Annotated in this window: 36 protein-coding genes and 5 pseudogenes (2 of these 41 cut by a window edge); 20 read left to right on the forward strand and 21 right to left on the reverse strand. The window is 69.3% G+C overall.

What is annotated here, in order from left to right; genetic code table 11:
• Together QFZ82_RS01305 and QFZ82_RS01310 are read left to right on the forward strand one after the other, a co-directional pair.
• Positions 1-854 carry the final stretch of a helix-turn-helix domain-containing protein gene (locus QFZ82_RS01305; RefSeq protein ID WP_307711369.1) on the forward strand. Its footprint begins 2,998 nt before the window's first position, so the window shows 854 of its 3,852 coding nt (coding positions 2,999-3,852); its start codon lies off the left edge, out of view; it ends in the stop codon at positions 852-854.
• On the forward strand, positions 835-13,323 hold the full coding sequence (locus QFZ82_RS01310) for a helix-turn-helix domain-containing protein (protein WP_307711370.1): 12,489 nt from the start codon (positions 835-837) through the stop codon (positions 13,321-13,323). The genes QFZ82_RS01305 and QFZ82_RS01310 overlap by 20 nt, the downstream gene beginning before the upstream one ends.
• A 463-nt stretch (positions 13,324-13,786) precedes the next feature.
• On the opposite strand, the gene QFZ82_RS01315 is transcribed toward QFZ82_RS01310, so the two are convergent.
• A complete protein-coding gene (locus QFZ82_RS01315; protein ID WP_307711371.1) occupies positions 13,787-13,978 on the reverse strand; it encodes a hypothetical protein in 192 nt (63 codons plus the stop codon).
• A 329-nt stretch (positions 13,979-14,307) separates the two neighbouring features.
• Positions 14,308-14,490: a hypothetical protein gene (locus QFZ82_RS01320; RefSeq protein WP_307711372.1), complete on the reverse strand. Its 183-nt coding sequence runs from the start codon at positions 14,488-14,490 to the stop codon at positions 14,308-14,310.
• A gap of 787 nt (positions 14,491-15,277) precedes the next feature.
• On the opposite strand from QFZ82_RS01320, the pseudogene QFZ82_RS01325 reads away from it, so the two are divergent.
• The 3 genes and pseudogenes from QFZ82_RS01325 to QFZ82_RS01335 all read left to right on the forward strand — a co-directional run.
• Positions 15,278-15,970 (forward strand): annotated as a pseudogene (locus QFZ82_RS01325) (IS5 family transposase); the annotation flags it as partial.
• Positions 15,971-16,506: 536 nt separating this feature from the next.
• On the forward strand, positions 16,507-18,288 hold the full coding sequence (locus tag QFZ82_RS01330; protein ID WP_307711302.1) for a reverse transcriptase/maturase family protein: 1,782 nt from the start codon (positions 16,507-16,509) through the stop codon (positions 18,286-18,288).
• 110 nt (positions 18,289-18,398) lie between these two features.
• Positions 18,399-18,572, forward strand: a pseudogene (locus tag QFZ82_RS01335) (IS5/IS1182 family transposase); the annotation flags it as partial.
• 22 nt (positions 18,573-18,594) lie between these two features.
• Here the strand turns inward: QFZ82_RS01335 and QFZ82_RS01340 are convergent.
• The 6 genes and pseudogenes from QFZ82_RS01340 to QFZ82_RS01365 form a co-directional block, all read right to left on the reverse strand.
• A pseudogene (locus QFZ82_RS01340) lies at positions 18,595-19,901 on the reverse strand (IS701 family transposase).
• A gap of 240 nt (positions 19,902-20,141) precedes the next feature.
• A pseudogene (locus QFZ82_RS01345) lies at positions 20,142-20,465 on the reverse strand (RidA family protein); the annotation flags it as partial.
• Between the two features lie 9 nt (positions 20,466-20,474).
• A complete protein-coding gene (locus QFZ82_RS01350; RefSeq protein ID WP_307711405.1) occupies positions 20,475-21,005 on the reverse strand; it encodes a transposase in 531 nt (176 codons plus the stop codon).
• On the reverse strand, positions 20,969-21,994 hold the full coding sequence (locus QFZ82_RS01355) for a DDE-type integrase/transposase/recombinase (protein ID WP_307711373.1): 1,026 nt from the start codon (positions 21,992-21,994) through the stop codon (positions 20,969-20,971). Before QFZ82_RS01355 ends, QFZ82_RS01350 begins: the two co-directional genes overlap by 37 nt.
• Positions 21,991-22,311, reverse strand: coding sequence for a transposase (locus QFZ82_RS01360; protein ID WP_307711374.1), 321 nt, complete (start codon positions 22,309-22,311; stop codon positions 21,991-21,993). The genes QFZ82_RS01355 and QFZ82_RS01360 overlap by 4 nt, the downstream gene beginning before the upstream one ends.
• A 19-nt stretch (positions 22,312-22,330) precedes the next feature.
• Positions 22,331-22,816, reverse strand: coding sequence for a winged helix-turn-helix domain-containing protein (locus QFZ82_RS01365; RefSeq protein WP_373429216.1), 486 nt, complete (start codon positions 22,814-22,816; stop codon positions 22,331-22,333).
• Positions 22,817-23,449: 633 nt separating this feature from the next.
• On the opposite strand from QFZ82_RS01365, the gene QFZ82_RS01370 reads away from it, so the two are divergent.
• The 5 genes from QFZ82_RS01370 to QFZ82_RS01390 all read left to right on the forward strand — a co-directional run bounded on the left by QFZ82_RS01370 (position 23,450) and on the right by QFZ82_RS01390 (position 26,134).
• The gene (locus tag QFZ82_RS01370) at positions 23,450-23,863 is read left to right on the forward strand and encodes a helicase associated domain-containing protein (RefSeq protein WP_307711376.1); all 414 of its coding nucleotides are present in this window, start codon (positions 23,450-23,452) and stop codon (positions 23,861-23,863) included.
• A gap of 351 nt (positions 23,864-24,214) precedes the next feature.
• Positions 24,215-24,514, forward strand: a complete 300-nt coding sequence (locus tag QFZ82_RS01375) for a DUF1778 domain-containing protein (RefSeq protein ID WP_307711377.1) — start codon at positions 24,215-24,217, stop codon at positions 24,512-24,514.
• A complete protein-coding gene (locus QFZ82_RS01380; RefSeq protein ID WP_307711378.1) occupies positions 24,511-24,897 on the forward strand; it encodes a fic family toxin-antitoxin system, toxin component in 387 nt (128 codons plus the stop codon). The genes QFZ82_RS01375 and QFZ82_RS01380 overlap by 4 nt, the downstream gene beginning before the upstream one ends.
• Before the next feature lie 200 nt (positions 24,898-25,097).
• Complete coding sequence (locus QFZ82_RS01385; protein ID WP_307711379.1) at positions 25,098-25,463, forward strand: hypothetical protein; 366 nt, start codon at positions 25,098-25,100, stop codon at positions 25,461-25,463.
• The gene (locus tag QFZ82_RS01390) at positions 25,460-26,134 is read left to right on the forward strand and encodes a nucleotidyl transferase AbiEii/AbiGii toxin family protein (RefSeq protein ID WP_307711380.1); all 675 of its coding nucleotides are present in this window, start codon (positions 25,460-25,462) and stop codon (positions 26,132-26,134) included. The genes QFZ82_RS01385 and QFZ82_RS01390 overlap by 4 nt, the downstream gene beginning before the upstream one ends.
• A 193-nt stretch (positions 26,135-26,327) precedes the next feature.
• Here QFZ82_RS01390 and QFZ82_RS01395 read toward each other — a convergent pair whose 3' ends face one another.
• The 4 genes from QFZ82_RS01395 to QFZ82_RS01410 all read right to left on the reverse strand — a co-directional run bounded on the left by QFZ82_RS01395 (position 26,328) and on the right by QFZ82_RS01410 (position 32,813).
• Positions 26,328-26,537: a helix-turn-helix domain-containing protein gene (locus QFZ82_RS01395; protein ID WP_307711381.1), complete on the reverse strand. Its 210-nt coding sequence runs from the start codon at positions 26,535-26,537 to the stop codon at positions 26,328-26,330.
• Positions 26,538-26,609: 72 nt separating this feature from the next.
• Positions 26,610-30,383, reverse strand: coding sequence for a hypothetical protein (locus QFZ82_RS01400; protein ID WP_307711382.1), 3,774 nt, complete (start codon positions 30,381-30,383; stop codon positions 26,610-26,612).
• A 1,362-nt stretch (positions 30,384-31,745) separates the two neighbouring features.
• Positions 31,746-32,015, reverse strand: a complete 270-nt coding sequence (locus QFZ82_RS01405; protein WP_307711383.1) for a hypothetical protein — start codon at positions 32,013-32,015, stop codon at positions 31,746-31,748.
• 72 nt (positions 32,016-32,087) lie between these two features.
• Positions 32,088-32,813 (reverse strand): hypothetical protein, encoded by a 726-nt coding sequence (locus tag QFZ82_RS01410; RefSeq protein ID WP_307711384.1) that lies wholly within the window; start codon positions 32,811-32,813, stop codon positions 32,088-32,090.
• A 1,089-nt stretch (positions 32,814-33,902) separates the two neighbouring features.
• Here QFZ82_RS01410 and QFZ82_RS01415 point away from each other — a divergent pair.
• Positions 33,903-34,286 carry a hypothetical protein gene (locus QFZ82_RS01415; RefSeq protein WP_307711385.1) on the forward strand — a complete coding sequence of 128 codons (384 nt, stop codon included), beginning with the start codon at positions 33,903-33,905 and terminating at the stop codon, positions 34,284-34,286.
• A gap of 25 nt (positions 34,287-34,311) precedes the next feature.
• On the opposite strand, the gene QFZ82_RS01420 is transcribed toward QFZ82_RS01415, so the two are convergent.
• Positions 34,312-34,701: a hypothetical protein gene (locus QFZ82_RS01420; protein ID WP_307711406.1), complete on the reverse strand. Its 390-nt coding sequence runs from the start codon at positions 34,699-34,701 to the stop codon at positions 34,312-34,314.
• Between the two features lie 854 nt (positions 34,702-35,555).
• Between QFZ82_RS01420 and QFZ82_RS01425 the strand changes: the two genes are divergently transcribed.
• Positions 35,556-35,729, forward strand: a complete 174-nt coding sequence (locus tag QFZ82_RS01425; RefSeq protein WP_307711386.1) for a hypothetical protein — start codon at positions 35,556-35,558, stop codon at positions 35,727-35,729.
• Between the two features lie 310 nt (positions 35,730-36,039).
• On the opposite strand, the gene QFZ82_RS01430 is transcribed toward QFZ82_RS01425, so the two are convergent.
• From QFZ82_RS01430 to QFZ82_RS01445, 4 genes are all read right to left on the reverse strand, one after another.
• The gene (locus QFZ82_RS01430; protein ID WP_307711387.1) at positions 36,040-37,278 is read right to left on the reverse strand and encodes a hypothetical protein; all 1,239 of its coding nucleotides are present in this window, start codon (positions 37,276-37,278) and stop codon (positions 36,040-36,042) included.
• A gap of 417 nt (positions 37,279-37,695) precedes the next feature.
• On the reverse strand, positions 37,696-38,574 hold the full coding sequence (locus QFZ82_RS01435) for a hypothetical protein (RefSeq protein ID WP_307711388.1): 879 nt from the start codon (positions 38,572-38,574) through the stop codon (positions 37,696-37,698).
• Between the two features lie 68 nt (positions 38,575-38,642).
• Complete coding sequence (locus QFZ82_RS01440; RefSeq protein ID WP_307711389.1) at positions 38,643-39,458, reverse strand: hypothetical protein; 816 nt, start codon at positions 39,456-39,458, stop codon at positions 38,643-38,645.
• Between the two features lie 967 nt (positions 39,459-40,425).
• On the reverse strand, positions 40,426-41,412 hold the full coding sequence (locus QFZ82_RS01445) for a DUF6236 family protein (RefSeq protein WP_307711390.1): 987 nt from the start codon (positions 41,410-41,412) through the stop codon (positions 40,426-40,428).
• 719 nt (positions 41,413-42,131) lie between these two features.
• On the opposite strand from QFZ82_RS01445, the gene QFZ82_RS01450 reads away from it, so the two are divergent.
• Complete coding sequence (locus QFZ82_RS01450; protein ID WP_307711223.1) at positions 42,132-43,538, forward strand: IS1380 family transposase; 1,407 nt, start codon at positions 42,132-42,134, stop codon at positions 43,536-43,538.
• A gap of 122 nt (positions 43,539-43,660) precedes the next feature.
• On the opposite strand, the gene QFZ82_RS01455 is transcribed toward QFZ82_RS01450, so the two are convergent.
• The 3 genes from QFZ82_RS01455 to QFZ82_RS01465 all read right to left on the reverse strand — a co-directional run bounded on the left by QFZ82_RS01455 (position 43,661) and on the right by QFZ82_RS01465 (position 47,813).
• Positions 43,661-45,151 carry an IS1182 family transposase gene (locus QFZ82_RS01455; RefSeq protein WP_307711391.1) on the reverse strand — a complete coding sequence of 497 codons (1,491 nt, stop codon included), beginning with the start codon at positions 45,149-45,151 and terminating at the stop codon, positions 43,661-43,663.
• Positions 45,152-45,420: 269 nt separating this feature from the next.
• A protein-coding gene (locus tag QFZ82_RS01460; protein ID WP_373429203.1) for an IS5 family transposase occupies positions 45,421-46,238 on the reverse strand; the annotation gives its coding sequence in 2 pieces (ribosomal slippage) (positions 45,421-45,905 and positions 45,905-46,238; 819 coding nt in all).
• A 198-nt stretch (positions 46,239-46,436) separates the two neighbouring features.
• Positions 46,437-47,813, reverse strand: a complete 1,377-nt coding sequence (locus QFZ82_RS01465) for an IS1380 family transposase (protein ID WP_307711392.1) — start codon at positions 47,811-47,813, stop codon at positions 46,437-46,439.
• Between the two features lie 808 nt (positions 47,814-48,621).
• On the opposite strand from QFZ82_RS01465, the pseudogene QFZ82_RS39620 reads away from it, so the two are divergent.
• The 7 genes and pseudogenes from QFZ82_RS39620 to QFZ82_RS01500 form a co-directional block, all read left to right on the forward strand.
• A pseudogene (locus QFZ82_RS39620) lies at positions 48,622-48,776 on the forward strand (IS30 family transposase); the annotation flags it as partial.
• Positions 48,777-48,982: 206 nt separating this feature from the next.
• On the forward strand, positions 48,983-50,497 hold the full coding sequence (locus QFZ82_RS01475; protein WP_307711393.1) for a GMC family oxidoreductase: 1,515 nt from the start codon (positions 48,983-48,985) through the stop codon (positions 50,495-50,497).
• 381 nt (positions 50,498-50,878) lie between these two features.
• A protein-coding gene (locus QFZ82_RS01480; protein WP_307711262.1) for an IS3 family transposase occupies positions 50,879-52,131 on the forward strand; the annotation gives its coding sequence in 2 pieces (ribosomal slippage) (positions 50,879-51,161 and positions 51,161-52,131; 1,254 coding nt in all).
• 1,192 nt (positions 52,132-53,323) lie between these two features.
• Positions 53,324-53,947 carry a hypothetical protein gene (locus QFZ82_RS01485; protein WP_307711394.1) on the forward strand — a complete coding sequence of 208 codons (624 nt, stop codon included), beginning with the start codon at positions 53,324-53,326 and terminating at the stop codon, positions 53,945-53,947.
• The gene (locus tag QFZ82_RS01490) at positions 53,944-55,275 is read left to right on the forward strand and encodes an aminotransferase class V-fold PLP-dependent enzyme (RefSeq protein WP_307711395.1); all 1,332 of its coding nucleotides are present in this window, start codon (positions 53,944-53,946) and stop codon (positions 55,273-55,275) included. Before QFZ82_RS01485 ends, QFZ82_RS01490 begins: the two co-directional genes overlap by 4 nt.
• Positions 55,266-55,712, forward strand: a complete 447-nt coding sequence (sufU, locus tag QFZ82_RS01495; RefSeq protein ID WP_307711396.1) for a Fe-S cluster assembly sulfur transfer protein SufU — start codon at positions 55,266-55,268, stop codon at positions 55,710-55,712. Before QFZ82_RS01490 ends, sufU begins: the two co-directional genes overlap by 10 nt.
• A gap of 747 nt (positions 55,713-56,459) precedes the next feature.
• Positions 56,460-56,669, forward strand: a complete 210-nt coding sequence (locus tag QFZ82_RS01500) for a hypothetical protein (RefSeq protein WP_307711397.1) — start codon at positions 56,460-56,462, stop codon at positions 56,667-56,669.
• A 596-nt stretch (positions 56,670-57,265) separates the two neighbouring features.
• Here the strand turns inward: QFZ82_RS01500 and QFZ82_RS01505 are convergent.
• A protein-coding gene (locus tag QFZ82_RS01505; RefSeq protein WP_307711398.1) for an FAD-dependent thymidylate synthase crosses the window boundary here: on the reverse strand, positions 57,266-57,671 show its end. The gene runs 584 nt beyond the window's last position; only the last 406 of its 990 coding nucleotides appear in the window; its start codon lies off the right edge, out of view; the stop codon is at positions 57,266-57,268.

Below are 57,671 nucleotides of genomic sequence, written 5' to 3' on the forward strand. Positions count from 1 at the left end.
GGACGGGTGCCTTCCCAGAGCTTGTGGTTCCCGGCGGCTCAGCGGGCCCGGCTGCGGCCCCGTCGTCACCGCACACTCAGCACAATCCTGCCCATCCTGCCCATCCTGCCCATCCTGCCAGTGATGACACCCAGGACGATGCTGCCAGCGCCACTGATGACAGTGATGTGGAGATGTCGGATGCGGCGGGTGTGGTCGGGGCGTCGGGTGACGGGACTGACAGTGATGTGGAGATGCCGGAGGTTCCGGCCGGCGAGGGCTCCGCGGTTTCTGTCGTGTCGGGTGGCCAGGCGGCGGGTGCCGAGTGGTGGGCACCGGAGCTGCCCTCCAGCAGGGCCGCACGCAGCCACCTGCGACAGCGCGTGGGCTGGACACAGGAACAGGTGGCCACGTTCCTCCGCGTGACGGCGGACGAGGTGGGGCAGTGGGAGAGCGAGGGCGGCTCCGAGCCCGGCACCGCGGTCGCCGAGGCGTATGCATGGCTGCTGCAGGGCTTCGACACCGCTCCCGCTGTGGGGTTGCAGCCTGCAGCCGGCCAGCAGGCACCGGAGCTGCCCTCCAGCAGGGCCGCACGCAGCCACCTGCGACAGCGCGTGGGCTGGACACAGGAAGAGGTGGCCACGTTCCTCCGCGTGACGGCGGACGAGGTGTGGCAGTGGGAGAGCGAGGGCGGCTCCGAGCCCGGCACCGCGGTCGCCAAGGCGTATGCGTGGCTGCTGCACGCCTTCGACACCGCTCCCCCTGTGCCGCCGCTGCCCACCCCGGCCCAACGTGCGGGCCTGCGGGAGAAGGCGGGCTGGACACAGCCGGAGATCGTCGCTTACCTCTCAGTCAGTGACGAGAGGCAGCGTTGAGCGCTGGGAGAACAGTGGAGCTACTCCGGCCGTCGGCCGCGCGGGCCGGGCGTATGCGTGGCTGCTGCACGGCTTCGACACCGCTCCCCCTGCGCCGCAGCTGCCCACCCCGGCCCAACGTGCGGGCCTGCGGAAGAAGGCGGGCTGGACCCCGCAGGAGATGGCCGATTACCTCTCAGTGACGAGAGGCAGCGTTGAGCGCTGGGAGAGCGGTCGAAGGACCCCTGCCGGCCGCGTGGGCCGGGCGTATGCGCGGCTGCTGCACGCCTTCGACACCGCTCCCCCTGCGCCGCAGCTGCCCACCCCGGCCCAACGTGCGGGCCTGCGGGAGCAGGCGGGCTGGACCCGGCAGGCGGTCGCCGCTCACCTCTCAGTGACGGACACGACGGTTGGGAACTGGGAGAACGATCGGGCTACCCCGACCGGCCGCGCGCGCCGGGAGTATGCGCGGCTGCTGCACGCCTTCGACACCGCTCCCCCTGTGCCGCAGCTGCCCCGCGGCGGGGAGGCTGCGGCCGGGCCGGACGACAATAGGCAGGCGCCGACTCCCGCGGGCGGGAACGCCGGACCACAGGCGGCCGGGGATACTCCGAGCGGTGGACGTGCCGGTGGGACGGGTGCCTTCCCAGAGCTTGTGGTTCCCGGCGGCTCAGCGGGCCCGGCTGCGGCCCCGTCGTCACCGCACACTCAGCACAATCCTGCCCATCCTGCCAGTGATGACACCCAGGACGATGCTGCCAGCGCCACTGATGACAGTGATGACAGTGATGTGGAGATGCCGGAGGTTCCGGCCGGCGAGGGCTCCGCGGTTTCTGTCGTGTCGGGTGGCCAGGCGGCGGGTGCCGAGTGGTGGGCACCGGAGCTGCCCTCCAGGGCCGCACGCAGCCACCTGCGACAGCGCGTGGGCTGGACACAGGAACAGGTGGCCACGTTCCTCCGCGTGACGGCGGACGAGGTGGGGCAGTGGGAGAGCGAGGGCGGCTCCGAGCCCGGCACCGCGGTCGCCGAGGCGTATGCATGGCTGCTGCAGGGCTTCGACACCGCTCCCGCTGTGGGGTTGCAGCCTGCAGCCGGCCAGCAGGCACCGGAGCTGCCCTCCAGCAGGGCCGCACGCAGCCACCTGCGACAGCGCGTGGGCTGGACACAGGAAGAGGTGGCCACGTTCCTCCGCGTGACGGCGGACGAGGTGTGGCAGTGGGAGATCGAGGGCGGCTCCGAGCCCCGCACCGCGGTCGCCAAGGCGTATGCGCGGCTGCTGCACGCCTTCGACACCGCTCCCCCTGTGCCGCAGCTGCCCACCGCGACCCAACGTGTGAACCTGCGGAAGAAGGCGGGCTGGACCCGGCAGGAGATGGCCGCTTACCTCTCAGTGACGCACAAGACGGTTAAGAGCTGGGAGAACGGTCGAGCTACCCCGACCGGCCGCGCGGGCCGGGCGTATGCGTGGCTGCTGCACGGCTTCGACACCGCTCCCCCTGTGCCGCAGCTGCCCACCGCGGCCCAACGTGTGAACCTGCGGAAGAAGGCGGGCTGGACCCGGCAGGAGATGGCCGCTCACCTCTCAGTGCGGACGCAAGTCAGCGTTCTGAACTGGGAGAACGGTCGAGCTACCCCGACCGGCCGCGCGGGCCGGGAGTATGCGCGGCTGCTGCACGCCTTCGCGAACGCTCCCGCTGTGCCGCCGCTGCCCTCCGCGGCCGAACGTGCGGGCCTGCGGGAGAAGGCGGGCTGGACCCCGCAGGAGATGGCCGCTCACCTCTCGGTGACGAAAGTCAGCGTTCAGAACTGGGAGAGCGGTCGAGCTACCCCGGCCGGGCGCGTGGGCCGGGCGTATGCGTGGCTGCTGCACGGCTTCGACACCGCTCCCCCTGTGCCGCCGCTGCCCGCCCCGGCCGAACGTGTGAACCTGCGGAAGAAGGCGGGCTGGACCCCGCAGGAGATGGCCGCTCACCTCTCAGTGACGGACAAGACGGTTGGGAACTGGGAGAGCAGTGGAGCTACTCCGGCCGTCGGCCGCGCGGGCCGGGCGTATGCGCGGCTGCTGCACGCCTTCGACACCGCTCCCCCTGTGCCGCAGCTGCCCCGTGGCGGGGAGGCTGCGGCCGGGCCGGACGACAATAGGCAGGCGCCGGCTCCCGCGGGCGGGAATGTGCTAACCGCCAGTGCCTCGCCGCCGTCGAATGTCCCCGTGGGCACGGGAGAACAGCCGGAGTCATCGGACTGGAACGCCCCGGGTGAGGATGCCGCGGGTGTGGTCGGGGCGTCGGGTGACGCCACTGATGACAGTGATGTGGAGATGCCGGAGGTTCCGGCCGGCGAGGGCTCCGCGGTGTACGACTTTGGTGAGAACGACCCGCACTGGCTGACTAGGGCACTGGGCGTCCGTCCGCAGGAGCAGGTCGTCCGTCCGCAGGAGCGGGAGGGCCAAGTCGGTGAAACACCGCACTTCGAGCCCTCGTCTCCGGGAATCCCGTGGAGCGACACCGGCCTCGCCGACGAGGACGAGGAGGAGTTTGCGGTCTTGACGGGCCCGGTCGGCACGCCGGGCCGGGAGGACCCGGCAGATCCTGGGCGCTATGTGGACCCGGCCCTCTTGACGCGGGGGAAGGACCCGGCGGAGTCGGCGGGCTTCCTGGAGGAGGAGCAGGAGGAGGAGGAGTCGGTATCGCGCGGCGTGCCGGTGGGCCACAAGGAACAGGGCAACGCGGGCTTGGGGGCGGCCGGGGATACTCCGAGCGGTGGACGTGCCGGTGGGACGGGTGCCTTCCCAGAGCTTGTGGTTCCCGGCGGCTCAGCGGGCCCGGCTGCGGCCCCGTCGTCACCGCACACTCAGCACAATCCTGCCCATCCTGCCAGTGATGACACCCAGGACGATGCTGCCAGCGCCACTGATGACAGTGATGACAGTGATGACAGTGATGTGGAGATGTCGGATGCGGCGGGTGTGGTCGGGGCGTCGGGTGACGGGACTGACAGTGATGTGGAGATGCCGGAGGTTCCGGCCGGCGAGGGCTCCGCGGTTTCTGTCGTGTCGGGTGGCCAGGCGGCGGGTGCCGAGTGGTGGGCACCGGAGCTGCCCTCCAGGGCCGCACGCAGCCACCTGCGACAGCGCGTGGGCTGGACACAGGAACAGGTGGCCACGTTCCTCGGCGTGACGGCGGACGAGGTGGGGCAGTGGGAGAGCGAGGGCGGCTCCGAGCCCGGCACCGCGGTCGCCGAGGCGTATGCATGGCTGCTGCAGGGCTTCGACACCGCTCCCGCTGTGGGGTTGCAGCCTGCAGCCGGCCAGCAGGCACCGGAGCTGCCCTCCAGCAGGGCCGCACGCAGCCACCTGCGACAGCGCGTGGGCTGGACACAGGAAGAGGTGGCCACGTTCCTCCGCGTGACGACGGGCCAGGTGTGGCAGTGGGAGATCGAGGGCGGCTCCGAGCCCCGCACCGCGGTCGCCAAGGCGTATGCGCGGCTGCTGCACGCCTTCGACACCGCTCCCCCTGTGCCGCAGCTGCCCACCCCGGCCCAACGTGCGGGCCTGCGGGAGAAGGCGGGCTGGACCCCGCAGGAGATGGCCGCTTACCTCTCAGTGACGCACAAGACGGTTGGGAACTGGGAGAACAGTGGATATACCCCGACCGGCCGCGCGGGCCGGGAGTATGCGTGGCTGCTGCACGGCTTCGACACCGCTCCCCCTGTGCCGCAGCTGCCCGCCCCGGCCGAACGTGTGAACCTGCGGAAGAAGGCGGGCTGGACACAGCCGGAGATGGCCGCTCACCTCTCAGTGGCGAAAGTCAGCGTTGAGAAATGGGAGAGCGGTCGAAGGACCCCGGCCGGCCGCGCGGGCCGGGCGTATGCGTGGCTGCTGCACGCCTTCGACACCGCTCCCCCTGCGCCGCAGCTGCCCGCCCCGGCCGAACGTGCGGGCCTGCGGGAGCAGGCGGGCTGGACCCTGCAGGCGGTCGCCGCTCACCTCTCGGTGAGGGACACGGCGGTTAGGGACTGGGAGAACGGTCGAGCTACCCCGGCCGTCGGCCGCGCGCGCCGGGAGTATGCGCGGCTGCTGCACGCCTTCGACACCGCTCCCGCTGCGCCGCCGCTGCCCCGTGGCGGGGAGGCTGCGGCCGGGCCGGACGACAATAGGCAGGCGCCGACTCCCGCGGGCGGGAACGCCGGACCACAGGCGGCCGGGGATACTCCGAGCGGTGGACGTGCCGGTGGGACGGGTGCCTTCCCAGAGCTTGTGGTTCCCGGCGGCTCAGCGGGCCCGGCTGCGGCCCCGTCGTCACCGCACACTCAGCACAATCCTGCCCATCCTGCCAGTGATGACACCCAGGACGATGCTGCCAGCGCCACTGATGACAGTGATGACAGTGATGACAGTGATGTGGAGATGTCGGATGCGGCGGGTGTGGTCGGGGCGTCGGGTGACGGGACTGACAGTGATGTGGAGATGCCGGAGGTTCCGGCCGGCGAGGGCTCCGCGGTTTCTGTCGTGTCGGGTGGCCAGGCGGCGGGTGCTGAGTGGTGGGCACCGGAGCTGCCCTCCAGGGCCGCACGCAGCCACCTGCGACAGCGCGTGGGCTGGACACAGGAACAGGTGGCCACGTTCCTCGGCGTGACGGCGGACGAGGTGGGGCAGTGGGAGAGCGAGGGCGGCTCCGAGCCCGGCACCGCGGTCGCCGAGGCGTATGCATGGCTGCTGCAGGGCTTCGACACCGCTCCCGCTGTGGGGTTGCAGCCTGCAGCCGGCCAGCAGGCACCGGAGCTGCCCTCCAGCAGGGCCGCACGCAGCCACCTGCGACAGCGCGTGGGCTGGACACAGGAAGAGGTGGCCACGTTCCTCCGCGTGACGACGGGCCAGGTGAGGAAGTGGGAGAGCGGTCGAGCTACCCCGGTCGGGCCCGGGGGCCGGGCGTATGCGCGGCTGCTGCACGCCTTCGACACCGCTCCCCCTGTGCCGCAGCTGCCCACCGCGACCGAACGTGCGGGCCTGCGGGAGAAGGCGGGCTGGACCCCGCAGGAGATGGCCGCTCACCTCTCGGTGACGAAAGTCAGCGTTCAGAACTGGGAGAGCGGTCGAGCTACCCCGACCGGCCGCGTGGGCCGGGCGTATGCGTGGCTGCTGCACGGCTTCGACACCGCTCCCGCTGTGCCGCAGCTGCCCGCCCCGGCCGAACGTGCGGGCCTGCGGAAGAAGGCGGGCTGGACCCGGCAGGAGATGGCCGCTCACCTCTCAGTGACGGACAAGACGGTTGGGAACTGGGAGAGCAGTGGAGCTACTCCGGCCGTCGGCCGCGCGGGCCGGGCGTATGCGTGGCTGCTGCACGGCTTCGACACCGCTCCCCCTGTGCCGCAGCTGCCCCGTGGCGGGGAGGCTGCGGCCGGGCCGGACGACAATAGGCAGGCGCCGGCTCCCGCGGGCGGGAATGTGCTAACCGCCAGTGCCTCGCCGCCGTCGAATGTCCCCGTGGGCACGGGAGAACAGCCGGAGTCATCGGACTGGAACGCCCCGGGTGAGGATGCCGCGGGTGTGGTCGGGGCGTCGGGTGACGCCACTGATGACAGTGATGTGGAGATGCCGGAGGTTCCGGCCGGCGAGGGCTCCGCGGTGTACGACTTTGGTGAGAACGACCCGCACTGGCTGACTAGGGCACTGGGCGTCCGTCCGCAGGAGCAGGTCGTCCGTCCGCAGGAGCGGGAGGGCCAAGTCGGTGAAACACCGCACTTCGAGCCCTCGTCTCCGGGAATCCCGTGGAGCGACACCGGCCTCGCCGACGAGGACGAGGAGGAGTTTGCGGTCTTGACGGGCCCGGTCGGCACGCCGGGCCGGGAGGACCCGGCAGATCCTGGGCGCTATGTGGACCCGGCCCTCTTGACGCGGGGGAAGGACCCGGCGGAGTCGGCGGGCTTCCTGGAGGAGGAGCAGGAGGAGGAGTCGGTATCGCGCGGCGTGCCGGTGGGCCACAAGGAACAGGGCAACGCGGGCTTGGGGGCGGCCGGGGATACTCCGAGCGGTGGACGTGCCGGTGGGACGGGTGCCTTCCCAGAGCTTGTGGTTCCCGGCGGCTCAGCGGGCCCGGCTGCGGCCCCGTCGTCACCGCACACTCAGCACAATCCTGCCCATCCTGCCCATCCTGCCCATCCTGCCAGTGATGACACCCAGGACGATGCTGCCAGCGCCACTGATGACAGTGATGTGGAGATGTCGGATGCGGCGGGTGTGGTCGGGGCGTCGGGTGACGGGACTGACAGTGATGTGGAGATGCCGGAGGTTCCGGCCGGCGAGGGCTCCGCGGTTTCTGTCGTGTCGGGTGGCCAGGCGGCGGGTGCCGAGTGGTGGGCACCGGAGCTGCCCTCCAGGGCCGCACGCAGCCACCTGCGACAGCGCGTGGGCTGGACACAGGAACAGGTGGCCACGTTCCTCCGCGTGACGGCGGACGAGGTGGGGCAGTGGGAGAGCGAGGGCGGCTCCGAGCCCGGCACCGCGGTCGCCGAGGCGTATGCATGGCTGCTGCAGGGCTTCGACACCGCTCCCGCTGTGGGGTTGCAGCCTGCAGCCGGCCAGCAGGCACCGGAGCTGCCCTCCAGCAGGGCCGCACGCAGCCACCTGCGACAGCGCGTGGGCTGGACACAGGAAGAGGTGGCCACGTTCCTCCGCGTGACGAGGGGCCAGGTGTGGCAGTGGGAGAGCGAGGGCGGCTCCGAGCCCGGCACCGCGGTCGCCAAGGCGTATGCGCGGCTGCTGCACGCCTTCGACACCGCTCCCCCTGTGCCGCAGCTGCCCGCCCCGGCCCAACGTGTGAACCTGCGGAAGAAGGCGGGCTGGACACAGCCGGAGATGGCCGCTCACCTCTCAGTGACGAGAGTCAGCGTGCAGAACTGGGAGAGCGGTCAAGCTACTCCGGCCGTCGGCCGCGTGGGCCGGGCGTATGCGTGGCTGCTGCACGGCTTCGACACCGCTCCCCCTGCGCCGCAGCTGCCCGCCCCGGCCCAACGTGCGGGCCTGCGGGAGCAGGCGGGCTGGACCCTGCAGGAGATGGCCGCTCACCTCTCGGTGACGGACACGACGGTTAGGAACTGGGAGAACGGTCGAGCTACCCCGGCCGGCCGCGCGCGCCGGGAGTATGCGCGGCTGCTGCACGCCTTCGACACCGCTCCCCCTGTGCCGCAGCTGCCCCGTGGCGGGGAGGCTGCGGCCGGGCCGGACGACACTAGGCAGGCGCCGACTCCCGCGGGCGGGAACGCCGGACCACAGGCGGCCGGGGATACTCCGAGCGGTGGACGTGCCGGTGGGACGGGTGCCTTCCCAGAGCTTGTGGTTCCCGGCGGCTCAGCGGGCCCGGCTGCGGCCCCGTCGTCACCGCACACTCAGCACAATCCTGCCCATCCTGCCAGTGATGACACCCAGGACGATGCTGCCAGCGCCACTGATGACAGTGATGTGGCGATGTCGGATGCCGCGGGTGTGGTCGGGGCGTCGGGTGACGGGACTGGCAGTGATGTGGAGATGCCGGAGGTTCCGGCCGGCGAGGGCTCCGCGGTTTCTGTCGTGTCGGGTGGCCAGGCGGCGGGTGCCGAGTGGTGGGCACCGGAGCTGCCCTCCAGCAGGGCCGCACGCAGCCACCTGCGACAGCGCGTGGGCTGGACACAGGAACAGGTGGCCACGTTCCTCCGCGTGACGGCGGACGAGGTGGGGCACTGGGAGAGCGAGGGCGGCTCCGAGCCCGGCACCGCGGTCGCCGAGGCGTATGCGTGGCTGCTGCAGGGCTTCGACACCGCTCCCGCTGTGGGGTTGCAGCCTGCAGCCGGCCAGCAGGCACCGGAGCTGCCCTCCAGCAGGGCCGCACGCAGCCACCTGCGACAGCGCGTGGGCTGGACACAGGAAGAGGTGGCCACGTTCCTCCGCGTGACGAGGGGCCAGGTGTGGCAGTGGGAGAGCGAGGGCGGCTCCGAGCCCGGCACCGCGGTCGCCAAGGCGTATGCGTGGCTGCTGCACGCCTTCGCGAACGCTCCCGCTGTGCCGCCGCTGCCCACCGCGGCCGAACGTGCGGGCCTGCGGGAGAAGGCGGGCTGGACCCTGCAGGAGATGGCCGCTTACCTCTCAGTGGCGGACAAGAGGGTTGGGAACTGGGAGAACGGTCGAGCTACCCCGGCCGTCGGCCGCGTGGGCCGGGCGTATGCGTGGCTGCTGCACGGCTTCGACACCGCTCCCCCTGTGCCGCAGCTGCCCCGTGGCGGGGAGGCTGCGGCCGGGCCGGACGACAATAGGCAGGCGCCGGCTCCCGCGGGCGGGAATGTGCTAACCGCCAGTGCCTCGCCGCCGTCGAATGTCCCCGTGGGCACGGGAGAACAGCCGGAGTCATCGGACTGGAACGCCCCGGGTGAGGATGCCGCGGGTGTGGTCGGGGCGTCGGGTGACGCCACTGATGACAGTGATGTGGAGATGCCGGAGGTTCCGGCCGGCGAGGGCTCCGCGGTGTACGACTTTGGTGAGAACGACCCGCACTGGCTGACTAGGGCACTGGGCGTCCGTCCGCAGGAGCAGGTCGTCCGTCCGCAGGAGCGGGAGGGCCAAGTCGGTGAAACACCGCACTTCGAGCCCTCGTCTCCGGGAATCCCGTGGAGCGACACCGGCCTCGCCGACGAGGACGAGGAGGAGTTTGCGGTCTTGACGGGCCCGGTCGGCACGCCGGGCCGGGAGGACCCGGCAGATCCTGGGCGCTATGTGGACCCGGCCCTCTTGACGCGGGGGAAGGACCCGGCGGAGTCGGCGGGCTTCCTGGAGGAGGAGCAGGAGGAGGAGTCGGTATCGCGCGGCGTGCCGGTGGGCCACAAGGAACAGGGCAACGCGGGCTTGGGGGCGGCCGGGGATACTCCGAGCGGTGGACGTGCCGGTGGGACGGGTGCCTTCCCAGAGCTTGTGGTTCCCGGCGGCTCAGCGGGCCCGGCTGCGGCCCCGTCGTCACCGCACACTCAGCACAATCCTGCCCATCCTGCCCATCCTGCCCATCCTGCCAGTGATGACACCCAGGACGATGCTGCCAGCGCCACTGATGACAGTGATGTGGAGATGTCGGATGCGGCGGGTGTGGTCGGGGCGTCGGGTGACGGGACTGACAGTGATGTGGAGATGCCGGAGGTTCCGGCCGGCGAGGGCTCCGCGGTTTCTGTCGTGTCGGGTGGCCAGGCGGCGGGTGCCGAGTGGTGGGCACCGGAGCTGCCCTCCAGGGCCGCACGCAGCCACCTGCGACAGCGCGTGGGCTGGACACAGGAACAGGTGGCCACGTTCCTCCGCGTGACGGCGGACGAGGTGGGGCAGTGGGAGAGCGAGGGCGGCTCCGAGCCCGGCACCGCGGTCGCCGAGGCGTATGCATGGCTGCTGCAGGGCTTCGACACCGCTCCCGCTGTGGGGTTGCAGCCTGCAGCCGGCCAGCAGGCACCGGAGCTGCCCTCCAGCAGGGCCGCACGCAGCCACCTGCGACAGCGCGTGGGCTGGACACGGGAAGAGGTGGCCACGTTCCTCCGCGTGACGGCGGACGAGGTGTGGCGGTGGGAGAGCGAGGGCGGCTCCGAGCCCGGCACCGCGGTCGCCGAGGCGTATGCGTGGCTGCTGCACGCCTTCGCGAACGCTCCCGCTGTGCCGCCGCTGCCCTCCGCGGCCGAACGTGCGGGCCTGCGGGAGAAGGCGGGCTGGACCCCGCAGGAGATGGCCGCTTACCTCTCAGTGACGGACAAGACGGCTAAGAGCTGGGAGAGCGGTCGAGCTACCCCGGCCGGGCGCGCGGGCCGGGCGTATGCGTGGCTGCTGCACGGCTTCGACACCGCTCCCCCTGTGCCGCAGCTGCCCGCCCCGGCCCAACGTGTGAACCTGCGGAAGAAGGCGGACTGGACCCGGCAGGAGATGGCCGCTCACCTCTCGGTGACGATAGCCAGCGTTCAGAACTGGGAGAACAGTGGAGCTACTCCGGCCGTCGGCCGCGCGGGCCGGGCGTATGCGCGGCTGCTGCACGCCTTCGACACCGCTCCCCCTGTGCCGCAGCTGCCCGCCCCGGCCGAACGTGCGGGCCTGCGGAAGAAGGCGGACTGGACACAGTCAGAGATGGCCGCTCACCTCTCAGTGACGAGAGTCAGCGTTGAGAAATGGGAGAGCGGTCGAAGGACCCCGGCCGGCCGCGCGGGCCGGGCGTATGCGTGGCTGCTGCACGCCTTCGACACCGCTCCCCCTGCGCCGCAGCTGCCCGCCCCGGCCGAACGTGCGGGCCTGCGGGAGCAGGCGGGCTGGACCCTGCAGGCGGTCGCCGCTCACCTCTCGGTGACGGACACGGCGGTTAGGAACTGGGAGAACGGTCGAGCTACCCCGGCCGTCGGCCGCGCGCGCCGGGAGTATGCGCGGCTGCTGCACGCCTTCGCGAACGCTCCCGCTGCGCCGCCGCTGCCCCGTGGCGGGGAGGCTGCGGCCGGGCCGGACGACAATAGGCAGGCGCCGACTCCCGCGGGCGGGAACGCCGGACCACAGGCGGCCGGGGATACTCCGAGCGGTGGACGTGCCGGTGGGACGGGTGCCTTCCCAGAGCTGGTTCCCGGCGGCTCAGCGGGCCCGGCTGCGGCCCCGTCGTCACCGCACACTCAGCACAATCCTGCCCATCCTGCCCATCCTGCCAGTGATGACACCCAGGACGATGCTGCCAGCGCCACTGATGACAGTGATGACAGTGATGTGGAGATGCCGGAGGTTCCGGCCGGCGAGGGCTCCGCGGTTTCTGTCGTGTCGGGTGGCCAGGCGGCGGGTGCTGAGTGGTGGGCACCGGAGCTGCCCTCCAGCAGGGCCGCACGCAGCCACCTGCGACGGCGCGTGGGCTGGACACAGGAAGAGGTGGCCACGTTCCTCGGCGTGACGGCGGACGAGGTGGGGCAGTGGGAGAGCGAGGGCGGCTCCGAGCCCGGCACCGCGGTCGCCGAGGCGTATGCGTGGCTGCTGCAGGGCTTCGACACCGCTCCCGCTGTGGGGTTGCAGCCTGCAGCCGGCCAGCAGGCACCGGAGCTGCCCTCCAGCAGGGCCGCACGCAGCCACCTGCGACAGCGCGTGGGCTGGACACAGGAAGAGGTGGCCACGTTCCTCCGCGTGACGAGGGGCCAGGTGTGGCAGTGGGAGAGCGAGGGCGGCTCCGAGCCCGGCACCGCGGTCGCCGAGGCGTATGCGTGGCTGCTGCACGCCTTCGACACCGCTCCCCCTGTGCCGCAGCTGCCCGCCCCGGCCCAACGTGTGAACCTGCGGAAGAAGGCGGGCTGGACCCTGCAGGAGATGGCCGCTTACCTCTCAGTGACGGACAAGAGGGTTGGGAACTGGGAGAACAGTGGAGCTACTCCGGCCGTCGGCCGCGTGGGCCGGGCGTATGCGTGGCTGCTGCACGGCTTCGACACCGCTCCCCCTGTGCCGCCGCTGCCCGCCCCGGCCGAACGTGTGAACCTGCGGAAGAAGGCGGGCTGGACCCGGCAGGAGATGGCCGCTTACCTCTCGGTGACGGACAAGAGGGTTGGGAACTGGGAGAGCAGTGGAGCTACCCCGGCCGGCCGCGTGGGCCGGGCGTATGCGCGGCTGCTGCACGCCTTCGACACCGCTCCCCCTGTGCCGCAGCTGCCCCGTGGCGGGGAGGCTGCGGCCGGGCCGGACGACAATAGGCAGGCGCCGGCAGACCAGCAACCCACCCGGACCAGGACCGGGACCGGGACACTGCCCGCCCCGCACACCGGCGACAGGCAGCCCAAGCCGCCGAGCACAGGCCGGAACGCCCCGGCAGATGAGGATGCCTTGGGTGGGCCGGCGTCGTTCCCCACCCCGCTGGCGGAGCCGGGCGGTCCACAACCAGGACCGGCGGAATCCGTCGTCGTGACAGGAGACGGAAGTAACCTCGCCCTCGCCCTGGCCCAGGCCCTAGGTCAGCAATCGGTATCAGAACGGCCGGCGCAGGTAGCGTCCCGCGGTGTTCCCTGGCCCTTCGATGGGGAAGACCGCGCGGCAGGATTTGCGGCGTGGCTGGATGGGCGGTTGACGGAGGAAGGCGCTCAGTTGATTAACCAGATGGGGCTGCTAGACAACCTGAGCCCTGCGTCTTCGATGAGCTTCGAGGCGGCGGGTATCACGCTGACTCCCGGGCAGCAGGTTCGGGTCGCGCTCGCCGGCGGCACGATCAGCGCGGATCAGCTCGGCTTGGGACAGCTGCAGCGGCTGCGTCTGCTTCTGAGCGGGTCAGGATCCCCAGGGGCCACGCTGGCCAGGGCCGTGCTGGCGGCCCGGGCAGTCGGTGTCGGCATCGTCGTCACCGGGACGGACGGGTCGGTCCGCCGGTTCGCTGAGGAGGAGGCGCCGGTCATCCACCTCCGATCCGACGGATGGCATCAGCCCTCGGCCGCCCCGGGACCTCGGAGGGCCAGGAGTGACGGACGGCCGAGTGAGTTCCTGCAACCCGAGAGCTGATCACAGATCTCGGTACAAGCGAAGCTGGGCCTTGCCACTGCCTGCGGAGCGTTCCAACGGGATAACAGCAGTCCCGTACGATCCCCTACCCGGCATGTCGGACACACGGCTACCGGCAACTGGACGGCGAAAGGTGAAGACAACGTGAGTAAGGAACCGTTGTCCCATCGCTTACCAGGACGGTTGTGGTCGAACGTCGGTGTTGAGCGGGTGATCTTCGCGGGGTGGCGCATGAAGGCAGGGCCTCCAGTGCAGCACAAAGGTTGCTGACACTGATGGTCGGGTCGCCCGGGGGATCGCACCCCCGGGCTCCCACAGAACCGTGCATAACAGTCTCCCGTTACACGGCTCTTGTCCTCCTGATCACCGAAAACAGTGGTGCCCATGCCGCGGCCCTCGCGGGCGAGGGGTCAGCACACCTCGGCCGCCGGTGATCCATCTGGCTCGTCCGCGGCGAGCTCCGTCAGCGCCGTGACTGGGGTGCGATGTCGTACGCGGGCGCCACCGCCGGCTGCCTGAGGGCGGCTGCCAGTTGGGCCCAGGTCGTGTCGTAGGGCTCGCTCACCTGGGTGCCAGTCTGCGCCGCGACCACGCACGCGTACCGGTCAACGAGACGCTGGCCGTGGCGGCGGCGCAGAACGCCGGCGACCGTCATCGGGGCGGCGCTGCCGTCGGGTTGTCAATGGCCACTCAGTTCTCCTCGGAGGCGGCCAGCAATTCTCCCCCAACCGTGGTCGGGTGTGTCCAGCGGATCCACGTCGCTCGGGTCGACGCTCTGATCCGCGCCAGGGCCACTGGAGCCGGTGAAGGCCGGCTTCGTTCCAGAGCCGTTGGCTCCGGCTCCGGCTCCGGCTCCGGCTCCGGCTCCGGCTCCGGCTCCGGCTCCGGCTCCGGCCACCAACGGGTTGGGTTGCCCAAGGGTGTGGGGCACATCGGGCGTGACATCGGTTGTGACCTCGTCGGCCGTGTGCGAGGTGCTGGACGTCACCTGCCATTGCCATTGGGCATCGACCCGCCCACCGGCCGCATCGGCTCGATCTCTAGAGCCTTTTCTCCCAGCGTGAACTGGGCCTTCGACATCTGGCTGATCAGGTCGCGGGCCTCCGCGACGAGCTGTTCGTAACGAGTTCGAGTGACGTTGCCGATCCGGTCTGACACGATGATCACCGCCCTCACCCCGGGCCGGATCAACCACCCCGTGGCGGCTGAATGAGCAGTTCCAGCCCAGGCCGGCTTCCACGGTGACGCGGACCCGATGTGACGGGGCAGAGCGTGAGCCGGGGGCGCTCGAAGCGCCCATCACTAGCCGCCGAGCACCGTGCAAAACGGCTGTGACCTGTGATGCCGTGCCGTTCGCCTACGGCGTTTCCGTAACACCGTTCCGCGACGCCGCCCTCTGACGGCAGGCCCGCACCCGGCACCGCGACGAACAGTAGACCGCCGACCGCGACCGCTCGACCCCCACCGTCCACGACCTGCCACAAACCGGACACTCGGCATGGTCGCCACGCTGCATCAACGCGACCCGATGCCGGGCCCGCTGAAGCCTCCGCCACCGCCTCGACCTGCACCGACCCGAGCAGAACACCGCCTCCGCCGCCATCGAGGGCGGAAGCGGATCACCACACTCCCGGCAGTACCGCCGGCCCACCCCGCCAGACGCCATAACCCAGATCATCCAGCCGTTCACGACTCACGGCCAGCGTTCAAAATCACCCACTCAGAGGTCGTTTTCATCTGTAGTGCGGTGGTATCTCCGCAATTACACCCGCTGAGGTGTTGGTGCGGGTGAAGCTGGCAGGTTGGCCGTGCTTGCCGAGGCGGATGGTGTGACATCTGGGGCGGGAGTCGGCTTGCGCCTGTCTCATTCCGGGACGCCCGGATCGGGTCTGTGCTTCAGTGAGGCAGGACTCACGCCTGGGCGCACGCCCCCGACCGGCGGTACGTCCAGGTCATGACCGATCGTCGTGCGTATCCGAGTGATCTGTCCGATGCCCGCTGGGAGTTGATCGAGCCGGTGCTGTCCGCGTGGCGCTACGAGCGTCGCGGCCGGGCCCTGGGTTTCGGCCGGCCGCCCGAGCATGATCTGCGCGAGATCATGAACGCGATCCTGTACGTGGACCGCACCGGGGTGCAGTGGCGCTACCTGCCGCATGATTTCCCGAACTGGAACACGGTCTACGGCTATTTTGCCAAGTGGCAGTCCGATGGCATCTTTGCCCAGCTCAACGGCCTGCTGCGTGAGTTGGTGCGACAGCAGGAGGGCCGGAACGCGAAGCCGTCGGCGTGCGTGATCGACGCACAGAGCGTCAAGACCTCCACCAGTGTCCCCGCCGCGAGTCAGGGCACGGACAACGCCAAGAAGATCGTCGGCCGGAAGCGGAGCATCGTGACCGACACGCTCGGCCTGCTCCTCGCAGTGCTGGTCACTGCGGCCGGCGTGCAGGACTCGGTGGCCGGCACCCAGCTGCTCGACCAGGTCGCCGCCGACCATCCCGGCCTCCGCAAGGTGTGGGTCGACGGCGGCTACCGCAAGCACTTCGTCGAGCACGCCGCCACCCTCGGCATCGACATGGAAATCTCCGCCCGCACCCCCGGGACCAGGGGGTTCACCCCGATACCGAAACGGTGGGCGGTCGAGCGGACCTAGTGCGCCACGAGGCGCTCTGTTTGTATCCCCGGCTCAGCCGGGAGGAACTCGGAAGGAGGTTCCTGGGCCCGATGACTTACCTGGATCCGAAAGGCGAAGGGGACAAAAGCATGTCAGAAAACCAGTGACCGGGCTCAGTTGTCGGAGACGGTGTGCTGGGTGGCCCGCGCGATATGGCGAAGACTGGATTGTTTGAAGCCCAATCTCCAGAAGATGCAAGTTCCCATCCGCCGGAAAGACATCTGAAACCGGTGCCGTGCTCTGCTCTGGCTTCGATTGTGTGGCCGGAGCAACTTCCGGAGCACGGAGCGATGTTCAGCGAGGACATTCAAGGAGATGAGTGGGACGCCTGTGTCGCGCTAGAACGTACAGACAGAGACGAACGTGGGATCGCCTACGGGACGCGAGTCCTATGGCGACGGAGGCCCCGTAGTAGTCGCCGGAGTCACGCCCGGCCAGGGAGGACGGGAAAGCCGTTCACAGGGCGAAGGGGGCCAGGTGATTCGGACACTCGAATCCGGGAGGTATGCGGAATGCAAAGCGCCAAAACGGTGCTGGGTGTCCTGCGTGAACGCGGCAGGCGCGGCCTGCCGTGCAATGAACTGTATAGGCAACTGTTCAACCCGCAGTTGTATCTGCTGGCCTACGGGCGCATTTACGCCAACCACGGCGCGATGACGCCCGGGGTCACGTCGGAAACCGTGGACGGTATGTCACAGCGGAAGATCGGCCGGATCATTGAAGCGATGCGTCACGAGCGTTACCGCTTCAAGCCGGTCCGACGCATCCATATCCCGAAGAAGAACGGGAAGACGCGCCCGCTGGGGCTGCCGACCTGGTCGGACAAGCTCGTTGGAGAAGTGGTCCGCCTGTTATTAGAGGCGTACTACGAGCCAACGTTCTCCGACCGCTCACATGGATTTCGTCCCCGCCGAGGCTGCCACACCGCGTTGCGGGAGGTGGACCACACCTGGACCGGGACATCCTGGTTCATCGAAGGGGACATCGCCGACTGCTTCGGCAGCCTGGACCACCAGGTCCTGCTGTCGATCCTCGGCGAAAAGATCCATGACCAGCGGTTTCTACGGCTGGTGCGCAACATGCTGACAGCCGGATACCTGGAGGACTGGAGATGGGGCACCACGCTCTCCGGAGCGCCGCAAGGCGGAGTGGCCTCCCCAATCCTGTCCAACATCTACCTGCACAAGTTGGATGAGTTTGTAGAAACGGTTCTGATTCCGGAGTACACCCGAGGAGACCGCCGGGCCCGAAACCCGGCTTACCTGGAGTTGCAGAATCTGCTGGCGAAAGCCCGCCGGCGCGGCGATCGGGCCCAGGCCCGTGCGTTGCGTCAGCGGATGGTCAGCCTGCCGAGCGCGGATCCCAATGATCCGGCATATCGCAGGCTGCGCTACATACGCTACGCGGACGATCACCTCCTCGGTTTCACCGGACCGAAAGCCGAGGCCGAGCAGATCAAACAACGCCTGGCCCAGTTCCTGCGTGACAAACTCAAGCTGGAACTGTCCCAGGAAAAGACGCTGATCACCCATGCCCGCACCCGGGCAGCTAGGTTTCTCGGCTATGAGATCACGACCCAGCACAACGACACGAAGAAAACCGGCCGTTACCGTCGGGTCAACGGTCAGATAGCACTCCGTGTTCCACGGGACGTGATCAAAGCCAAGTGCGCCCCCTATATCGCCCGCGGGAAACCCGCGAAGAAGACGGCCCTGACCAACAGCAGCGATCACGCGATCGTGGCGACCTTCGGGACCATCTACCGGGGCGTCGTCCAGTACTACCTGCTCGCCGGAGACGTCTTCCGGCTGCACCGGCTGCAATGGGTCATGGAGACCTCCATGCTCAAAACTCTCGCAGCCAAGCACCGTTCGTCAGTGTCGAAGATGGCCGCCAAGCACAAGACCAGAATCGACACCCCCAACGGGCCCCGAGTGTGCTTCGAGGCCCGTATCGAGCGGAAGAACAGGAAACCACTGGTGGCACGGTTCGGCGGGATTCCCCTCCAACGGCAGCGGGCGGCAGAACTCGCCGATCGCGAGCCGGTACGGGTGGACTATCCGCAGAAGGAACTCATCGCGAGACTCCTCGCGGACACCTGCGAGATCTGCGGAAGCAAGGGCAACGTGCAAGTGCACCACGTCCGCGCTCTCGCCGACCTCGCACATTCCGGATGGCAGCCTTCCGACTGGGCGCGCGTCATGCTCCACCGGCGACGCAAAACCGTCGTGGCCTGCGACACCTGCCACGACCGTATCCACTCAGAACGGCCAGCCAGACCACTCACGCAGTAGTCACTGGAGAGCCGGATGACCGGGAAACCGTCATGTCCGGTTCGGCGGGAGGCCGCGCGGAACAGGACTCGCCCCCACGGCAAGCACCTCGCCGCGCGGCCGACCCAACCGGTTGGCTGATGCTGCACCGCCGCCTGGCCCGCGACTACGAAACCCTCCCGGCCCGCTCCGAAGCGATGATCCACCTCGCCATGACCGACCTCATGACCCGCCGCCTCACCGGCGAGAACACCATCTCCTGGCACGACCCGACAACTACCAATGAATCACCTGGACCGGGATAAAACACCGGGAGAAAACGACCTCTTAGTACTCCAGTGCGGTTTCGTGATCTATCCCGTGGGTTCGTCGGCGGATCGTCGTCGGTAGTGGCTGCGACGGGCTGTGGCCTGGTGCTTTCGGCGCCAGTTGGACCAGTGCAGCAGCCTGGCCGCGGACACGGCTGGTGGGTGGAAGGCGGCGAGTAGGTGGCGGATCTCCGAAACGGTCAGCGTGATCGGTTCGCGGCTGCGGGTGGGGTGGTGCGGATCGGCGGCCCGGTCCGGGGCCGCACTGGCGGCGACGACGCTCAGGAAGGCCAGGGCAAGCATGGCGAGCGTGATGTGCCGGTGCCATGAGGTCCAGTGCCTGACCTGGTAGTGGTCGAGTCCGACCTGGCCCTTGGCTGCCTGGAAGCACTCCTCGACGCTCCAGCGGACACCGGCGACGCGGATCAGCTCCGCCAGGGGCACCTCGGTGGGTGACCAGCACAGGTAGAAGGCGAGTTCACCGGTGGTCCGGTTGCGGCGGATGAGTAGGTGGCGGTGGCTGTCGCTGCCGATGTGGATCCAGGCCCAGTCGTAGTAGCGCGGGCCCTTCGCGCCCCTCCCGGCGCTCTGGCGGTGCCAGGAGGTGGCGGGCAGGCTGCCGGCGACGGTGTCCGCGCGGACGGGGGTGCGGCCGTGGTTGATCCGCACCCTGGCCGAGCAGGCGACTGCCAGGACGTAGCCGATACCGCGCTCTTCGAGGCGGGCTCGCAGGTGCGGGTCCTGGCCGTAGGCTTCGTCGCCGGTCACCCAGGAAGCGGTGAGCCCCGCGTCCAGCGCGTCGGCGATCATCTCCCCGGCCAAGCGGGGCTTGGTCGCGAACTGCACCTCCTTGGGTATCCCGGCCGCGTGACGGCGGTCGCGATCGGTGCACCAGGAATGCTCGGGCAGGTAGAGCCGACGGTCGATCAGGGCCCGTCCCCGGCTGGTGGCGTAGGCGAGGAACACGCCGACCCGGGAGTTCTCGATGCGTCCCGCGGTGCCGGTGTACTGCCGTTGCACGCCCGCCGAGGCTCGGCCCTTCTTCACAAAGCCCGTCTCGTCCACGATCAGCACCGCGTCGTCGGTGCCGAGGTGGTCGGCGACGTAGGCGCGCAGGTCGTCACGGACAGCGTCGGCGTCCCAGCGCGCGTAGCGCAGCAGGCGCTGCATCGGTCCGGGCCGGGCGAGACCGGCCTGCTCGGCCAGCTGCCAGCAGTTCTTGCGCTCGACGTTCGACAGCAGCCCGAGCAGATAGGCACGGGCGGCGGTCCGCGGCTCAACTCGGCCGAATCGTCCCGCGATCCGGGCCATGGCCTGGTCGAACATCGTCCGCCAGCGGGCAGGGTCTACGCTATGGCCTGCGGCCACCGCACGATCTTCAGGAGTCCACACAACCCCCGATGATCACGCGGTGGCCGTACGCGTTACCAGCCGGGTCCACCAGCAAGATCGCGAAACCAGACTGGAGTACTAGGAGCGTGGATCAGTAACGGTGACTGAGCACGCCGGCTGGCCGCTGAGCGCCGTAGTTGGCCATTTCGGCGCTCAGCGGCCAAGAGCACCTGTTCAGTCGAGGACCGCGGTGGCTTCGATCTCGACCAGATGGTCGGGGACATCCAGTGCCGCAACGCCTATCAGCGTGGCCGGCGGGGCCGGGGTGATCCCCAGCTCCGCGGCTGCCCGGGAGATCCCTTCCAGGAGCGGGGGCAACTTGTCGGGGGTCCAGTCGACGACGTAGAAGGTCAGCTTCGCCACGTCGTCGAAGGAGCCACCGACCTCGGCCAGGGCGGTGCCGACGTTGAGATAGCTCTGCTCCACCTGGGCGGCGAGGTCTCCTTCGCCGATCGTGACTCCCTCGGCGTCCCAGGCGACCTGCCCGGTGATACTGACTTCGGCTCGTCAGGGTGACGTTGGGGTGTCGGGGGTCAGGCCGGTGCCGGCTATGAAGCCGTCGAGGGTGTCGGGCCGGTACTGAAGTCGTTTGAGCCGGTTGCGGACGAGGGCCTCAAGCCGGTCGAGGGCGACGACGGCGAGGTTGGACAGGCTGCGCTTGACGTGCGCCCATACCCACTCCACGGGGCTGAGGTCGGGCGAGTATGCGGGGAGCAGGAACACCGTCAGCCATGTGCGCTCGGCGATCAGCTCACGCATGGCGTGGGAGACGTGGGTGTTCAGGCGGTCCCAGACCAGCACGATCGGCGCTTTGAGGAGCTGGTGGGTGCTGTCGATCAGTGTGATGAAGTCGCGCTCGCCCATGCTGCGGCGCTTGCCTTTGCCACCGGGGTGGGTGCGCAGGCGGTGGCACAGTCGGGTGCGGGAGCCGGGCCGCATGGCGATCAGTCCTGCTACGGACAGCCGGCCCGAGCGTCGTCCGCTCACCGTCACCTGCGGAGTCACTCCGCGTCGGCCCCAGGTGCGTCCATTGGGCAGCCGGCGGGTGAAGCCTGCCTCGTCCTCGAAGCATGTCCCGCGTCAAGTTTTTGGCTCAGTGATCTCGGTTTGAAAGTTGGGGATGCAGGCTCGGGTCGTTGTAGACCTCGATCGGCCGGTGGCCGGACAGGGCCTCGTGGGGTCGGTTGTGGTTGAACACATGCCGGTAGTGCTCGGCCTCCGGGGGCGAGCATGGTGAGGTCCTCGATCTCCAGGCGGTAGAGGTGCTCGTACTTCAGCGAGCCGAAGGCGCGCTCGCGTACGACGTTCTGGCCGGGGCTCTTGGCCCGGGTGCGGATGTGCAGCAACTCGGGGCGGGTAGCGATGAAGCGGGCGAACGCGGCGCCCTTGAAGGCTCCGCCATTGTCGGTGACCAGCTTGATGCGCCGGTTTTTGCCGGTGTCGGGACCGGCGGGCAGCAGCTCGGCCAGCGGACGTCCGCCGAGACGTTCGGCCTCCGCGATCGCGAGCTTCACCGCCTCGATCGCGTCGGCGCCGGTGCACGAGGGGCTGATGTGCCAGCCGTGCTCGTACTTGGTGAAGTAGTCCGTCACCCCGGCCAGCCGCCAGATCCCGCCTCCGGACGTCTCGTATTCGGAGAAGTCCAGTTGCCATACTTCGTTCGGGCTCGTCGGCGGCTGGGCGAAGGCGGCCTTGCGGGCCTTGGCCAGCTCGCGGCGTATTCCCTGGTAGTCGACCGGCTGGAGTAAATCCCTTCTGCGCAGAGCCCGTTCGATGGAGGACGCAGACACGTCGTGGCCGTCGGCTCGCATCATCCAGTGGATCTTGCGGTGGCCCCAGGCCGGCCAGTCCGCGGCGTACTTCGCGGCGATCGGCTCGAGCTGGTCGACCACCGGCGCCGGCCACGGGCCCTTGACCACACTCTGGCCACGGCGGGCGCGGGCCTGCCAGCGGGTGCAGGTGCGGCGCGGGATGCCGACAAGCTCGCAGAACCTCGAGGTCGGCATCGCCGCTTCGGTGCGGATCACCTCGAGGTCCTCGAAGGGGCCAGGCGGCCCTCAGCGGACTTCTTCCACACCCGCAGCTCGACATGGGCCTCACCAAGCGCGGCCTTGAGGTCCTCGATCTGCTCCTCGAGCATCGCCTCCCGGCTGGAGGCCTGCTTCGATGTTCCGGCCGTCAGGCCAGCCTTCCCGGACTCCAGGAACTGGTCCCGCCACTTGGCCACCGACGTCTGCGACGCCTTGTTCCGGCGGGCCGCCTCAGCGACGGTCATCTCACCAGCCAGGACCGACAGCACGATCCGTATCTTGTCCTCCACCGGGAACTGCGGCGGACGGCTCATCAGGCTCTCCTTCAGCTCGTCAGGGCTCAACAAACCCCTGTGCCAGAAAGTCTGACGCGCGACAAGCAGATGTATCCACCCGAGGCCGCCCGGGCTCTTTTACCTCGGCCCAGGTCGCCTCCTTCCACGCGGTGACGGCCTGCTCGTCGCGCTCGGCGACCCGCCGCGCGGGGACCTGCGGGCTGAAGCCGAGCCGGTGCATCAACCGGGTGGCGCCCGAGACGCTGTAGGAGACGTGGAACTTCCTGCCGATCAGTGTGGCCACTCTCGCGGCGGTCCACACCTGGTCCTCCACCCAGCCGTGCGCGGCAGGTCCCCCATCGAGGTACGCAGCCAGCTTCTCCAGGCAACGCGGGGACAGACGGCATCGCGATCCGCTCGGGCCACGGGAGGCCAAAGCCTGCACGCCGCCGTCCCGCCACAGCTGGTGCCACTGGTAGGCCGACTTCGGGCTCACCCGCAGTTGCCGTGCGACGTCCGGCGGCTTGATGTTCTGCTCGAACAGCTCGGCCGCCTACATCCGTACCGTCTCCCGGCGCTGACGTCCCGCAGGAGTCAGCCCACCCCCATCCGCATACCTCACACACCACGGGATACAGACAACACGCCCTGCTGATCAGGCACTTCGATAAAGATCACCCTAACGAGCCGAATTCAGTAATTGTCCCGGGTGCCGCCGGGAGGTGAGGTGGGACCGATGCCAAGGACCGACCGTCACGATGTGTCGGTGGTTGTCCGGGTGAGGCTCGGCGTTCCTGAGGCACTCGCTGCCGCTCGCGCAGAGCAGAGGCGGTACGGGAGGATCGTGGTGTCCCGTCCGGAGTGGAGCACTGAGGGGCTTTCCTCTCGTGAGGCGGATCAGGTACGTGGGCGGCTTCGAATGGAGAAGGCTCGGCTTCGTCATGCCGGGTGGCTGTTGGACAACAATGATCTGCTCGCGGATGTAGGGATCCGCTGGGAGATGCGGGGCCGGGGGTGGGACCGGCGCTGGCGGCCGGCACCGCCACACGCGGCAGGCCGCGGCAGGTGGCCGGGATCGGGCCAAAAGGGTGGCTACGCAGGGAAAGTCCCACTGCACCTGCGATCTTCTCTGATCCGGCAGGTGCGCGCCGCGTGCTGGTGGACATCTGCTCCCGCCATGGAACGGCTGCGGGAACTGGCTGACGCCGAGGAAGCTGTACCCCAGCGCACCATCGATGAGCTTCAGGCAGAAGTGACGACCGTCGGCGACATTTACCGGGACGGCCTGGACGCGAGCATCAAGCTCGCTGGCGACCTGGCGGTCGAGCAGATCGCGTTCGAAGCTGCTCGCGTCTACTTCGCCCGTGTCGGGCATCTGCGCGTCCCGGTTGGCCATGTGGAAGAGCTCAAGGTCATCAAGAAGGACGTGCCGCTGGGTGCCCAATTGAAGATCTGGCGGAAGGCGTACCGAGAGGACACAGCCAACCCCGATCGAGCTCCCCGGCTTCACCCCTTCCTCTCCGAGGAGCTCGCCGCCATGGACCACGCGTGGATGGGCCGCATCCGAAAGCCAAGGGCTCGCCAGGCCTGACCGCTGGCCCCGTCTCTTCCTGCCGACCAGCGTCTCCTCGGAGCCACAGCGAGTGGCCACCGTCGTCTGGCCTGGTGGATCCGGCAGGAGCATCTGGCCAAGGACTGACGAAGAGCCCGGGTGCCCGGGGCGGCAGGGCGCACGGAGAGTGACCGTCACGGAGTACGGAGAGTAGCCGTTACATATTTCCGCACCGCCTTGAAGGGCGTTACATAAGTGGGTACACAACAAGCGCATGGGAGGTCTCGCCAGGCCGGGACGGCGGATGCGTCCTCGCTGACTGCACTGAGGCCGTGGTCGTCCGCGGCTTTCCTGAGACGGCGCTGTGGTACCGCTGGTACCGTGGGTGCCATGTCGGATGCCAAAACAGCGATGAACCTGCGCTTTCCCGACCCTGCGCAGCGGGCCGCCATCGCGGCAGCGGCCAAGCAGGCGGGGGTCAGCATGCAGGAGTACATCCTCTCTGCCGCCTACGACCGTGCGACCGCCGTGGAGCGGAAGTTCCTGGACGGTTTCAAGGCGTCCATGGACCGTAGCGGCGCGGCTTTCGCCGCCGAGCCCGGCCTGGACCCCAGCGTCGAGCAGCGGGCGGCCGAGCAGGAAGCGCGTCGAGAACTCGAGCAGCACCAGGAGCGAGGCCACGCCGCGTGACCCAGCCTGAACCGCTCCACCCGCTCGACGTCACGTTCCTGCTGCACGCCGCCGAGCTGCTCGACGGCGATCCGCAGGTCGACGACTATGGACCGCTGTACGCCGCGGTCGCCCGGGTCAACGCCAGGGCGATGGAACGCGACATCTACGGCTCCCTGTATCTCAAGGCCGGTGCGCTGCTGCAGACCCTGGCGAAACTGCCGTGCTTGGAACATTCCAACTCGGCCTTCGCCTGGCACGCGACTGAGGCCTACCTGATCCTCAACGCGCGCGAACTCGACTACGCGCCCAAGGCGGCCGTCGCGCTCGTGCAGGACGCGGCTTCTGGAGCGATCAGCGTCGCCCGGATCGCCCGCCAGCTGCGCGACTGGACCATCGCCTGATCCGTGAGGTGCAGTACCGGGGAGTCGTCGTGGCCCCGGCGCCCGGACCGCATCAGCCACACGGCCGGATCGCCCGCGCAGCACGCGTGCTCCAGTGAGGCAGTGATCAACCGCCCTCGCCGCAGCGGCGCAGGCAGGCAGGGCAGGCAGAAGGCGCGTCTGCCCTGCCCTTCGCCTGGCACGCACGGTTTACTAGGACCATGGTTCAGCAGTCGTCTCCTGATGCCACGCCCTCCGTCGCTGACGTGTTGCATGAGCGGTACGTGGGGCGCCTTCCCGGCACCCTGGAGGAGCTCGATGGGCCGGAGCACGGGCCGGTCGAGCTGCCGCTCCACATCGTCTGGTCGGGCCTGCGTACTTACGACCTTGACCGGCCCCGGCAGTGCATGGGCCTGTACCGGACGGTGCTCGCGGAAGGGCAGCGCGAGGACATCACCCGCTTCCTGAACCGCGATCTTCTGCTCTCGCAGTGGCCCTTGATGAGGACCATGATCAGCAGGCACGTTCGCGAGGCGTGGGAGGCCGCGTTCCCCGAGCTTGCACACCGGGCGTCTGCCGCCGCGTGAGAATCACTGAACTCCATCGTCGGCTGCTGGCAGACGTCCTCGCGATCGGCACCCCGTACCCGCTGGTGATCACCGGTGGCTACGCCGCCCAGGCGCACGGGCTGGTCGACCGGCTCAGCCAGGACATCGACGTCGCCACCGAGAATCCGTCCCCCATGTCCGCCATCGTTGACGAGCTGGTGCTCGGCCTGGTTGAGCGCGGGTGGCAGGTCAGCACCATCAGTGTGGACCCGCTGGCCGCTCGCCTGATGGTGACCAGCGCTGACACCGGGGAGCAGTGCGAGGTCGACGTCCTCAAGGAAAACCTGTGGTCGCGGCCGGCCCTCACTCCGTACGGCCCCGTCCTCGGCCTCGACGACGTGATCGGCACCAAGGTCCGGGCGCTGGCGGACCGCGCGGCGCCCCGCGACTTCGTCGACGTCCGGGCAGCGGCCGGCGATCACACGATCGCGGATCTGGAGATGCTGGGGAAGCGGCACGGCCGCGGCCAGTTCCGCCTGGACGATCTCCGCGACCGTCTCGGGACCTCTCAGTGGATCGACGATGCCGAATTCGAGGCGTACGGCCTGTCTGCAGACCAGATCGCAGAGCTGCGGCAGTGGGCCCAGGAATGGGTCAGCGACCTCGAGCAGCGGCTGAACACGGGCATGGACGACGACCACGACGCGTGACGGGGACCGGCGGCTACGGGGCGTGGCGGTTTTGCAGCCCGCGTGGCGAAAAGCCGCGTCCCATAGCTGGCGGTCGGCGTGAGAATGGCATGGCCTTTCGTCACTCATGGGGACGCCGGACGCCGCCGACGGGCCCAGGGGAAGCGAGGGGAGGGCCGCACGGGAACTCGGCCGTTGGCCGGCGGTGGGGTGGTCAGCTTGCTGTCCGGCTCCGGCTGTTCGGGCCACCGCGTGAGCGCATGGTGGTGCCGGCCTCGGTGAGCAGGCGGTGGACGAAGCCGTAGGACCTGTTACAGCCCTGGGCGAGGGTCCGGATCGAGGCGCCCTTGTCGTACGCCTTCTTCAGCTCGGCCCCGATCTTCTGTCGGGCCGGCCCTTTGATGTGAACGCGAATTCCCAGCATGTCGGCTTCATTCAGGCTCGTGAACGACTGCGGACGGCGCTGCGGTGGGCCGGGCTCGGCGTATCGGGCGGCTCACCGGCGGGCGGCGGCGTCGACGTCGCCAGCGTTGATCAGCGCCGTCCTCAGCTCCTGCACCCCGCAGGGGCGTTCGTCCTGGGGCAGGGCGGTGGCGGCGTCCAGCAGGGCGCGGGCGTGCCGTCGTACGGCCGTCTCCCGCCATGTCCCAGGCGCCTGGGTGACCAGCACCGCGGCCAGCAGCAGGGCGTCGGCACGGCCGGGGTGGGCTACGGCGCGTTCGGCGACGAGGTCGGCGTCGGTCAGGGTCGGGGAGTGCTCGGCGCTCGCCCGCATCAGCTCAAGCCACACCATCTCCTCCACGGCCGCGTCCGCGAAGGCGCCCGCACCAACGAGTGCACCCTGCGGCAGGTCGGCCGCGAGCGCGGCCCGCCACAGGTCCACGGCCGCTCCCACCCGCGCATGCTCGGCCGGCGGGAACGGGCCGTCGGCGCCGGTGCGCGGCGTGCGGGCGGCGATGGCCTCCAGCAGGCGGGAGACCGCGGCAACGCCGTCGCCGGTGCCGTCCGCCAACTCGGTCCACCAGGCGGCGGGATGGTCCAGGAGGGCGGGGTCGTCCAGGAGGGCGTGCGCGAGGTGCTCGGCGGCGCCGGGCACCTCGGCGCGCAGCGCGGCGAGGAGCTCGGCGCGTCCCAGGGCGGCGAGCAGCTGCCCGTCGGGGCCTGACCAGCGCAGCCAGGAGGCGGCCGGCGACGGCCGGCCGGGCACGAGACCATACAGGGCAGCGCGGTGGGCGGCGGCGAACGCGGGCGCGTACCGGTGCAGGGCCGGCAGGTGCACCCCGATCGCGGTGGCCACCGCCTCTTGGCCGGCGTGCGCGGCGAGGACACCGGCGACCGTGTCCAGGACCTTCTCGGGCATCTCGCCGGTGGTACGGGCCTGGTGCGTGGCGTACTCCAGCAGACAGCCCAGCGCCCGGACTTCCGTATCCGATCCCGTCAGCACCAGCGTCGTTCCCTCCTCGGCGGTCCCCGGAGCAGCGGCGGCCTGGGTAGCGGCGGCGGTGCCGTCTTTGAGCTCCGCGGCGGGGGCGGTGTCACCGGCGGCGCGGGCGAGCGGGGCGACCAGGGCCTGCAGGTACGCCACGGCGTCCCTCTCCTGGTCACCGGCCAGGGCATCGGCACGCCAGGCGGCGGTGAGCAGGTCGAACAGCGCCTGGTCTGCGAAGATTACCCCGGCGGGCCAGCGCCGTACGTCGTCGAAGCCGACGGTAGGGGCACTCTCGCCGAGGCCTCGGCGTACCTCGAGCGCCGCAGCGACGGCCGTCGGCAGCGCGCCGGAGGGGAAGGCGCCGGGCCGGTCGGCGTGGGCGGCGGCCGCGGCGAGGTAGAACGCGGCGAGTTCCGGCCGCCGGAGGGCGGCCAGGACGGCGGGCACGTCGGACGTCCAGGCGGCCGGTGCGGCGGCGACGAGGCGGTGCAGCACCATCGCGTACCCGTCGTCGCCGGCATCCGAGGCTGCGGCCAGCGCGGCCGCCACCGGCCCTTGCCCGGCCGCCAGTTCCACCAGGTCCTCGGCCTGAAGGGCCGTGGTGGTCTTCACCGGTTCCAGCACGGCCTGGGCGCGCGGGTCGGACGGGCCAGCGGGCTCGAGGCGGCGCAGCGCCTGAAGCAACGGCTCCCAGCCCTGAAGGACCGTGGAGGTCAGGACGGGCGACCAGTCCCACACCCGCAGCCAGGTGGCGAGCGGCTCGGCGCGGCCGTCGGCCTGGTCGGCGCAAGCGGGCAGCACCTCCTCGATGAGCGCGGCGGGCGGCGGGGTGCCCAAGGCCGTGCGGACATCCGCCTCCAACTGCGCGGCGTGCTCGGGCGGGCAGACGGCGAGTACCAGCTCAACGAGGCGGGCCGGCTCAGGGGCGGGATCGGCGGCCAGCGCCTGCGGAACGAGCGCGAGGGCCTCCTGCCACCACTCCGGTGCGTCCAGGGCGCCGACGGACGGCGGGCGGCGGGTGAGGTGCGCGGCGATCAGGCGGGTGTGGAGGCGGGCATCGAGGCCCTCCACCCGCCGGAAGTGGCGGGTGCGCTGGGCCAGGCCGGTGCCGGCGTCCGCGTCCGCCGCGGCCACGTCCAGCACGGCGCGGGCGAGGCGCGGCCCGCCGAACGCCGCGGCGTCGCCGACGCGCACCTGGTCCAGGTCGGCGTGGAAGACGACCGGCCGGGACTCCTCGGCTGTCAACTCGACGTCATGGGACAGCAGTTTGGCCAGGACCGCCCGCACCGCGCCGACGTTGCGGTGTGCGGGGCCGCGGCGGCCGGCCGGATAGGCGGTGCACGCCAGCTCCCGCACCAGCATGGCGACGTCGTGGTCGGGCAGACGGGACGCGCCCTGCAGGGCGATCAGCTCGTGCATCTTCTCCTCGGCCACCACCCAGTCCGCGCCCGCCGCCTCGTCCGCCGCGCCCTCGACGTCCTCGGCGACGCCGTCGAGGAAGCCTGCGGCCCTCATCCGGGCCCTCACCCGCTCGGCGACCGCATCAAGCGCCAGGTGGCCGGTGTGCTCGTCCTCGACCGCGCCGGTCAGCAGCCCCTCCACCACACCGATCCACTGCCCCGTCCGCTCGGCGCGCGGGACCGCGCGGGCCCACCTCGCCGCCAGGCGGAGCGTCGCCGCCACCTCCAGGCCGCCCCCGTCCCGGACACCGGGGCCGGCCAACACGGCCTGGAGCTGGGCGGCGTCGACGACGTCCCAGCGGCGTACGGCCAGGCCCAGCAGTGCGTTAAGGGCGAGCCGGCCGGTGGCGGCGATCTGCTGGGCCCGCAGGACGCCGGGGGCGCCCCTGTCTGCCGGTGCGTTCAGCCAGGTGCGGGCGGCGTCCGGGTCGGCGGTGGCGACGTGGTCGAGGAACGGGGCGGCCGGCCACCGTCCGCCGGCCGCCCCGTCCGGCATCAGCAGGTGCGGCGCGTGCTCCTGCAGAACCGTGAGCCACGCCGTGGCCGGTCCGGAGCGGAAGAAGTACGCCTCGGCCCGCGGGTCCGCCCAGCCGGCGAGCTCCTTCGCGTCGGCGGCGCCCGGGTGTTCGAGGGCGACCAGCTCCAGGACGCGGGCCGCGCGGTCCGGGAGCGGCACCAGCAGGTTGCGGGCCGCGGCGAGGATGTCCGCGTACAGGACGGCGGCCTCGCCGGCGTGGGCGCTGCGGCCGTGCAGGATCCCCGAGGCCACCCCGTAGACGGTTCCCCACACATCCAGCGCCGTCTCCTGCGCCGCGCCGAGCTCCACCTTCATCAGCCGCTCGACGATGCCCCGCGCCCGCGCCTGGTGGTAGCGGCCCGGACGGTTGAGTTCGTCGCGCAGCACGTCCGCGGCCGCCGTCACCCGCTCCCACGCCGCGTTCGCCTCGGCGGAGACGCCGGACATGCCACCGGCCGCATCAGCGGCGGCCGGACCGGCTCCGGCGGCCGGCGCGTCGGGCGGGGAGGCCTCGGCAGCCGGGGACGCGTCGCCGACCGGAATGGCCGGCCCGTCCGGCCCCAAGACCTCGGCGGCGGTGGGCGCGACGGCGTCGACCGCGGCCAGCAGGCCCTCCGCCGCAGCTTTCAGACCCACCGTGACCGGGGCGCCGGGCAGGCCCAGCAGCGCGTCCGCCGCGGACCGCACACACGCCGCGGCAACCTCCTCCGGCCGTACGAACTCCGTCCCCGTCAGCACCCGGCGGGCGTCCCGCAGCAGACCCAACGCCCGAACGCCCGCCTCCCCCTGGGCCCGCAGTGCGTCCGCGAGGATGTCGTCGACCTCCGGCACGCTCGCGCCCACCGGCGCCACCTCGTCGCTCATCCCCGCACCGTAGACCCGTCGGCCACCACGCCCGCACCGATATGGCGGATCCGCGACGGCTAACAGGCCCGGGCCAGCTGGTACTTCGCCACCCGCCGACCGCCGACACACCCTGCCCGCCTCGGCGCGCACCGCGACGCGAGGCGGTCGTACGACGCGGCCTGGCTGCTGTTCGTCACCACGGTCGCAGGCGGCGGGAGCACGCACCGGCCGTCGTACGACCGCCGGCAGATCGCGGGCAACCAGTGCGGCCGTGGCAAGCCTGCGGACGATGAACGCCCTGGGCCCGCTGGCGCCGTCGTACGGCCGGCCTCTGCCGCATGGGTGCGCGCGTGGAAGTGTGTGAATTTGCGAAAGCCGCCGGGCGGCACTTCCGGTCGGGCGCAGCGGACGACACCGTCGTACGGCCCGGCCACGGCGCAGCCACGGCACGGTACGGCGTACGGCGGGTGACGAGCAGCAGGCCGGGCCCGTCCCACGACGTCTGGGGATCCGCGCCCCCGGCTCCGGGAGCGCGGCGCCGTACGGCGGACGAATCTCCGGGCCGTGAACCCGAGTTGCGCCGGGCACGCGCCCGCGGACCCGGTCGGCTCCGTACGACGCTCGCCCTGCCGGTGCGCACCGCCGGCCGCGTCCGCTCGGAGGCCTCCACCCGCTCCGGCCGGACACCCATACGCAGATTTCGACCAGGTCAACCAGCGTAGGAGGGGTGGAAGTTGCCTCATGACGGGCCGGGCGGGGCGCAGCCGTGGGCGGGGCGGGTACGGAGCAGCACTTCGACAGGCAAGGCCGGCCGTTGGCCGGCGGTGGGGCGTGCCCCCTGGCGGGGGGCCGTGTGGGGGCGGGGGCGGGTCCCTTTTCGGGATCCTCGTCGGTGGGGTGCGGGCCCGGGGCCGTTGGCCCCCGGCGTTGCGGCCGGGGAGGGCGCGGCGCGGCGCGGCGCAGCGGGTCGGTCCGCGTGGGTCAGGCGGCCGGGTGGGCGGCGAGGTCGGCGGGCGGGCTCGGCGTGGACGGCCTTCCGGCGTGCGCCGCGCGGGCCGGGCTTGGCGCGCAGCAGCTCGGTGTACTTGCTCGTGCGGCCCGTGGCCTTCTGCACGGCGCGGGCGCGCTGGCCGGCGCGGGACTGGTTGCGTGGCATGACGTCTTCTCTCCGGGCACCCCGCGCCTGCCCGCAGTCGTGCGGGTGGGTGTCGCGGGCCCGGGTGGGGACCTTGGCCGTCTTGGCTGTCCCGGCGCGGGCGGGGAGCAGCGGCGGCGGGCGGCGGTGCGCGTCCTGCCGGTCGGCATCGTAGTGGAAACCGGCCGCGCTCCCCCGCCGGTCCGCACCCGCCTTCCAGCACGTCGGCCAGCAGCGGCGACCGTCTACCTCCGGCCGGTGCGGGGGTGGGCTGGGGGCTCGCGGGGGATCTCGGCCTCCGGGTCGTAGCCGTGCGCGACGGCGTGGGCGTAGAACGCGTCGAGGGCCGCGCCCAGGCGGCGCCCCGCGTCCGTGTCCGGCAGCGGGGGCCGGACGGCCCATTCCTGCAAAACCGCCTGCTCGCGCCACCGGCCGTACTCCGCCAGCAGATTCCCTTCGCCTTCCACGGCCCCCTGCTCCCCCACGTCGGTCGCACCGTCTGCGGGTGCACCCACTGATGTGTCCTGTGTTCTCCCGGGCTGACGGCCACGCGGAATGCTCTGGGCTCGTTGCCCGGCCTTCCGGTCCTACGGGCGGTGGTGTGCGCGCCAGGCTCGGCACAGGGCGCTGAACTCCTTCTGGCGTTCGGCCAGCAGGTCGTGGGGTCGTTGCAGGTGGCAGTCGAGGATGTGCACGCCGTCGGCGAAGGGCTCGAAGCCGATGCGTGACCAGACGCCGGCGAGCTTGGCAGTGGCCTCGCGGTGCTGGGCTTCGGTCAGGTCGCGGCCGTCGGCCGAGCCGGGTTCGCATGCGACCGCGACGCAGTCCTGCGACAGGCGCCGGATGGCCGCGCCTGCCAGGACCGGGCCCAGGCCGAAGCCGCGCCACGCGGGTTCCAGGATGACCCGGTCCATGACCAGAAGGTCCCCGACCGGATGGGCAAGTGTCTCTTCGAAGGCGGTGTCCCACTCCCCAGTGCCGACGTCCAGCACCGTCTCGCCGATGCGACAGACGTCGCCGGTGTAGGAGTCCATCGCTTCGAAGGGGTGGTCGGAGCCGTGCATCCGTACCCGCACGAACGACATCCGGCCCACGGTGATGTCCTGGACCGCGTCCAGGGTCTCCTGGTCGACGTCGCTGTAGGCGGCCATGTCCTCGGCCAGGACGTCCGCGTCGATCCGGGCCTTCACCGTCCAGACCTCAAGCGTGTCGTCGAACTCGAACGCTTCGACGGGGTGTTCGTGATGGTAGGCGAGGTGGGTCAGTGAGGGGTCGGCTGGCAGTCGCACGACCTCGGGGAGCACAGTGGTCACCTGGTCAGCGTAGTGGCCGCCGCCTGCCGCGCGCCGGACAACAGCGTAGTCCGCCCCCTTCGGGTCCGATGCCCTGGGTCCGCAGCGGGAGTGCACTCGCTCCTGTTGCGGACGGTGCGGTGCGTTGTCCGTCGCCGGCAGGCTGGTGCGACGAAGCCGGCCCCCACCACACGCCGCCCCGCGGCGGGCAGGCAGCGCACGACCGGATGCCGGATGGGTGGCCGACGGTGTAGCCGAAGCAGGCATGGGTGCCGATGACGATGCCATAGGTAGTGACGGCCAGCGCAGACGTCCGAGATGGATCACGCTGACGCGGACCTGCTGGTCGCTGATCTCGTACATCACGCGGTAGGCGACGACGTGGATACGCACACATCGGCGCTGCCGAAGGCCCCTTCGGGGCGCGGGTCGTCAGTGAGGCGGTCGACGGCGATGAAGACCTGCTGCACGAGAGCCTCTGGCTCTCCCCTTCCTGCACCGCGACATCGTCCACATCCTCCGCAAGATCGACCCATGACCCAGAGCAGGGCTCGCAGGCAGCCTCGCCGACCGGAGATCCCCCCAGCAATTCCACTTCGGGCACCGGTGCTGGACGAGGCGCCTATCGTGCGGGGGTGGAGAAGTGTCAATGCCGGTGAAGTAGCGTCATGGCCATGTCGACACCGCAGAACCCGTACGGGCAGCAGCCGAATCCGTACGGCCAGCCGCAGTACCCGCAGCAGCCGGGGCATCCGCAGCCCGGCTACGGGCAGCCGCCCCACCCGGCGGCGGGCGGCTGGGGCGGCCCGCCGCCGTACGGCCCGCCGCCGGTGCCGCGGAGGAAGAACCGGACTGGTCTGACCCTCGCCCTGGCGCTCGGGGCGATCCCGCTGGTCCTCCTCCTCGTCTGGTTCGGCAACAGGGGCGGACAGCGCTCGGGCAGCGTCGGGCGGCGGCAGCGAGTTCCCGGCGGCCGAGTACGAACTGACGGCACCGAAGACGCTCCTCGACGGGAAGTACGAGCTCGCCGACGACCAGTCCGCCCAGCGGCAGCAGCAGCTCGAGTCGTCCGCCGTCGACGAGTCCAACATCCGTGCCCCGCAGGCCACGGTGGCCCAGTACACCTCGAACTCCGAGGGCGGTGTCCTGGTGCTCTCCGGCATGCACGGCAGCATCAAGGACCCGGCGGCAGCCCGCGAGAAGATCCTCGACGGCGCCGCCACGGCGGACGGCGCCACGCTCTCCGTAGCCGCAAAGGACTTCACCCCGGCCGGCTCGGAGGTCACGATCACCTGCCAGGTCGTCAGCATGGCGCAGGCGGGCGGCGGCAGCACTCCGCTTCCCATCTGCGCGTGGGCCGACGACAACACGAACGCGTCCGTGTCGCTGATCACGGCCACCGGGGCGACGCAGTCCCCGGAGGAGGTCGACCTCGCCGCCGCAGCCAAGGCGACGGCTCAGGTCCGCGAGGAGATCCGGCGGCCGATCGGCTAACTCGTTTCCGAATGGGACTGGGAGGTCACTCGTCGTCGAGCCTCTTGAGAACCTGCGTGAAGTCACCGGGGTCGAGCAGGTCGGCAAGCACCTGAGTCATAGTGTCGATGCCGGGGTCCCGGACAATCAAGCCGTCGGAGCACCAGAAGTAGCGGCCGCCCAGGGCCTCGTCGGTTCGGGACCACCTCTCCATCAGACGCTCGACCTCGGTGAGAGTGAACACGGTCCCGCTCCAGCGGGAGCCGTCCGTCGTCAGTCGAATCGCGACGTCGATGTTGCAGACGGCGTCCAGATCCTGGTCCGCGCTGGGTAACGACGCCTCGAACCCGTCGGTGCGGACGCGGTACGAGGGTCCGTCCCATGCCTCCCGATGCGCTGAACATCCACTGAGGGAAGTCGTCGTGAAGAGAGCCACGTGGCCGGCGGCCACGCCGACCCCGAGAGCTGCACCGCCCAGCTGCTGACTGCCGACATCGCGCGTGCCCGGTTCAACGAGAACACCAAAAAGTTCATCGACGAGCCCGCTGCCGGCTTCGGGGAACGCTTAGGCAGCGGCAGGGGCGTGCCGCCGCCTGATGGCACCGATCATCTTCGTCGACGAGCTCGACATGGCCCAGCGCCACATCCCTGCTGACCCGGACATCACCGACTACGGGGCTCTCGCCGCTGCTGCCATCGATACGAGGTCATGGGCGCCCTCGTCTACCCCCCGGAACCCCACCAGCGCCGCTTCTCTGGGGTTTGAACCTGACCTTGGCTGTCAGGCACTCAGTTGATGCAGGTCAGCGATGGTGGGCTGAACTGTAGCTATCGCAACAGGTGTTGTGGAGTCGATCGTGCGGGTGATCCGGCCCCGCATGAGGCAAGCGTGTGCGAACATGGCCGCATGCAGGAGAGGCGAGCGCGGAAAGGGCGCTGGAGGCGGGTCATGGCCCGGCACTCCTTGGCGCGCGTCATCCTCCTGCTGCTGAGGGGTTTTCTGAGTGGGTGGAGCGTTCAGGGGCTCGCCGTGGGGGTCGCTCAGAACACCAAGTCGCGTATCGCGACGGCTCATTCCTGTCCTGCTCTGCGGCTGCAGAACTAAACAGTTCCTTCCCGAGCCCTTGAGGCATTTGGAGGAACCCGTGCGCATGCGGGACGCTGCGCTCATCGACGAGCTGTAAGTGCGGGTTCTCCTCTTCTGTTCCTTCAGATGAGAGAGATCCATCAGTCATCTCGCAGCAGAACCCGGTGCAGTGTGGTGACAGCGAGCCGTCGAACCGTGGACCGGTGCCGACGGTCTCCCAGCCGCAGACCGGACGGCCGGAGGCTGAGAGTGTCCCCAAGGCGGCCCTCCTCGGTGCGGTCAAGGGGACGATGTTCGGCTTCGGGACCAAGGCCGGGAAGTGGCTCTGGGAGAAGGGCGCCGAGCTGAAGGATGTGTTCACCGCCAGCGGCAGCTGACCACAAACGTCAAGGGGGGCCCACAGAATGCGGGCCCCTCGGTATGAGATCAACCTCTTTGTCAGGTGGTTGGGTTGAGCGCTCCGGTGAGATCCCTGTTGGCAGCTCGCGCCGCGGCGAGTTCCTCGATGCGATCTTCAGGCCGCATCCTCGCTCGAGTGCCCCCTCGAACTCGTCATGTCTGTCCTCCCCCGTCAAGGCTCGGCGACAACACTGAGCCTATTGCCCAGGTCACGGCGGATACGGTGGATGGCGTGGCAGGGCGGCCCGCCACGGGCGAGCGCCGGTGCTCCGGCTTCTGGTGGCGTGGTCAAGCCCGACGTCGCCAGGACTGCCACCACGGCGGTTTCGCGGGTGGTGGGGGATCCTGCTGGAACAGCGGCGGGAACTGCTCGCGCAGCGGCATCTTCTGCAGGGCCTCGGCAGCGGCGCGTTCCTCCTCCTTGCGCCGCAGTTCCTCCTGCTCGTGCTTGTCCCGCTCTGCCTGATCGGCTGCGACCTGCGCTGCAATCGCACGGCGTTTTTCCTGCTCGGCCGCGCGTCGGCGCCGGGTCCGCTCCTGCTGCTCGGCGTGAAGCCGGGCCCGGATCCGGGCTGCCCGCTCCTGTGCGACCTGCTCATCAGCCAGGAAGCGGCTGTGTTCCTTCCGGTGCGCGTGCCGGGCCGGGGTGAGCAGTTCACCGGCGGCGAGGTCCACCTGGCAGTGCTCCAGTGCGTCGGCGGCGACGTGGCAGGCGGGGAAGGTCTTGTGCGGCGGAAGGTTGTAGGCGGTGTCCTCCCCGAGGCGTTCGCCGGGCAGGGCGGGTGCGGGGTGGAAGCGTGCTGTCGCGGTCCCGACCATCTGCGCGGTCGGGTCGAGCCACAGCGGGATCACGCCGTCCTGCAGCATCTTCTGATGCAGCCCGCTGAGCTGGATGGTTGCCACCCAGCCGGGATCGCTCCAGGCAAGCTCCTTGCGGCGGCGCTGCCTCGCGGTAGCGGTCCGCCACTGGGGGCCGTGATGGGCGAACAGCCAGATGTCGACGACGCCGGCGGCCGCGTAGAAGTCGTGGCGGGCCTTCCAGTTGGTGCCCGTGAGCGGGGAGTACTGGACCTCGAAGGCCACCTTGGCGCTCCCGTCGGGGGCGATGGCCAGCAGGTCGGGGCGCCGCTGGCCGTCCGGCATGATGATGGGGGTGTCGTCGATGTGCAGGGTCCAGTCCGCAAAGCCCGGGTGGGTGTGCATCCACCGGCGCAGGACGTCCTTCGCGCTCAGGTGCCACAGTGTCTCGGGGCCTGTCCCGCGATCGTGCTCGCCGGCCCCGGCGGGGTGGGCGAAGTGGTGGCGCCGGGCGCCGCCGGCGACGACCCGGCCGAACGGGCCGCAGCCGGGCATCGGGCACAGCAGCATGCCCTCGGCGAGGTAGGCGCGCCAGGTCACCCCCGGCTCCATCTCGTCGTTGCCGCGCTTGTCCGGCAGGTAGCGCAGTTGCCCGGACTTCCCGTCGACCGCCAGAACCTGCGCCGTCTCCTGTGCGAAGGCCCGCGGCCGTTGCGGGCCGGAGTTCATTCGCCCTGGTTCCCACAGCGACGTGCCCATTCCCGCCCCTCTGCCGTCAACCGAACGTCAACCCCCCACTGTGGCGGCGGCGAGCTGGCGGGCGGCGGGGCGCCGTGTGCTCGTTCCGCAGGGCGGGCAGAAGGAGCCTTCGAACGTCCCTCGAGGCGCGCAGCACGGGATCGTGAGCATCGCGACACGCGGTGCCGCAGTGGCGCGCTGGGGGACCGTGCGCGGGAAGCCCGCCAGTGCATGGCCCGTACGTGTACTGCTCCCCCAGCCCCCAGCTGAGGGCTCCCGCGACGCTGTCCCAGGTAGGCCCGGCGGGCAGCCGAAGGGGATCGGATCCCCGCTAGCGAGCGGCAGATCGCGGTGCCCCTGCGGGCGGCGGTGGATCGGCAGTGTAGTTCGCTCCCAGCGGCGTCAGGCTCAGGGCAGGCGGATGCCGAGCCCGGTCGGCCGGGTCTGGAGGTGTCCGGTGTGCTGGGTCTGGTGGTCGGTGGACGCGCTGCCGCGCCGCGGGTCCGCGGCGGCAGGGGCGGTCTGCAGTGCCCTGTGGCGGGACTGGCCCGCGATCCTGGCGGCGCGCGTGGCCGCCGACTCGCAGGACGGCTCAAGGCCCGCCGCCCCGTCCAGTACGGCAACCGCCCGCAGGGTCGCCCTGCGGCTGAGTTGCAGATCGGCAAAGTAGTCGTCGGCCTCCTGCACCCTGGTCCGGGCCTCGTCGACCTGCTGGGCGGTCACCGGCGGTCGGCTGCCTGGTTCCGCCGTGTTGCTGCAGTAGTCGGCAGACAGCTTCTCCAGGTCGCAGCTGGCCTCGCCGATCGCGCGGTAGGCCCGGTTGTAGGCGTCGAGACCGAGCCCGGAGTGCTCGATCAACTGCGCGCGCATGAGATGCAGACCGCTGCTGCCCACGGCTTGGGGGAAGAGGCGGTGCAGCGCGTCGCGGGTCAACTGCCGCTGCTCACCCACGGTGAGGGCGATGCGATCTTCCCCCGCACCGACCCGGGCCATGAACGCGGCGTGGTTCGCCATGGCCTCGTCCGCCGTGCGGTATCCGTTGTGGGGGGTGGCCTGCTGCGCGGCGGCGATGGTCGTGTGCGTGGCCGGGCCTGTGGCCTCTTCGGCGTCGGCCAGGACCGCGGCGTGCATCAGCAGTGCGTGCCGGGCGGTGATTTCGTCCAGTTGCCTGTGGAGCTCGGTGTGCGCCAGGAGGGCCTGGTCCTCTTCGGGTGTGGGCGGTCGGGTGGGGTCGGCGGCGGCAGTGGCCTCGGTCAGGGCAGCGGATGCCTCCACCAGCTGGGCCATGACCTGCTCCGCGGCACGTCTGGCTATCGGCGACCTTACCCGCCATTGGGCAGCAGCCTGCTGGTCGTTCAATTGCCGGGGGTAGCCGGGAATCGCTTCCGGTGTCTGGCTGCCGGCGGCGGGCGGGTGGGTTCCGGGGTGTTCTCGGTTGCGGCGAGGGCCGCGGTCAGGGACTGGCGGGCGTCGGCGCGCAGGTGTTCCTCGCCGTCGGGTCCGATCAGGGCAAGGCGGTTGATGTAGGCGCGCGCTGCCTGCTGTGCGGGGTGGAGCGGGTCGGGGTGGGAGGCGGCCACGGCGGCGGTCCGCGGGAGACGGGTGAGCAGATGGTCCTCGATGCTGCGCTGGGCGTCTTCGGCGAGGGCGCGCAGTTGGCCGATCTCGAAGCCGAAGGTGAGCCGGTTCAGGCGGGCCACACCCTCCAGGAGGTTGTTGAGGTCCGCACCCTCGGGCGTCTCGGCCAGGGAGAGGGCCTTCAGGGTGTCCCGGGCGCCGGTGCGCATCTGCTCGGGGCCGTCGGGCTGCGGGTCGGCGTACTGGGCGGCAAGGTGCGCCAGGACCGTCTCGTGCGGGATGGTGCCCAGGGTCAGGGCCCAGATCTGGCCGCCGCGTTCCCAGGCCGCCAGATCGGGGGTCTCGACGGGGTACGGGAAGGGGTCGTCCGGCTGGACGTAGCGGATGCGGGCGTCGATCCAGTCGGCGGCCTCGACGTCCAGCGCGTCCCGCAGCAGGGCCGCGGTGCGCCGGGCCGCTTCGCCGGGTGCCTGGGCAGCACGCAGAAGCGTGCTCTCGGTGTCGGCCAGGAGCTCGCGCGGATGGAGGGGCCGCCAGGTGGCGCCGCCGTGGTAACTGACGTGCCCGGCCACGGCGAGGTTCCTCCCGCTCATGGGTCAGGTACCAGCGCATCGCCATGATGGCGTCGTTGATCAGCAGCCGGGTCCGGGATCGTTGGGCCACCAGGGGTTGGTGTAGGTGCTGGACAGGGCGTACAGGCGGTCGGTGTCGGGCACGCGCACTCTCTTTCTCGTCCCGTTGGCGGTGTGCCGCCCGGGTGGCCGGTCGGTTCAGGCTGCCGGGTGCTGCGGGCCGGCGGCGGCCTGGACGCGAGGTGGTCCCGTGGTGTGGGAGCGCTGGGGCGGAAATTGTCGCGGGCGCACCGGGGGACGGACTGCGGCACGCAGGTAGCACAGGGCCCGCTGATCCTCGGCTGGACTGACTGGAACCGGTAGGCCCTTCAGGCCGCAACCAGTCGCAGCGCCACCGATCCGGCCTCAGTGCCGTGACACATGAGCCGCGCACCGAGGGCCACCCGGCGAATCACCGTACGAATCAGCGGGTCTCGGCACGGGGGGCTCGGCGGTGTTTCAGGTGTGGAAAGGGACGGGGTCAGTGCGTATTCGGCGTCGAGCTGACCGGCCCGCTCTCTCACGGCCTGGGTAGCTGGTCGTCTGGTGTCGCGTCCAGTGCCGTGGCCGTTCGTGGGCAGACTTGGACGCTGTGCCTCTCGTATCAATGCGGGGCTGGCTGCGGCGATGTCGGTCCGGCGTGTCACCCTGTAAGGGCCCGGCGACGCCCCATCCTCGAAGCCGATGCCGCCGCCGGGCACGCTGCTATGCGGTTCCGCCCCCGGAGGTCCGACTGTCACCGGCGAGTGAGCGAGCAGCAAGACGGCCGAGCGGAAATTCCGCTCCTGGATGGCCGCCAGCGCTTCGTCCGACGATTCACCGCCGGGCCTGTTCTGGTGGTCCCCGCGCCGCAGGGCCCGGCGCCGCAGTCCGCGCGAGATACGGATCTCCGGTCCGCCCAGATGCTCAGCAATACCCGCTCTCCAGCAACTCGGCCACGAAGCCGCTGCTACGACAGTTCTTTCTCGACGAGCCGGAGGTAGCTGAACGGATGCTCTTGCTTTTTCTGCATCACGGGACGAACCTCGCGAGTGGCAATATTGAACCCGATGCTTCCGGCGATACCGGCCGCCCACGCTAGGTCTGGGACGGCCAGGGCTCCGACTACCGCGGTGCTTACCGCCACCGTGGCGGAGATGGACCTGGTGATCCACGCCATGCGACTGCTCTTTACAGCTCCCTGATAGTCCTCGCGTGCCTGGGTCAGTTCGCTGCGCATGCGTTGAAGAACATCGGCCGGGTGTTCCCAGTGCCGGTTGAGCTCACTGAGCATGGCCTGAGTTGCCTTGATCAAACGCTCTCGCTCGGCGGCGTATTTTTCACGGAAGGCCAGAACCTCGGAGGTTGGGGTTCCTGGTGCCGGCATGGGCAGCATGCGGCCAAGTTCCACCCGCCAAGCCGATACAGCGGACCATGAATTCGGCCTCAGCGAAAGTTCCTCAGCCGCGGACTGATCGGTGTAGGGCGTGTAGGAGATACTCGTTGTCGAGCGGGCCACCTCCTGAGCCATGGTGCTGGCCAGGATGAGTAGCGCCTTCTCAGGAATGACGAGGAATCCAAGATTGGGACGCTCAAGGAATCGATTACGTCGGGCCACACCAAGTGCGATGAGCCCCTCTTCGAGACCGAATCCCACCTTTCCCCCATGGTCGAGGTAGACGGGGCGCCCCCTGTGGGGGCCGAGTGCATGGAGCCGATCGACCATCCCAGGAAAGTCATCGATTTCCCTGTTGGCTAGCAGACTGTAATGACGCTTTAGGTTAATGGGGTGGTAAAATCCCCGGTCCTTGAGATCTTGCAGCATGCCCATGAGCGTGCGTTCATACGTTTCTTGTTTATCCGATACCATCGAAGCGATGCCGTCCCAGTACAGCAACGCTTCGTGGACCACATTCACTGGAGGCTTAGCCAATGGGTAATAGAGAAGGGTAGGCATGATTTCCCCCTACATGACTCTTGCTGTCGATTTCGCGAAAGAGAATGCGTTCGTTGCGGCGGCGTGGCTGGACTGGCTCAGGCTCGCATGCGATAGGTGCGGTTGTCCGGCCACGGGAGCAGGTCGAGGCCGTAGCGGCCGAGGGCCCGCGGGCCGGGCATGGACGGCAGTTCCGTTCGATCATATTCCGGGGGCGCCGAGGCGTTCGAGGTTCTGGATCAGGCATCGGTCTGTGGAACGTCATTCGGACCCCTTCGGCCGGCGGCCGAGTTGGCTGTCGATGATCCGAGCGGTCAGATGGCGTCGGGGTCCGGAGGCCACAGGAGGATCTCCGCGTACTGAGGTCCTCGGCGATGGCTTTGATGCGCTGGGCCAGGTCCCGGGCAAGCGCCTCGCCCCTCTTGTCCTGTTCTGAGCTTGACTCTGTCGGGGATCTTGGTGTCGTCTGCTCAGTCTCTGGCGGACCGCCAAGACCTCGGCCGGGGGATCCCGTGCTGGTCCAGGAAGTTCTGGAAGGCGGTCGGCGGCCGGGACGGAGGTGCTTCTCCGGTCGGCGGCCGTCGGCTGAGGCGCTCGATGTTTGCGGCGATGGCTGTTAGCCTCGCCGTTTCGGTTGGGTACGGCTGGCTTTGGGGCGGAAACGCGAAAGTGCCTTCCTGACCTGGGACGATGAACCTTGCTGAGGGGTTCTGTCGGTCCAGGCGGAGGGCACTTTCTACGTGCAGGCTATCGGGTTGCGTCCCAAGGTCCATGTCAGTGCCGATGGTTCGGGGGTGGTCGGGCATGCCGGGGCACGGTTGCTGGCGGATCTTGCCGATGCCACCGGGCTGACCGCCGCGTACTCCGCCGCTCTCAGGCCGCTTCGGCCGCGCGGGACCGGGCATGATCCGGGCCGGGTCGCCACCGATCTCGCGGTGATGCTCGCCGACGGCGGTGAGGCGATCGCGGATCTGGCCGTGCTGCGGGACCAGGGCGAGGTGTTCGGCCCGGTCGCCTCCACGCCCACGGCTTGGCGGTTGCTCGCCGACACCGACGAGGCTGCACTCGCTTCGCTGCGAGCGGCCCGCGCTTCAGCCCGGGAAGTCGCCTGGATGCAGGCCGCCGAGACCGGCGAGGGCATACCTGCTGCTCGGGCCGGCGGACGAGAACTTCCCGGCCTGGTCCTGGACCTCGACGCCACGCTGGTCACCTGCCACTCGGAAAAGGAACAGGCCGCACCCACCTATAAGGGCGGCTTCGGCTTCCATCCGCTGCTGTGTTTCCTCGCGAACACCGGCGAGGCCGTGTCGGGGCGGCTTCGGCCCGGGAACTCCGGAGCCAACACCGCAAGCGACCACATCACGGTCCTCGACCAGGCGCTCGCGCAGATCCCCGACGCTCACCGGCACGGCACCGACATCCTGGTCCGCGCCGACAGCGCCGGATCCGCGAAAGCCTTCCTCGCCCACATCCGCGACGTGCGGAAACGAGGAATTCGTACCTTCTTCTCGGTCGGATACGCCATCACCGAGCCGGTCCGCCGCGCTGTCCGGGCCCTGCCCGACCGCCTCTGGCATCCCGCCCTGGACCAGGACGGGACGCTGCGTGATGGCGCCGAGGTCGCCGAGCTGACCGACATGGTCGACCTGACCGGCTACCCCGTCGGCACCCGCATCATCGTGCGCCGCGAGCGCCCGCACCCCGGCGCCCAGCTGTCCCTGTTCGACCTCGACGAGGGCCTGCGGCATCAGGTGTTCCTCACCGACACCCCCTACTCCGGTGGTGGTTCCGCCCAGTTCCTGGAGGTCCGTCACCGCGGGCATGCATGCGTCGAGGACCACATCCGGTGCGGCAAAACCACCGGCTTCGGCCGCTTCCCCTCCCGCGACTTCGCCATCAACACCGTCTGGCTCGAACTCAGCCTCACGGCGATCGACCTGATGGCCTGGACCCGTGTCCTGCTGCTGGACGGGGAGCTGGCCACCGCCGAGCCGAAGAAGCTCCGCTACCGGCTGCTGCACGTCGCCGCCCGCCTCACCCGCGGCGGCCGACGCCTGCGCTTGCGGATATCAGCGACCTGGCCCTGGAGACACGAACTGGCCACGGCCTTCCATCGCCTCGCAGCACTGCCCCGTCCCGCCGACTGACCGGCAACCCTGCCCGCCACGACCCGAAGGATCCTGGAGAACCCGACCACCGCGCCGGGACTCCGCCATGTCCGAACACCGAAATCGCATCGGTCACCCGACAGTTGCCCCTCAGCGACGCCTCACCGCCCCAACCGAAACGGCGAGGTTAGCACGTGTTGTAGGTGGGCTTTCTGCTGTCCCCGGTAGCGGCAGCGGCGCATGCCGTGTCCGTGAGCGAGCTCGTTGATCGTGCCTTCCACTCCGGAGCGGACCGCATAGCGGGCCTGCCATTCGGGTGTCTGTTGCTCGGCGCGGACTCGGAGTTGCAGGTCACGGAGTTCTCGCGGAGGAAAGCCCACGGTTCGGGCGCTGTCAGTGGTGGTCGTGCAGCGGGTGCGGACCGGGCAGGGACGGCACTGGCTCTTGGTGAACCGTGCCACGATCAGAGGTGCCGCGGTGGGTGAGGAGGTCGGATAGGGGCCGTGCCATCCCGCGCTGGTCTCGCCCTGCGGGCAGGTGACCTGCTGGCGGTCGAAGTCGATGTGGAAGTCGTCGCGGCCGAAGCCGTCGTTCTTGCGGTGCTGGCGGGTGGAGTTGACCGGTAGCGGTCCGGTGACCGTGACCTGGTGTTCGCGGGCTGCCTGTTCCAGATGGACCAGGGAGGTGTAGCCGCCGTCGACCAGATGCTCGGCGGGCAGCAGCCCGCGGTGCTTGAGCCGGGTGTGAATGCCGGGCAGCGCCTTCGCGTCGTAGCCGGTGGCGTCGGTGGTGGCCACATCTGTGATCACGTTGACGCCGTCGGGATCACAGGTCTCAGTGAGATGTGCGACGAACCCTTTCCAACGGGTGACGTGTCCGCGGCGCGCGTAGCGGGCCGTCGGGTCGCAGGGCGAGACGACCGCGACGGCCGAGGGCGGCAGGCCGCTGTCCTCGGCGGTGCGCCAGCGCAGGCGGCCGGCCCCGTCGCGGTAGTAGTTCTGCACCATGATCTGCCGCAGGGCCTGGACCCGGGGACCGGACAGGCGATCCGCCTCATGCTCCCCGACGTGCTCCAGCAGGCGGACGGCGTCGCCGCCTGTGGCAAGGATCCTGGTCTTGGGGCGGGTGGGGTTCTTGCCCAGACGGACCGGACGGCCGTAGCGGCGCCCCCACTCCTCGTCCACCAGGCCGGCCAGCAGGTGCGGAGCTGTGCCGGCCAGCTCTTCCAGCGCGGCGCGGACGGCCTCGGTGACCAGTTCCAGCCGGGTCAGGTCGCGCACCGCGGCCAGGACGTGGGTGGAGTCCGTGCGCTGGGTGGTGCGCTCGCGGACGAGACCGGCCTTCTTCAGGCGCTCGAGCGCGAGGTCGAGGAGACGGTCGGCTCGGCCGCCCTCGGTGAGACGCTCACGGAAGTCGGCCAGCACGCTGTGGTGGAAGCCGGGATCGTCCAGTTCCATGGCCAGCGCGTACTTGAAATCGATACGGCAGCGGACCGCCTCGGCCGCCTGCCGGTCCGACAGACCGAGCAGGAACTGCAGCACGCAGACGGTGGCCAGCTGGGCGGGCGAAAGCCCCGGGCGGCCATCGCGCGGGTACCAGTCGGCGAAGTCCTCGTCCCGCCACAGCCCGCCCAGGTGGTCTCTGACCCACATCGCCGTTGTACCGCCCGGGTTGCTCGCCCGCGCCATCTGCACGGTCAGAGAAGGAACTTGCTCACCAGAGCGGGCGTGGAGCGACAACGGGCACCTCGACAACTGCATCGGTCCTTGAACAGAGCCGAGCATGCCCGTTGATCACGCTGCCCCGCCGGGGATCCCCAAGATCCCCGACAGAGTCAAGCTGAGTTGTGGTTCGACAAGTTGACGGCGACGGTGATCTCGGCGGTTCGGCGGCCCATCGACAGTCTCCCTAAGAGGATGTCTCACGTGGTGAGTTTTGCGAGCTTCTTGTAGCAGGTCAGGGCCGCCGCGAGTCCGAGGAAGGCCAGGAAGTGGCTGCCCTTTCGCTCGTATCGGACGGTCAGGCGGCGGTAGCCGAAGAGCCAGGAGATCGACCGTTCGATCTTCCAGCGGTGCCGGCCGAGACGCTCGCTGGACTCGATGCCGGGCCTGGCGATGCGCGGGACGATGCCCCGCTCGCGCAGCCACTTCAGCCTCTCGGCGGAGTGGTACGCCTTGTCGGCACGGAGCCTGCCGGGGCGGCGTCTACGGGGACCGCGCCTCGAGCGGATGGCGGGTATGCCCAGGACCAGCGGCAGCAGCGCCTGGCTGTCATGAACGTTCGCGCCAGAGACGCCAAGAGCGAGGGGTAAGCCTTGCGCGTCGGACAGTACGTGGAGCTTGCTGCCCTTCTTGCCCCGGTCGACCGGATTGCGCCCGGTCAGCGATCCCCCTTTTTCGCACGGACCGAGGCCGCGTCCACGATCGCCGAGGTCCAGTCCACCTCACCACGGGCCCCGAGTTCGTCCAGAACGGCCCGATGCAGCCGCCGCCACAGCCTGTCCTTGGTCCAAGCGGAGAACCGGCGGTGCGCGGTGGCCGGCGAGACACCGAAAGTCTCCGGCAGATGGCGCCAGGCACAGCCGCTGGTCAGCACGTACACCACAGCCGTGAACGCTGCTCGCTCATCGACCGGGGCCGTGCCTCCACCCTGCGGACGGGAAGTAAACGAAGGCAACAACGGTGCGACGAGCGACCAGAGTTCGTCAGGAACCAACCGCTGCGACAAACCAACAACCATGGCAAAGCATCATGCCGCATCCACCTAACCTCGATCTTGCATGAGGGTCCGTCAGCTTGCTGAAGGACTCTTTCGGCTCGTTCGGAGCGGAGATTTCTGCAGGTGGGCAGGCTGGTGGCCCGGCTGTCGCGTCGGGTGGGCGCCGGGTTCCACGGCTCCGGTCGGGTGGTGTTGCTCGTGGGGACGGGAAGTTGCTGGTCAGCCGGGGTTCGGCAGGGCCGCGAGCCGTTGCAGGGCGTCGGTGATCACACCAGCCCAGGGCCAGTGCTTGGCGAGGCGGAGGATGCGGCGGCGTCCGGTGGTGACGAGCTGAGCGGCCACGGAGAACAGCCGCAGCCGCAGGCGGCGGGGCTCCCACCGGCCAGCTTGTCCGGTGAGGGCGAGCATGGGCATCCAGGCGAGCAGGTCGAGGGCGATCTGGACGATCTCCAGCCAGATCTGGTTCTGCGCGGTGTCGTGCAGGGGCAAATTGCGCAGGCCGGTGGCGCGGGCGGCGCGGATGCGGTCCTCGGCCCTCGCGCGCTGGCGGTGCCGCAGTTCGAGCGCGGCGATCGGAGCATGCTTGGTGTTGGTGGCGAAGCAGGTCAGGCGCATGCCGTCGGCGTCGGTGAAGCGCAGTTGGGCGCCGGGGTGCGGGCGTTCCTTCCGCACGATCAGCCGCATCTCCTTGGGCCAGCCGGTCAGGCAGTCGCCGTCGAGTTCGGCGACCCAGGCACCGTCGCGGATCTCGCCGTCGGGCTCGACGGCCGGCGTCCAGGCCGACGCCGGGACCTTCCCGACGGCCTGGTGGATGGCATCGGTGATGGTCATGCCGACCGAGTAGGACAGCCACCGGCCGCGCGCGGAAAGCCAGTCCACGAACTCGTGGGTGCCGCCGCCCGAGTCGGTGCGGATCAGCGTCCGCCGTCCGCGCCGGTACTTCTTCGGCAGCTGCTTCAGGGCGATCCTGGCGGCTTCGATGTGGTCCGCAGCGGTGTTGCTGCCCGCGTTCCCGGGCCGCAGCAGCCCGGCCACCGGCTCCCCGGACCCGCCCCGGCCGTGGTCGACGAACCCCATCAGCGGATGGTGCCCGAACGTCTTTTTCCAGGTCGCGGCCGCATCCTGCTTCTCGGAATGCGCGATCACCAGCACCCCGTCCAGGTCCACGACCACCTGCCCGGACACGTCCGGCGCCGCGTCACCGGCCAACGTCCACACACATTCACGGACTTGAGAGCGGGCCTGCCGCAGTGCGGTCAGAGCACGCTTCCCACCCGCTGCCAGCGTGTCGATCAGCCGGGATACCGTCGGATCGGAGGCCACCGGCCCGAACATGGCCGGTTCGGCCCGCAGCAGACCGACGTCTGCCAGGCAGTCCCCACCCAGCGCGACCGCGAGCGCCACATCCAGCAGGACCTTGCCCGGATCATGCACCGCCCGCGGCCTTCGCCACGGCTCAAGCGCCGCCGATATCGCCTGATCCAGACCGGACTTGCGGATCGTCTCCACCAGCAGCACACCACCGGCCTGGGACACCACCCCGCGGCCACCGCCCTCGACGCGGACACGCGGGTAGGACCCGATACGCTTCTTCACCTGGAGAGTGCTTCTTTCATGCGACGACCTGGACACTAGACAAGTCCCATCGTTGCAGGTCAGGAGCACTCTTCGCGTTTCTGATCACCCACCGGACGCCCTGCCTCGTGAAAGCGCGAGGCTAACGCCCTCTCAAATCTCACGCAGCAAGTTCACGCACCACGTGCAGATCAGCCGGACTCGGAGCTCCTCGTGCCATGCCCACCATTACAACCCCGAGAAGCGCAACTGCTGCCCGCTGGGGCAGGTCCGCGATGGCCGAAGGGGCACACAATCTCCAACGATGCTGACAAGCGACGGGCTCTTCCTGATCCTGATGCGGAGTCAGCAGACCTACACCCTGGCGACGATACGTTTCCGCGTTACGGGTGCCTCGGATCCGGTCCGGACCCGGATAGTGCCCTCGCGTCAGCTTGTCCATAAGGGGGTCGGCCATGGAAGGCAAGGCCGCAGTCCTGTGTGGCCTCGGAGCTTGGGTGCCACCATGAGTGGTATCGAACAAGAACCTCACCACGGTCTTGAATAAATCCGATGAATGGATCCGCACTCGTACCGGTATTGAGCAGCGATACCTCGTCGACAAGGGAATGGCCACCTCTGACCTGGCCGTGGAAGCCGGCAAACGAGCGATCGAGTCCGCCGGCCCCCCCGCCCATCGGAGCGGTCGTGCTCGCGACCACGTCACCGGACCGCCTTTGCCCGGGAACAGCGCCCGAGGGCGCCACACGGCTCGGGCTCGTCAATGTACCCGCCTTCGACATAGCCGCGGCATGCGGAGGATTCATGTACGGGTTGACCGTCGCGTCTTCACTCGCCGTGGCAACGCTGCAGCAACGAGAACACCAACGGACTACTGTACTCCCCAGCATTTCCCGAAAGGCGCGGACTTCTCTTGCCTTTCGGGAGGAACTCGATAGAGTGGCAGCGCAGCTGAATGGCAGGCCGCGCGAGACGTTGAACTGGCGTAAGCGAATAGCAGTGCTCAACGATCTAGCGGCGAGCCACATGTTGCCATTATCACTTGATTCCACCCCCGCTTTACGTATTTCTCGGCTATCAAATCTCAATTGTAGCGAATTTTGAATTTGGCGATAGAGATAGCCAATGTTTCAGACTGGGCAGCTGTCACGTATACGGCCTGCTGATCATGAGCGTTGAGAGGAGACAGCGTGCAGAGATTCGATCACATCGTCGTTGGTGCCGGGTCCTCTGGTGCTGTACTGGCTGCGCGCTTGTCGCAGGAACCACAGCGCCAGGTGCTACTCATCGAAGCAGGGCCGGATTATCCGCATGGACGCGGCCTGCCCACCGAGATCGAAGCCGGAACATCAATCAACCTGGCCAAGCACATATGGGGCTACCGTGCGCAGGCGACCGCTGCGCGCGATATACCTTTTCCATCAGGCCGTGCAGTCGGCGGGAGCTCAGCCATCAACGCGTGTGTCGCGGTGCGTGGTGAACCGGAGGACTACTATGAGTGGGCCGACCAGGGGAATCCGGGTTGGGGGTGGAAGGAGTTCCTAGCGACGTTCATCGCAATGGAGGACGACACCGATTTCGACGGCCCGTATCACGGCCATGATGGCCCGATTCCGATCAGACGCTGGCCCAACGCCGAAATCAGTGGTCCCGGTTTGGCATTCGAGCAGACGTGCGTAAAGCTGGGGTTTGAGCCGGTGGCTGATCACAACGAGCCGGGCGCGGCCGGTGTCGGGCCGGCACCAGTGAACCTGCATGGCACCCGCCGCGTGTCCACCGCCGGCGCCTACGTGGATCCTGCCCGGCATCGCGACAACCTGCACATCATGCCGCAGTGCACGGTCAGCCGCGTGGTGGTTCGCAACGGTCGGGCCGTTGGTGTCGAAATCATCACACACGGCAATGCCAGCATCATCGATGCCGATCGGGTCACGATATGTGCCGGAGCGATTGGTACGCCGGCCATCCTGCTGCGGTCCGGCATCGGGCCAGCAGCCGAGCTACGCCACCTCGGCATCGTCCCCGCGGTAGATCTACCCGGGGTCGGGCGTAACCTGCATGATCATCCAGCCTGTGGCGTGGATCTACTGAACATCCCAGGTGGTTTCGATTCCACTGTGCTCACTCCACAGATGCTGCTGCGAGGCAACCTCACCAGTTCCGATCACCGGATCGATGCCCAGCTGAGCGTCTACGCAATTCCCGCAGCACCCGTTACCAATGCGGATGCCATGCCGTTCCGCATCTCCTGTGACCTGCTCAACGCCCGCTCCGCTGGCCGCGTAACGCTGACCTCCACCGCACCGCTCGCACCACCGCGTATCGAGTTGAACTACTTTGAAGATCCCGCCGATCTGGCCATCATGCGCGCAGCCGTCCGGCTCGCCATCGAGATCGCATCGACTAGCCCACTCAACGACCGGCACAATCGATTCATCACGCCCGAGCACCCCGATACCATCGCCACCGACACCCAACTCGACGCCTACATTCGCGCCGTTGCCATCACCCATTTCCATCCCACCGGAACGGCCAAAATGGGCCCAGACAGTGACCCGGTCGCTGTCGTCGACAATCGGTGCCAGGTTTATGGAATCAACGGGCTGTCCATTGTCGATGCGTCGATCATACCGACAATCGTCCGCGCAAACACTAACCTCACCTGCATCGCGCTCGCCGAACTCGCGGCACAAGCATTCTCATAGTTGAATTGGCCACGCCCGGGAAGTCGATTGCCTGGATGCCTCAAGACACACCCGATACGCCGCTGAAGGGCGCCAAGTAGAAGCGCTGTACACCAATCCTTTCCAGACCGACCTGGCTCACGTACTGCACTGCGCGGCCTTCCGGCGACCCACCTGGAGCCCAAAATCCCCGGTGCTGGTCTCAACCTCACCCGCGCCGTGCTCAACGCAAGCTGCAAGTACCCCTGGCCCCGGCACCCCGGACAACGCAAGTACGGTTTCTACGACGACGACCGCCACATATTCAACTGGTTGCGTTCTGGAATCCCAACCGGTCGGCCTTGCATCGAAGTGAACCGTTCCGGGTTCGGTAGGGACTCGATCATTTGAGAGGATCGAGTCATGGCACGTCCTTCCCAGTACCCGCTTGAGCTGCGCCGTCGGGCGGTGCGGATGGTCGCCGAGGTGCGGCCGGAGTACGACACCGAGTGGGCCGCTATGAAAGCGGTCGCCCAGAAGCTGGGCATCGGCACGACCGAGACCCTGCGGAAGTGGGTACGGCAGGACCAGATCGACGCTGGGACCCGGCCGGGGACGACGACGGAGGAGTCCGCCGAGCTGAAGCGGCTGAAGAAGGAGAACGCCGAGCTCAAGCGGGCGAACGAGATCCTCAAAGCCGCGGCGTCTTTCTTCGCGGCCGAGCTCGACCGGCCACACACACGCTCGTAGCGTTCATCGACGAGCACAAGGACCGCTTCGGCGGCGTCGAGCCGATCTGCCGCGTGCTGACGATGCACGACTGCAGGATCGCCTCCTCCACCTACTATGCCCACCGCAGACGCCGGACCGCGCCGTCCGCCAGGACCGTGCGGGACGGCGAGCTGAAGGAACTGATCCAGCACGTCTACGACGCCAACTACCGCGTCTACGGGGCGAGGAAGATCTGGCGGGAGCTGAACCGGCAGGGCCAGGCCGTGGCCCGCTGCACCGTCGAACGCCTGATGCGCGAGCTCGGCATCACCGGCGCGGTCCGCGGCAAACGCGTGATCACCACGCTTCCCGGCGGCCAGGCCGGGCGGGCTCCCGACCTCGTGGACCGCAACTTCGTCGCCGGCGCCCCGAACCGCTGCTGGGTCGCGGACTTCACCCATGTCAGAACGTGGGCCGGCGTCGTCTACGTCGCCTTCGTCGTGGACACCTTCTCCCGCCGGATCGTCGGCTGGTCGGCCGCCACCGTGAAGGAGACGGTCTTCGTGCTGGACGCCCTGGAGATGGCGATCTGGCAGCGCGACCGTGATCAACATCCAGTCCAGCCAGGTGAGTTGATCCATCACTCCGATGCCGGGTCGCAATACACGAGTTTCCGGCTCGCCGAGCACCTGGACGCCGCCGGTATCGCCGCCTCGATCGGCTCGGTCGGCGACGCCTACGACAATGCCCTGATGGAGAGCACGATCGGGCTGTTCAAGACCGAGCTGATCAAGCCCCGACGGCCGTGGAAGACGCTGTCCGACGTCGAGCTCGCCACCGCCGAGTACGTCGACTGGTACAACCACCGACGACTCCACGGTGAGATAGGCCACGTCCCGCCCGTTGAATACGAGAACAACCACTACCGGGCAACCACAAAACCCCAGGTCACAACCAACAACTGAGATCTCTACCGAACCCGGAACGGTTCACGAAGATGCCGCGCCAGCGCGGCCGCGCTCTCCACCACCACCGGGTCGACCGCGTCCACCACCGACCCCCGGCCACGCCCGAGTCCCGCCGCCGATGCCGCGGCAACAACCCCGCCCGCCGCCAGCTCTCCAGCTGGCTTGTCGTCACCATTCAAATCTCACGCAGCAAGTTCACGCACCACGTGCAGATCAGCCGGACTCGGAGCTCCTCGTGCCATGCCCACCATTACAACCCCGAGAAGCGCAACTGCTGCCCGCTGGGGCAGGTCCGCGATGGCCGAAGGGGCACACAATCTCCAACGATGCTGACAAGCGACGGGCTCTTCCTGATCCTGATGCAGAGTCAGCAGACCTACACCCTGGCGACGATACGTTTCCGCGTTACGGGTGCCTCGGATCCGGTCCGGACCCGGATAGTGCCCTCGCGTCAGCTTGTCCATAAGGGGGTCGGCCATGGAAGGCAAGGCCGCAGTCCTGTGTGGCCTCGGAGCTTGGGTGCCACCATGAGTGGTATCGAACAAGAACCTCACCACGGTCTTGAATAAATCCGATGAATGGATCCGCACTCGTACCGGTATTGAGCAGCGATACCTCGTCGACAAGGGAATGGCCACCTCTGACCTGGCCGTGGAAGCCGGCAAACGAGCGATCGAGTCCGCCGGCTCAGCCCGCGCTACGAACGCCCCCCCCCCCCCCCCCCCCCCCCCCCCCCCCCCCCCCCCCCCCCCCCCCCCCCGCAACTCCCTGGCTTTTCTCGGACTCGCCGCGGCCCTCTGTTGCTACAAGCGACTTATCCGCCTCACCGCGTAGGACATGGTCTAAACATCGCCGAGGAAGTCGCTGCCAGCCCCGCCAAGGCTCTCTGAAATGCAACCAGAGCAACTGACTTTCACAACCTTGATGTTTGTAAGCACCGGATAAACGAGAAAGGTGATCACTGGTGGCAAAGCTCTATGGGACAGAGGAACTCGACGGCGCCCTGGCGGGCTTCCGGTCGCGTGGTCCGGCCACTCTGGGGCAGTGTCTGGAGCCGGGTACACTGTGGCAGCCCGTCCTACAGGTCACGGTCATGGCCAACACGCTCGAAGGGCGACGGGTTTTGACTGGTACCCGCCGCGCGGACACCAACCCGACGCACCCCAACGTCATCAGCACGCCGACGAGCATGCTGCCACTTAGCTTCGCGCGATGTTATTTCGAGAGCATCGCCGACTCCGCCGTAAAGACGGCACCGATCCACTTCACCGAACTGCGCGCGGACGACCTGCGGACCATGGCGCGCTTTCCCGAGTCGGCCCCGCGGACCCCGGTGCCGGACCCGTCGTCCGAACTGTCCTACCTCGTGGGCGACCTGCTCGCCCGTAAGCTCGGCGGCGGCCGCGCCATGGAGTCCGCTTCCCGGGAGAAGCCGCTGGGAAGCTGCCGGTTCTCGATGGTCGGAGCCGGTTTCTGCTACGTCGCGGACCGCCCCACCGCCGACCCGGAGTCGCCCGAGCCGCTCTTCGAGCCGCTGCTGATGTTCGGGGCGGTGCTGGAGCTCGACGACTCCACGCTGATACCCGAGCACACCGACTCCTACAAGGACCTGTGCTGGACCCCGCCCGCCGACTACGCGGAGGGTGTCCGCACCAAGCGCATCGAGAGCTTCAACCCGAAGTTCCTGAACATCGCGGAGGAAGCGGACAGCGACAGCGTCACCGTGTGCGCCCGCGGCCTGTGCCTGCAGACGACGAACAAGGTGATCGCCGACCTGGCGGCCGCCGGCTCTGCCGAGGGCGCCGTCGTATGACCGCCTTCTTCGGCAGGTCCGGGTCCGGTACAGGCGCGGAGGCTGGCCCGGTCCTGGACCCGGAGCAGATTCGCTCCGACTTCCCGGTCCTGCACCGCACAGTCGGGAAGGAACAGCCGCTGGTCTACCTGGACTCGGGGGCCACGGCCCAGCGCCCGGTCCAGGTCCTCGAGGCCGAGCAGGCGTTCCTCCGGACCTCCTGTGCGGCCGCCCACCGGGGAGCGCACCAGCTCTCCGAGGAGGCCACGGCCGCGTACGAGGGGGCCCGCGCCCGGATCGCGTCCTTCATCGGCGCCGACCCAGGTGAGGTGGTGTTCACCAAGAGCGCCACCGAGGGCGTCAACCTCGTCGCCTACGCGATGAGCAATGCCGCGACATCCGGCGCCGAGGCCGCGCTTTTCCGTATCGGCCCTGCGGACACCATCGTGGTGACCGAGATGGAACACCACGCCAACCTGGTGCCTTGGCAGGAGCTGTGCCGGCGCACGGGGGCGACGCTGCGCTGGATCGGCCTCACCGACGAAGGCAGGCTCGACCTGTCCCGCCTGGACGAGGTCATCACCCCGCGCACCCGGCTGGTGGCCTTCACCCATCAGTCGAACGTGCTCGGTACCGTCAACCCGGTGCATCAGATCGTCGCCAGGGCCACCGAGGTCGGAGCACTCACTCTGCTCGACGCCTGCCAGTCCGTGCCACACGCCGCTATCGACCTCCACAACTGCGGCGTGGACTTCGCGGTCTTCAGCGGGCACAAGATGCTCGGCCCCTCTGGTATCGGCGTCCTGTACGGGCGGCGCGAACTGTTGGAGGCCATGCCGCCGTTCCTGACCGGCGGATCGATGATCGAACTGGTGGAGATGGCGGAGTCCACCTACGCCCCGCCGCCCCAGCGGTTCGAACCGGGCGTTCCCGCGGTCTCCCAGGCGGTCGGTCTGGCTGCGGCCGTGAACTACCTGTCCACGGTCGGCATGGATCGCATCACTGCCCATGAGCGGCTGCTGACCCGCACGGCGCTCACCGCCCTGGGCGGCATCGAGGGAGTGCACATCCTGGGACCCGCCACCACCGAGGACCGGAGCGGCCTCGTGTCGTTCGTCGTCGACGGGGTGCACCCGCACGACGTCGGCCAGATCCTCGACGCGCGGGGCATGGCGGTCCGGGTCGGACATCACTGCGCCTGGCCGCTGCACCGGCGATTGGGCGTGCCCGCCAGCGTGCGGGCCAGCTTCTACCTCTACAACCGCCCGCAGGAGATCGAGGCATTGGCGGAAGGCATCGAGGGAGCACAGAGGGTCTTCGGCCGCGTCGGGAGGGCGGCATGCTTCTGACTGCGGAACACCAGGCGATCATCCTCGCCCACTACCGGGACCCGCACCACAGGGGCCTGCGGGACCCGTACGACGTCGAGGTCCGGCACTTCAACCCGATGTGCGGGGATGACATCACGCTACGGGTCAGGCTGACCGGGAACGGCGAAACGGCCATCGTTGACGACATCTCGTATGGCGTGCAGGGCTGTTCGGTCAGCCAGGCAGCCGTCTCGGTCATGACCGATCTCGCCATCGGCCGTTCGGTGCGCGAGGCGGACAAACTGCACACGGAATTCGCTTCGCTGCTGAGACAGCCGGTGGCGGACGCCGAGCCTTGGCCTCCTCGGCTGGCCGAAGCCGTCGCATTCCGTGACGTCGCGCGGTACCCGGCACGCGTAAAGTGCGCGCTGCTGAGCTGGGTCGCGCTGCGGAAGGCCCTGGGCGACGCTGGGTGACCGGGTACCCCGGGCGACGCGGGTGTGTCACCCCGGGCTCGCCCCGATCCTGCCCGGCTGCGTCAGGACGCCGAGCTGGTCATCGAGGTCACCCCAAGGCTGCTACTGGACTTGATTGGGTGATGTCGGGTAGCTTCGCTAAGCGCTGAGCCTTCTGCGCTGTACTGATGTGACCGTTAGGTACGCGCAGAGCGGCGGCTTGACCGACGCCGAGAGGGTGTTGAGCGACGCTGAAAATGCCGACAGCCGGGTTAACCCCGGCATCGACCAGCAACACCGTGAAGAACCGCCGGACCTCCTCCGCCCGGGAGGCGAACCTGCGCAGCCAGCCCCTCAACCGGGCGGCCGAGACTCTCAGCGATCGCCCTGGCGCCCGCACCCGCCGCCTTCGCCGCCAGGGCCGACCCGATCACCTCGTCCAGATCCGCCCGTCTGACCAGCGCGAACACCGGAAGGAGCACATGCGACAAGCCACAGCCCACACACCTCGTCCGCCGAGGACGCACCGTCACCGGCCCGCCAGCGGCATCACGCCCTCCCGGCGCTCGGCCAAGAGATACAGAGAGGGCCTTACGCATGCCCTCCGTCGGCAAGGTGCTGCCCCAATCTGCACCTCTTCGTCGGCAGGCACGCTTACCGATCTTGTCGGCATGAAGATGCCCAAACTGCCGCACTCATAGGCATTTTCAATGACGTCTAGCAGCCTGCACCGACCTGTACACCCACTTCCTGCTCGGCGACCGCTCGATGCGCACCTTCCGGCAGACGGTGCTGGCCGATGTCGAACCCGGCGCGGTCGCCGTCCATGACCGCTACCAGACCTACGACAGCACCCAACTGGGCGGCCTGAACCACCAGCTGTGCCTGGCCACGTGCTGCGCGACCTCACCTCAGCGGCCGAGCTCTACCCCGACGACACCTGGCCCGTCCAGCTCGCCGACGAACTGCGCGAGCTGATCCACCGCGCCAACCAGGCCCGCACACGCGGCGAGATCTTCCTGCCCGACCGGATCAAGAGCCTCACCGTGCGCGGACTGCGCGCCGCCGTCCGCATCGGCCCTCGCCGCGACCGCCCGTATCGACGCCGCCCGGCGCCCGCAAGACCCGCCTGCTGCCGGAGGCCTTTCACTAGCGCGAGGACGACTCCCTGCGCTTCACCACCGACCAACGCATACCACCCACCTCCAACCAGGCAGAACGTGATCTGCGGCCCTCGAAGATCCAGGAGAACACCTCCGGCCGGCTCACCGACCCGGAGCGGGCCAAGGACCTCTACCTGATCCGCGGCGTCTCTCCACCGCCGCCAAACACGCGGTCAACCCCCTCACCGCGCTCCGGCAAGCGTTCACCGGCACCACCCGGCTCCCACCCGCAACCGCGCCTGACACCCCGCCAGCCGGTGCCCCCCACGGTCACCGGCCATCACCACATGCCCGAATCCATCACCGAGCGCGCACCGGCTGAATGTTTACCTGCGCACCTGACGTGGGCATTGGCCGGAGCAGCGCAACCCGGTGAGGTCGACGGTGGCGCTCCTTTCGCTGTCTCCGTCGCTACTTCACCATCTGCGAGAAGTCGCCCTCATGGGGAATGTCCTTGCGGTATTGATGCCATCCTCGGAAGTTTCCGCTCCGGGGACGGGCCGATGATTCACGCGCAGTCATGGGACGTGCGACGTGTTCGAACGGGGACAGGTGACCATCGGCCGCGAGCCGATCGTGAAGTCGGACGTCCGCCTCCGGATCGCGAACTCCGTAATGTGTAAGGTAACTGACCCTGGCACAGCGGGCTACCGAGACCTTCCTGAGGTTCGCCTGGACGTAGGGATCACCGTGGATCTCGTCCTCGGTCACCAGGGGAGCATGCCATTGATCCCAATCACACCGGCTGGGAACGGATTGCTCGTAACCCGCCTTCATCATCTTCGCGATGCGCTGAAACTCCGGTTGGGCGTCCGGA

It is taken from the genome of Streptomyces sp. V4I23, assembly GCF_030817975.1.
In the GTDB taxonomy this organism is placed as follows: domain Bacteria; phylum Actinomycetota; class Actinomycetes; order Streptomycetales; family Streptomycetaceae; genus Streptomyces.

What these genes read in the sequence shown, in the direction of transcription:
- QFZ82_RS01315 (WP_307711371.1), bottom strand. Translation starts at nt 13,978, where the DNA reads ATGACGGTCGCCGGCGTTCTGCGCCGCCGCCACGGCCAGCGTCTCGTT.
- QFZ82_RS01330 (WP_307711302.1), top strand. Translation starts at nt 16,507, where the DNA reads ATGCAAAGCGCCAAAACGGTGCTGGGTGTCCTGCGTGAACGCGGCAGG.
- QFZ82_RS01360 (WP_307711374.1), bottom strand. Translation starts at nt 22,311, where the DNA reads ATGAGCCGTCCGCCGCAGTTCCCGGTGGAGGACAAGATACGGATCGTG.
- QFZ82_RS01370 (WP_307711376.1), top strand. Translation starts at nt 23,450, where the DNA reads ATGGAACGGCTGCGGGAACTGGCTGACGCCGAGGAAGCTGTACCCCAG.
- QFZ82_RS01375 (WP_307711377.1), top strand. Translation starts at nt 24,215, where the DNA reads ATGTCGGATGCCAAAACAGCGATGAACCTGCGCTTTCCCGACCCTGCG.
- QFZ82_RS01385 (WP_307711379.1), top strand. Translation starts at nt 25,098, where the DNA reads ATGGTTCAGCAGTCGTCTCCTGATGCCACGCCCTCCGTCGCTGACGTG.
- QFZ82_RS01395 (WP_307711381.1), bottom strand. Translation starts at nt 26,537, where the DNA reads ATGCTGGGAATTCGCGTTCACATCAAAGGGCCGGCCCGACAGAAGATC.
- QFZ82_RS01400 (WP_307711382.1), bottom strand. Translation starts at nt 30,383, where the DNA reads ATGAGCGACGAGGTGGCGCCGGTGGGCGCGAGCGTGCCGGAGGTCGAC.
- QFZ82_RS01430 (WP_307711387.1), bottom strand. Translation starts at nt 37,278, where the DNA reads ATGAACTCCGGCCCGCAACGGCCGCGGGCCTTCGCACAGGAGACGGCG.
- QFZ82_RS01435 (WP_307711388.1), bottom strand. Translation starts at nt 38,574, where the DNA reads ATGGCCCAGCTGGTGGAGGCATCCGCTGCCCTGACCGAGGCCACTGCC.
- QFZ82_RS01440 (WP_307711389.1), bottom strand. Translation starts at nt 39,458, where the DNA reads ATGAGCGGGAGGAACCTCGCCGTGGCCGGGCACGTCAGTTACCACGGC.
- QFZ82_RS01445 (WP_307711390.1), bottom strand. Translation starts at nt 41,412, where the DNA reads ATGCCTACCCTTCTCTATTACCCATTGGCTAAGCCTCCAGTGAATGTG.
- QFZ82_RS01455 (WP_307711391.1), bottom strand. Translation starts at nt 45,151, where the DNA reads ATGTGGGTCAGAGACCACCTGGGCGGGCTGTGGCGGGACGAGGACTTC.
- QFZ82_RS01485 (WP_307711394.1), top strand. Translation starts at nt 53,324, where the DNA reads ATGCTGCCACTTAGCTTCGCGCGATGTTATTTCGAGAGCATCGCCGAC.
- QFZ82_RS01490 (WP_307711395.1), top strand. Translation starts at nt 53,944, where the DNA reads ATGACCGCCTTCTTCGGCAGGTCCGGGTCCGGTACAGGCGCGGAGGCT.
- sufU (WP_307711396.1), top strand. Translation starts at nt 55,266, where the DNA reads ATGCTTCTGACTGCGGAACACCAGGCGATCATCCTCGCCCACTACCGG.
- QFZ82_RS01500 (WP_307711397.1), top strand. Translation starts at nt 56,460, where the DNA reads ATGCGCACCTTCCGGCAGACGGTGCTGGCCGATGTCGAACCCGGCGCG.